At 40.8% G+C, this 57671-nt stretch carries 63 protein-coding genes and 1 riboswitch (2 of these 64 cut by a window edge); of the genes, 3 read left to right on the forward strand and 60 right to left on the reverse strand.

Annotated features, from left to right (window positions below):
- The 7 genes from panC to QT711_RS00345 form a co-directional block, all read right to left on the reverse strand.
- Positions 1-658, reverse strand: the 5' portion of a protein-coding gene (gene panC, locus QT711_RS00315; RefSeq protein ID WP_317941497.1) for a pantoate--beta-alanine ligase. The gene continues 242 nt to the left of window position 1, outside the view; 658 of the gene's 900 nt are visible here — the first part of the coding sequence; its start codon is at positions 656-658; its stop codon lies off the left edge, out of view.
- Complete coding sequence (gene panB, locus QT711_RS00320) at positions 648-1493, reverse strand: 3-methyl-2-oxobutanoate hydroxymethyltransferase (RefSeq protein ID WP_317941498.1); 846 nt, start codon at positions 1491-1493, stop codon at positions 648-650. Before panB ends, panC begins: the two co-directional genes overlap by 11 nt.
- A 369-nt stretch (positions 1494-1862) precedes the next feature.
- On the reverse strand, positions 1863-2846 hold the full coding sequence (locus QT711_RS00325) for a biotin--[acetyl-CoA-carboxylase] ligase (protein WP_317941499.1): 984 nt from the start codon (positions 2844-2846) through the stop codon (positions 1863-1865).
- Positions 2824-4008 carry a CCA tRNA nucleotidyltransferase gene (locus QT711_RS00330; RefSeq protein WP_317941500.1) on the reverse strand — a complete coding sequence of 395 codons (1185 nt, stop codon included), beginning with the start codon at positions 4006-4008 and terminating at the stop codon, positions 2824-2826. Before QT711_RS00330 ends, QT711_RS00325 begins: the two co-directional genes overlap by 23 nt.
- Positions 4008-5141, reverse strand: coding sequence for an N-acetyl-alpha-D-glucosaminyl L-malate synthase BshA (gene bshA / locus QT711_RS00335; RefSeq protein WP_317941501.1), 1134 nt, complete (start codon positions 5139-5141; stop codon positions 4008-4010). Before bshA ends, QT711_RS00330 begins: the two co-directional genes overlap by 1 nt.
- 24 nt (positions 5142-5165) lie before the next feature.
- Complete coding sequence (gene dapB / locus QT711_RS00340) at positions 5166-5966, reverse strand: 4-hydroxy-tetrahydrodipicolinate reductase (protein WP_317941502.1); 801 nt, start codon at positions 5964-5966, stop codon at positions 5166-5168.
- Positions 5966-6292, reverse strand: coding sequence for a nucleotide pyrophosphohydrolase (locus QT711_RS00345; protein WP_398295224.1), 327 nt, complete (start codon positions 6290-6292; stop codon positions 5966-5968). The genes dapB and QT711_RS00345 overlap by 1 nt, the downstream gene beginning before the upstream one ends.
- A 105-nt stretch (positions 6293-6397) precedes the next feature.
- On the opposite strand from QT711_RS00345, the gene QT711_RS00350 reads away from it, so the two are divergent.
- Positions 6398-7270 (forward strand): YitT family protein, encoded by an 873-nt coding sequence (locus QT711_RS00350; protein WP_317941504.1) that lies wholly within the window; start codon positions 6398-6400, stop codon positions 7268-7270.
- A 416-nt stretch (positions 7271-7686) separates the two neighbouring features.
- On the opposite strand, the gene QT711_RS00355 is transcribed toward QT711_RS00350, so the two are convergent.
- The 39 genes from QT711_RS00355 to QT711_RS00545 all read right to left on the reverse strand — a co-directional run bounded on the left by QT711_RS00355 (position 7687) and on the right by QT711_RS00545 (position 42663).
- Positions 7687-8361, reverse strand: coding sequence for a zinc metallopeptidase (locus QT711_RS00355; RefSeq protein ID WP_317941505.1), 675 nt, complete (start codon positions 8359-8361; stop codon positions 7687-7689).
- Between the two features lie 73 nt (positions 8362-8434).
- A complete protein-coding gene (locus QT711_RS00360) occupies positions 8435-9004 on the reverse strand; it encodes a DUF1405 domain-containing protein (RefSeq protein WP_317941930.1) in 570 nt (189 codons plus the stop codon).
- Between the two features lie 124 nt (positions 9005-9128).
- Positions 9129-9896 (reverse strand): menaquinol-cytochrome c reductase cytochrome b/c subunit, encoded by a 768-nt coding sequence (locus tag QT711_RS00365; RefSeq protein ID WP_317941506.1) that lies wholly within the window; start codon positions 9894-9896, stop codon positions 9129-9131.
- Positions 9897-9950: 54 nt separating this feature from the next.
- Complete coding sequence (gene qcrB, locus QT711_RS00370; protein ID WP_317941507.1) at positions 9951-10625, reverse strand: menaquinol-cytochrome c reductase cytochrome b subunit; 675 nt, start codon at positions 10623-10625, stop codon at positions 9951-9953.
- A 22-nt stretch (positions 10626-10647) separates the two neighbouring features.
- Complete coding sequence (locus tag QT711_RS00375) at positions 10648-11151, reverse strand: ubiquinol-cytochrome c reductase iron-sulfur subunit (RefSeq protein ID WP_317941931.1); 504 nt, start codon at positions 11149-11151, stop codon at positions 10648-10650.
- Between the two features lie 207 nt (positions 11152-11358).
- Entirely contained in the window at positions 11359-11808 is a 450-nt protein-coding gene (locus QT711_RS00380; RefSeq protein WP_317941508.1) for a DUF2487 family protein, read from the reverse strand.
- Positions 11809-11864: 56 nt separating this feature from the next.
- Positions 11865-12416: a ReoY family proteolytic degradation factor gene (locus QT711_RS00385; RefSeq protein WP_317941509.1), complete on the reverse strand. Its 552-nt coding sequence runs from the start codon at positions 12414-12416 to the stop codon at positions 11865-11867.
- Position 12417: 1 nt separating this feature from the next.
- Positions 12418-13683 (reverse strand): tetratricopeptide repeat protein, encoded by a 1266-nt coding sequence (locus QT711_RS00390; protein WP_317941510.1) that lies wholly within the window; start codon positions 13681-13683, stop codon positions 12418-12420.
- Between the two features lie 48 nt (positions 13684-13731).
- A complete protein-coding gene (aroA, locus tag QT711_RS00395; RefSeq protein WP_317941511.1) occupies positions 13732-15030 on the reverse strand; it encodes a 3-phosphoshikimate 1-carboxyvinyltransferase in 1299 nt (432 codons plus the stop codon).
- 17 nt (positions 15031-15047) lie between these two features.
- On the reverse strand, positions 15048-16163 hold the full coding sequence (locus QT711_RS00400) for a prephenate dehydrogenase (RefSeq protein ID WP_317941512.1): 1116 nt from the start codon (positions 16161-16163) through the stop codon (positions 15048-15050).
- 6 nt (positions 16164-16169) lie between these two features.
- A complete protein-coding gene (gene hisC / locus QT711_RS00405) occupies positions 16170-17261 on the reverse strand; it encodes a histidinol-phosphate transaminase (protein WP_317941513.1) in 1092 nt (363 codons plus the stop codon).
- Positions 17262-17285: 24 nt separating this feature from the next.
- Positions 17286-17651 carry a chorismate mutase gene (gene aroH / locus QT711_RS00410; protein WP_317941514.1) on the reverse strand — a complete coding sequence of 122 codons (366 nt, stop codon included), beginning with the start codon at positions 17649-17651 and terminating at the stop codon, positions 17286-17288.
- A gap of 12 nt (positions 17652-17663) precedes the next feature.
- Positions 17664-18752 carry a 3-dehydroquinate synthase gene (gene aroB / locus QT711_RS00415; RefSeq protein ID WP_317941515.1) on the reverse strand — a complete coding sequence of 363 codons (1089 nt, stop codon included), beginning with the start codon at positions 18750-18752 and terminating at the stop codon, positions 17664-17666.
- A gap of 1 nt (position 18753) precedes the next feature.
- Positions 18754-19935: a chorismate synthase gene (aroC, locus tag QT711_RS00420; protein ID WP_317941516.1), complete on the reverse strand. Its 1182-nt coding sequence runs from the start codon at positions 19933-19935 to the stop codon at positions 18754-18756.
- Between the two features lie 130 nt (positions 19936-20065).
- The gene (locus QT711_RS00425; protein WP_317941517.1) at positions 20066-20836 is read right to left on the reverse strand and encodes a CheR family methyltransferase; all 771 of its coding nucleotides are present in this window, start codon (positions 20834-20836) and stop codon (positions 20066-20068) included.
- Between the two features lie 252 nt (positions 20837-21088).
- Positions 21089-21535 carry a nucleoside-diphosphate kinase gene (gene ndk / locus QT711_RS00430; RefSeq protein ID WP_317941518.1) on the reverse strand — a complete coding sequence of 149 codons (447 nt, stop codon included), beginning with the start codon at positions 21533-21535 and terminating at the stop codon, positions 21089-21091.
- 87 nt (positions 21536-21622) lie between these two features.
- The gene (locus QT711_RS00435; RefSeq protein WP_317941519.1) at positions 21623-22597 is read right to left on the reverse strand and encodes a polyprenyl synthetase family protein; all 975 of its coding nucleotides are present in this window, start codon (positions 22595-22597) and stop codon (positions 21623-21625) included.
- A gap of 25 nt (positions 22598-22622) precedes the next feature.
- Positions 22623-23318, reverse strand: coding sequence for a demethylmenaquinone methyltransferase (locus QT711_RS00440; protein WP_317941520.1), 696 nt, complete (start codon positions 23316-23318; stop codon positions 22623-22625).
- A gap of 19 nt (positions 23319-23337) precedes the next feature.
- The gene (locus tag QT711_RS00445; RefSeq protein ID WP_317941521.1) at positions 23338-24072 is read right to left on the reverse strand and encodes a heptaprenyl diphosphate synthase component 1; all 735 of its coding nucleotides are present in this window, start codon (positions 24070-24072) and stop codon (positions 23338-23340) included.
- A 48-nt stretch (positions 24073-24120) separates the two neighbouring features.
- A complete protein-coding gene (gene mtrB / locus QT711_RS00450; RefSeq protein ID WP_317941932.1) occupies positions 24121-24342 on the reverse strand; it encodes a trp RNA-binding attenuation protein MtrB in 222 nt (73 codons plus the stop codon).
- A gap of 66 nt (positions 24343-24408) precedes the next feature.
- A complete protein-coding gene (folE, locus tag QT711_RS00455; RefSeq protein WP_317941522.1) occupies positions 24409-24978 on the reverse strand; it encodes a GTP cyclohydrolase I FolE in 570 nt (189 codons plus the stop codon).
- A 170-nt stretch (positions 24979-25148) separates the two neighbouring features.
- Complete coding sequence (locus QT711_RS00460) at positions 25149-25421, reverse strand: HU family DNA-binding protein (RefSeq protein WP_037561579.1); 273 nt, start codon at positions 25419-25421, stop codon at positions 25149-25151.
- A 341-nt stretch (positions 25422-25762) separates the two neighbouring features.
- On the reverse strand, positions 25763-27241 hold the full coding sequence (gene spoIVA, locus QT711_RS00465; RefSeq protein ID WP_317941523.1) for a stage IV sporulation protein A: 1479 nt from the start codon (positions 27239-27241) through the stop codon (positions 25763-25765).
- Between the two features lie 88 nt (positions 27242-27329).
- Positions 27330-28046, reverse strand: coding sequence for a hypothetical protein (locus QT711_RS00470; RefSeq protein WP_317941524.1), 717 nt, complete (start codon positions 28044-28046; stop codon positions 27330-27332).
- Positions 28046-28261, reverse strand: coding sequence for a DUF2768 domain-containing protein (locus tag QT711_RS00475; RefSeq protein ID WP_317941525.1), 216 nt, complete (start codon positions 28259-28261; stop codon positions 28046-28048). The genes QT711_RS00470 and QT711_RS00475 overlap by 1 nt, the downstream gene beginning before the upstream one ends.
- A gap of 28 nt (positions 28262-28289) precedes the next feature.
- Positions 28290-29309 carry an NAD(P)H-dependent glycerol-3-phosphate dehydrogenase gene (locus QT711_RS00480; protein WP_317941526.1) on the reverse strand — a complete coding sequence of 340 codons (1020 nt, stop codon included), beginning with the start codon at positions 29307-29309 and terminating at the stop codon, positions 28290-28292.
- 17 nt (positions 29310-29326) lie between these two features.
- Positions 29327-30637, reverse strand: a complete 1311-nt coding sequence (der, locus tag QT711_RS00485) for a ribosome biogenesis GTPase Der (protein WP_317941527.1) — start codon at positions 30635-30637, stop codon at positions 29327-29329.
- A 123-nt stretch (positions 30638-30760) separates the two neighbouring features.
- Positions 30761-31900 carry a 30S ribosomal protein S1 gene (gene rpsA, locus QT711_RS00490; RefSeq protein WP_317941528.1) on the reverse strand — a complete coding sequence of 380 codons (1140 nt, stop codon included), beginning with the start codon at positions 31898-31900 and terminating at the stop codon, positions 30761-30763.
- Between the two features lie 80 nt (positions 31901-31980).
- On the reverse strand, positions 31981-32562 hold the full coding sequence (locus QT711_RS00495; protein WP_317941529.1) for a lysophospholipid acyltransferase family protein: 582 nt from the start codon (positions 32560-32562) through the stop codon (positions 31981-31983).
- Positions 32562-33236, reverse strand: a complete 675-nt coding sequence (gene cmk, locus QT711_RS00500) for a (d)CMP kinase (protein ID WP_317941530.1) — start codon at positions 33234-33236, stop codon at positions 32562-32564. The genes QT711_RS00495 and cmk overlap by 1 nt, the downstream gene beginning before the upstream one ends.
- Before the next feature lie 89 nt (positions 33237-33325).
- A complete protein-coding gene (locus QT711_RS00505) occupies positions 33326-33964 on the reverse strand; it encodes a flagellar brake protein (RefSeq protein ID WP_317941531.1) in 639 nt (212 codons plus the stop codon).
- An 84-nt stretch (positions 33965-34048) separates the two neighbouring features.
- A complete protein-coding gene (locus QT711_RS00510; RefSeq protein WP_317941532.1) occupies positions 34049-35335 on the reverse strand; it encodes a PepSY1/2 domain-containing protein in 1287 nt (428 codons plus the stop codon).
- 56 nt (positions 35336-35391) lie between these two features.
- Positions 35392-36129, reverse strand: a complete 738-nt coding sequence (gene sleB / locus QT711_RS00515) for a spore cortex-lytic enzyme (protein ID WP_398295479.1) — start codon at positions 36127-36129, stop codon at positions 35392-35394.
- Between the two features lie 677 nt (positions 36130-36806).
- The gene (gene prsW, locus QT711_RS00520) at positions 36807-37484 is read right to left on the reverse strand and encodes a glutamic-type intramembrane protease PrsW (RefSeq protein WP_317941933.1); all 678 of its coding nucleotides are present in this window, start codon (positions 37482-37484) and stop codon (positions 36807-36809) included.
- A gap of 76 nt (positions 37485-37560) precedes the next feature.
- Positions 37561-38526 carry a YpdA family putative bacillithiol disulfide reductase gene (locus QT711_RS00525; RefSeq protein ID WP_317941534.1) on the reverse strand — a complete coding sequence of 322 codons (966 nt, stop codon included), beginning with the start codon at positions 38524-38526 and terminating at the stop codon, positions 37561-37563.
- A gap of 52 nt (positions 38527-38578) precedes the next feature.
- Positions 38579-39352, reverse strand: a complete 774-nt coding sequence (locus QT711_RS00530; protein ID WP_317941535.1) for a metallophosphoesterase — start codon at positions 39350-39352, stop codon at positions 38579-38581.
- A 66-nt stretch (positions 39353-39418) separates the two neighbouring features.
- On the reverse strand, positions 39419-40108 hold the full coding sequence (locus QT711_RS00535) for a LysM peptidoglycan-binding domain-containing protein (RefSeq protein ID WP_317941536.1): 690 nt from the start codon (positions 40106-40108) through the stop codon (positions 39419-39421).
- Positions 40109-40187: 79 nt separating this feature from the next.
- Entirely contained in the window at positions 40188-41624 is a 1437-nt protein-coding gene (locus QT711_RS00540; RefSeq protein WP_317941537.1) for a RecQ family ATP-dependent DNA helicase, read from the reverse strand.
- A complete protein-coding gene (locus QT711_RS00545; protein WP_317941538.1) occupies positions 41611-42663 on the reverse strand; it encodes a helix-turn-helix domain-containing protein in 1053 nt (350 codons plus the stop codon). Before QT711_RS00545 ends, QT711_RS00540 begins: the two co-directional genes overlap by 14 nt.
- A 109-nt stretch (positions 42664-42772) precedes the next feature.
- On the opposite strand from QT711_RS00545, the gene QT711_RS00550 reads away from it, so the two are divergent.
- A complete protein-coding gene (locus QT711_RS00550; RefSeq protein ID WP_317941539.1) occupies positions 42773-43027 on the forward strand; it encodes a ferredoxin in 255 nt (84 codons plus the stop codon).
- A gap of 131 nt (positions 43028-43158) precedes the next feature.
- Here the strand turns inward: QT711_RS00550 and QT711_RS00555 are convergent, their stop codons facing one another.
- The 12 genes from QT711_RS00555 to QT711_RS00610 form a co-directional block, all read right to left on the reverse strand.
- On the reverse strand, positions 43159-43743 hold the full coding sequence (locus tag QT711_RS00555; protein WP_317941540.1) for an ECF transporter S component: 585 nt from the start codon (positions 43741-43743) through the stop codon (positions 43159-43161).
- Between the two features lie 211 nt (positions 43744-43954).
- Positions 43955-44087: riboswitch (FMN riboswitch) on the reverse strand.
- Positions 44088-44167: 80 nt separating this feature from the next.
- Entirely contained in the window at positions 44168-45385 is a 1218-nt protein-coding gene (locus tag QT711_RS00560) for a hypothetical protein (RefSeq protein WP_317941541.1), read from the reverse strand.
- Positions 45386-45913, reverse strand: a complete 528-nt coding sequence (locus QT711_RS00565; RefSeq protein ID WP_317941542.1) for an RNA polymerase sigma factor SigX — start codon at positions 45911-45913, stop codon at positions 45386-45388.
- 75 nt (positions 45914-45988) lie between these two features.
- A complete protein-coding gene (locus QT711_RS00570; protein WP_317941543.1) occupies positions 45989-47791 on the reverse strand; it encodes an ATP-binding protein in 1803 nt (600 codons plus the stop codon).
- A complete protein-coding gene (locus tag QT711_RS00575) occupies positions 47784-48503 on the reverse strand; it encodes a response regulator transcription factor (protein WP_317941544.1) in 720 nt (239 codons plus the stop codon). Before QT711_RS00575 ends, QT711_RS00570 begins: the two co-directional genes overlap by 8 nt.
- 101 nt (positions 48504-48604) lie before the next feature.
- Positions 48605-49789 (reverse strand): c-type cytochrome biogenesis protein CcsB, encoded by a 1185-nt coding sequence (gene ccsB, locus QT711_RS00580; protein WP_317941545.1) that lies wholly within the window; start codon positions 49787-49789, stop codon positions 48605-48607.
- A 2-nt stretch (positions 49790-49791) separates the two neighbouring features.
- Positions 49792-51447 carry a cytochrome c biogenesis protein ResB gene (gene resB / locus QT711_RS00585; RefSeq protein WP_317941546.1) on the reverse strand — a complete coding sequence of 552 codons (1656 nt, stop codon included), beginning with the start codon at positions 51445-51447 and terminating at the stop codon, positions 49792-49794.
- Positions 51448-51461: 14 nt separating this feature from the next.
- Positions 51462-52034, reverse strand: coding sequence for a thiol-disulfide oxidoreductase ResA (resA, locus tag QT711_RS00590; RefSeq protein WP_371389982.1), 573 nt, complete (start codon positions 52032-52034; stop codon positions 51462-51464).
- Positions 52035-52092: 58 nt separating this feature from the next.
- Entirely contained in the window at positions 52093-52824 is a 732-nt protein-coding gene (locus tag QT711_RS00595; RefSeq protein WP_317941548.1) for a pseudouridine synthase, read from the reverse strand.
- 128 nt (positions 52825-52952) lie between these two features.
- A complete protein-coding gene (locus tag QT711_RS00600) occupies positions 52953-53954 on the reverse strand; it encodes a D-alanyl-D-alanine carboxypeptidase family protein (protein ID WP_317941549.1) in 1002 nt (333 codons plus the stop codon).
- Positions 53951-54562, reverse strand: coding sequence for an SMC-Scp complex subunit ScpB (scpB, locus tag QT711_RS00605; RefSeq protein WP_317941550.1), 612 nt, complete (start codon positions 54560-54562; stop codon positions 53951-53953). The genes QT711_RS00600 and scpB overlap by 4 nt, the downstream gene beginning before the upstream one ends.
- Positions 54546-55310, reverse strand: coding sequence for a segregation/condensation protein A (locus QT711_RS00610; RefSeq protein ID WP_317941551.1), 765 nt, complete (start codon positions 55308-55310; stop codon positions 54546-54548). Before QT711_RS00610 ends, scpB begins: the two co-directional genes overlap by 17 nt.
- A gap of 24 nt (positions 55311-55334) precedes the next feature.
- On the opposite strand from QT711_RS00610, the gene QT711_RS00615 reads away from it, so the two are divergent.
- On the forward strand, positions 55335-55877 hold the full coding sequence (locus QT711_RS00615; protein WP_317941552.1) for a DUF309 domain-containing protein: 543 nt from the start codon (positions 55335-55337) through the stop codon (positions 55875-55877).
- A 13-nt stretch (positions 55878-55890) separates the two neighbouring features.
- Here the strand turns inward: QT711_RS00615 and QT711_RS00620 are convergent, their stop codons facing one another.
- Positions 55891-56256 carry a GNAT family N-acetyltransferase gene (locus tag QT711_RS00620; protein WP_317941553.1) on the reverse strand — a complete coding sequence of 122 codons (366 nt, stop codon included), beginning with the start codon at positions 56254-56256 and terminating at the stop codon, positions 55891-55893.
- A 255-nt stretch (positions 56257-56511) separates the two neighbouring features.
- On the reverse strand, positions 56512-57671 hold the 3' portion of the coding sequence (gene lysA / locus QT711_RS00625) for a diaminopimelate decarboxylase (RefSeq protein ID WP_398295257.1). Its footprint extends 208 nt past the window's final position; the window shows 1160 of its 1368 coding nt (coding positions 209-1368); its start codon lies off the right edge, out of view — the gene reads right to left on this strand; the stop codon is at positions 56512-56514.

Consider the following 57671-nt stretch of genomic DNA (forward strand, 5'->3'; position numbering starts at 1 on the left):
ACCAGTCAATCCCTTTTTGCAACGCTTGATAAATGACAGGCGCTTCCTGCCGTTCTTTACTTGTCAAATTGACGTTCCTCGAACTCTTTGCCAATCCGTCATTTTCACGCACAATTGGCACACGAACAATTGTTGTTGGAATATTATAGTCTCTGACAAATGTCTCAATCAACGCAAGTTGCTGGGCATCTTTCATGCCAAAATACGAACGATCTGGCGCGACAATGTTAAACAATTTCAAAACGACTTGCAACACGCCATCAAAATGACCAGGTCGGGAGGCACCACATAATTTGTTCGCTTGTGGACCCGGTAAAATGCGGATGCCGCCATCATTTGGATACATTTCTACTACAGACGGAGCGAAGATGATATCAACGCCTGCTTCTTCTGCTAACTTGGAATCTCTATTCAAATCTCTTGGATAGGATTCGAAATCTTCTCCAGGACCAAATTGCGTAGGGTTCACGAAGATACTCATGACAACTAGATCATTTTGCATCTTTGCTTGTTTTACCAGTTCAAGATGCCCCTCATGTAAATACCCCATCGTCGGAACAAAACCAACCGTAGAGCTTGACCGATCCATAGAGTCCAGCAGTCGTCTTAGTTGTTCGATCGTATGGACGACTTGTAACGTATTTGTTTTAACGTTCATCTGTTTTGCCTCCGTATAAAGCGACCAATTCTTGTTCGTGCATGGAAAAACGATGCTGATCGGAAGGGAAACGTACAGACTTCACTTCTTGCACATATCCTTGTAATCCATTCCGAATTTCGTTTCCAATGGTTGCATAGGACTTTACGAATTTCGGAACGTGATGGTTTCCATATAAAACAGTATCATGGAAAACAAGCACTTGGCCATCTGTCCCTGCCCCTGCACCAATTCCAATTGTCGGGATTGAAACTGCTTTTGAAACTGCTTCTCCTAACTGATAAGGAATACATTCAAGTACAATCATGCAAGCTCCTGCCGCTTCACAAGCTACTGCATCTTGAATAAGGCGTTCTGCTGCGTCGGCAGTCTTCCCTTGTACTTTATAGCCCCCTGCTACAGCAGCTGATTGCGGAAGTAACCCAAGGTGTGAGACAACAGGAATACCTGTTTCCGTCAACAATCGTGTCATTTCGATGACTTTCCCACTACCTTCAAGCTTCAACGCATTTGCTCCTGTTTCTTGAAAAATCCGAATGGCTGATTGTAGCGTTCTATCTTCCGAACCATGATACGAACCAAAAGGCATATCAACGACAATGAATGTCTCCTTCGCTCCACGTCTCACAGCTTTCCCGTGATGAATCATGTCTTCGACAGTGACAGCTGCCGTTGTCTCATACCCTAAAACGACCATTCCGAGTGAATCGCCTACGAGTAATACATCAACTCCCGCTTCTTCAGCAAGTTGTGCAGACGGATAGTCATATGCGGTCAACATGACAATTTTTTCATTCTCTTTCTTCATCTTTTGAAAATCGGTTGTACGTTTCACAATAACCCTCTCCTTTTTTGTAGTAAAAGGAGAAAACCGGAAATCACACACATTGGCCACCTTCGATTAGACGACTGGATGATTCGAGTAGAACCATTGCCAATCAAGCCAATTTTCTACTTGCATAGGAATGTAGACTGAGCACCCCTACCATGCAAATAAAACCCTTCCATCCAAAAAAGGACAGAAGGGTTGTGTTATCATCGATTTGGTTTCCTCCGTCCCTGTCTTTTGCAAGATCAAGGCAGAACGTATTTAACTGGAAAAACAAAAGAACTTCTTCAGGTGCAGTTCCGACTGATACTGCCCTTCGCACTTACTATACCAAATTGATAGAACCTTGTATAGTTGTAGAATTCTTATTCTTCATTAACTTTCCAGGACGATATCCGCGGAATAAATTCCACGAATGGATCCATCGTCCAATTTAAGCTCTAACAGTCCTTCATCAGAAATGCCGAGTGCCAGTCCTTCAATTGTTTCATTTAACATAACCGCGCGGATTCGCTTACCTGCCGTATTTGAATAACCTTCCCATAGAAGTTTAATTGGCCCAAATCCATGTTTTTCGTACATGCTCGTATACAATTCTAGAAAGCCTAAAATCGCTGCAATAAGTTTTGCCCGATTGATTTCTTGCCCTGTTGCAATTTTTAATGAAGTAGCAATTGAATGCAGTTCCTCAGGAAAATCGTTCACTTCATGGTTAATGTTCATACCAATGCCAATAATAATCGCTTTTACTCGGTCCGGATCTGCCTGCAATTCTGTCAAAATGCCCGTCACTTTTTTACCATCGAGCATAATATCGTTTGGCCATTTAATCGTCGCTTCTATATTGACGACTTCCTCAATCGCTCTAACGATGGCGACTGCGGCGACCAAAGTCATTTGAGGCGCTTGTTGTGGTAACAATTCCGGACGAACGATTACACTCATCCAAATCCCTTTATGCGCAGCTGAACTCCAAGGACGCGACAACCTTCCTTTACCGCCACTTTGTTCTTCTGAAACAATTAGCGTCCCATCTGGCGCATCGTTTTGTGCAAAATCGTGAGCAATGAGTTGAGTCGACGCACATGTTTCAAAATGAGTAATGTGTCGACCATACCGCTTTGTTTTTAAATATTGTTGAATTGCAGCACCATGTACACGATCAGGTGATGAAATCAATACATACCCTTTTTTACGCACGGATACTATTTCATATCCTTCTACTTCGAATTCTTTTATATATTTCCAAACCGCTGTTCTGGAAAGCCCAAATTCATCCGCAAATTCTTGTCCGGAGATTGGTCGTCCATCTGCTTCGAATAACCTTTTCAGTAACTCATTTTTCACGTTTGTATTCATTTAGAAACCATTCCTTTATACGAAATGCATCATTGTCGCATTGTTGATGTAACACCGCCGACTCAATTTTATCCATCCATTCACCGACCCAACGGCCACCTCTTTGACCAATCCACTCCATCAAGTCTTTACCATTTACTTGCAAATCATCTTTTGAATGTATCGGCAACGCTTCCCAAGCTGATGTCAAATGCTCGTAGCTGACACGTTTACTTTCTGGATAAAGTGCATGATAGAGCTTTTCGGCGGTCCACAACACGTCAATTGAGTGAGCGTATAAGTCAACAATGGTATAATCGTTTTTTTGTCTGTTGAAAAATGCATGCGCGACTTGTGTTAAAAAACCTTTTTCCCGATTCGACATTTTATAGGCTCTTGCTAATTCAAGTGGTGTAAAATGTCCGATTCCCATTAGCATCGCCCACCCTTGTTCCGGTCCTTCAAATGGTGCACAGTGCAATAACTTTTCTGAAGTAGTGAAGAGGGGTAAATAGGCCGATAAGTTCGTTTGCGCAATTGCCTTGAGTGCTTGTCCCACATATTGACCAGTCCACAATTTGTCCATTTCCATTTTTATGCGTTCGATGGACACATACCGAATTTTCTCGGCATGTCGTGTAATTGCTAAGCTAGTTTCTTCTTCAATCGAAAAGCCTAATACGGAAACAAATCGGATTGCTCTCAACATTCTTAATGCGTCTTCATTGAAGCGTTCATCTGGATTCCCTACTGCCCGTATCAATCCATGTGCCAAATCTGTTTGGCCGCCAAAAGGATCGATAAGATCTCCTGTCCGCGTCAATGCTAGTGCATTTATCGTAAAATCCCTTCTTTGCAAATCATCTTTTAGAGTCCGTACAAAGTGAACTGCATCAGGTCTACGATGGTCGGAATACGTGCTTTCTGTACGATACGTCGTCACTTCGATGGGCTCATTTTGCATGAGGACAAGCACTGTTCCATGCTCGATTCCTACATCAATTGTCTGGGAGAAAACGTTCTTCACCTCATTCGGAAAAGCTGATGTCGCTATGTCGAAATCATTTGCTACTTTCCCAAGGAGGTGATCACGCACTGCTCCTCCTACAAAAACAGCTTCATAACCGGCTTCTTCCAATTGACGAATAACTTCTTGACTACCTTGCGAACCAAATGATTGCATCATACACATTCAGCCACTTCATAATAGATTTTTTCATAGGCGATAACGATCGCTTCAGAATTGAATTTGTCCCTTACTGTATGAATTGCTGCTTGTTGAAATTGTTTGTGTACACTTGGTTCTTGAAGAAGCGACAACGCTTTTTCTGCTACTGCCTTAATGTCTCCAAGCTTTACAAGATAGCCGTTCACGCCGTCTTCTATTACTTCAGGAATGCCACCGATATTCGTTCCGATAGCAGGAACGCCACAAGCAAACCCTTCTAATAGCACTAAACCAAACGCTTCTTTCTCAGATAACAAAAGCATAAGGTCACTAATTGCCAACAACTCAGGTAAGTCATCACGCTTTCCTGTAAAAATGATGTCAGCATCCAAGCCGTTTTCTTTTGCCTTTGCCATCATCTCTTCTTGCTCCGGACCAATTCCAACAAGCACCAATTTCGCTTCGACTTGTTGGCGAATCAATTTAAAACTGTCGATGACATCGCCAATTCGCTTGACACTTCGAAAATTGGATATGTGAATGAGAACTTTTTCTTCCTCACGAATTCCCAAGTCTTGTTTTAACGTACCTGGATTGACTGGACGGTATCTTTCTTCATCTATAAAATTGTATATCGTCTTAATCTCTTTTGTTGGGTCAATTAATGCAATTGTATCCTGTCGTAACGATTCTGAAACGGCTGTTGCACAATTCGATTTTTCAATACCGTACCGCACCGTATTCCGTAGAGCAGGATCCTGCCCTAGAATCGTAACGTCTGTACCGTGCAACGTCGTAATGACACCGATTGTAGAACCTGCCATATCTTTTGCTAAAGCTGCTGATATTGCATGTGGAACCGCATAGTGCACATGCAATAAATCGAGTTTTTCTTCAACAATCACTTGCGCAATACGATTGGCTAAAGCAATATCGTATGGTGGGTATTTAAACACTGCGTACCCGTCTATTTTAACTTCATGGAACTGAATGTTTGGATGGACATCAGGAATACGAAAAGGTCTGCTCGATGTAATATAATGCATCTCATGGCCTCTTTCCGCCATTTTTAATCCGAGCTCAGTTGCGACAACGCCAGAGCCACCTAAAGTAGGATAGCAAATCACTCCGACTTTCAACTTTCTCACTAAGAACACCTCTTCTATAAAACGTTAATCGATAATATGTTCAAGCCCATAAACAAGCTCTTTCCGTCCCATCACTTCACGAATTGCAAGCATAATACCTGGCATAAAACTCTTTCTGTCAAAGGAATCGTGACGGATTGTAAGCAGTTCGCCTTCTCCACCTAACAAAACTTGTTGGTGTGCAAGCAAGCCCGGTAATCGAACACTATGGATTTTCATACCATCCACATCTGCTCCACGCGCCCCATCAATATGCACTTGCTCTTCAGGATGCCCCTGTATGTGGGCAGGTCGATATTGTTGAATCATCTCAGCAGTTTTCACAGCTGTTCCGGAGGGCGCATCCAACTTTCGGTCATGGTGTAACTCAATGATTTCAACATCCCCTAAATAACGAGCAGCTTGCGCTGAGAACTTCATCATAAGTACTGCTCCAAGTGAAAAATTTGGCGCGACGATACAGCCAATTTGGTGCGACTCCACTAAGACAGCAATTTCATCCAACTGGGATCTCGTCAAACCCGACGTTCCGACGACTGGATAGATTCCTAATTCGATTGCCGCTTGAACGTTCACGAACACTGCATTTGGATCTGTCACATCCAATAACACATCGGGTGCATGATGTTCAGCAAGTTCGGCCAAACTTGTATAAATCGGTATGCCATGACATTGATCGTTCACTGTCGAATTATGTACATGCAACCCATCGTATTTATAATCAAGTGCTGCAACGACGATTGCATCGTTTGCTTCTTCAATTGCCTGGATGGCGGTTGTACCCATTCTTCCACGCGCCCCTGCAATAGCTACTTTAATCGTCATTATTGCTCCTCCTTTTTCGTCCAACGATCCACATCACGCTCTTTAAATTTCATTAACACTTTTTCTAATGCCTCGTCTAAACGAATTCCTTGTGAATTGGCAAAACAAATGAGGACAAATAATAGGTCCCCTGTCTCCTCTTCAAGAGATTTAACCGTTTCAGTATTTTTCTTCTTTTTCATGCCATGCACATGTTGTACTTCCCGTGAGAGTTCACCTAACTCTTCTGTTAAACGTGCGATTAATTCCATCGGAGGGAAGTACCCTTCTTTAAAACCGTTAATATACGTATGTACTTCTTCTTGCAGAGCTTGCATTGTTTTCATTTCCTTCAATCCCTCCATTTGTTATCGTATTCATTTGCAGAACTATTGTCAAAAATTGAAGAATCGATGATAATAAACTAAGTCATCCAGAAAGGTGGTCATCATTTGTTACAAGGACTAAAAATTAAAAACATATTTTTCATCGTATTAGGAGCAGCGATATTCAGTTTTGGACTTGTTCATTTTAACATTCAACATGAATTAGCTGAAGGTGGTTTCACTGGAATTACGCTAATTCTTTTGTTTGCATTTAAATGGGATCCTGCCATCATGAACCTCGTGTTAAACATTCCAATGTTTTTAATCGGATGGAAATTGCTAGGAAGAAGAGCATTCATTTATACGCTTATCGGAACTGTCGCCGTTTCAGTCTTTTTAAAAGTATTCATGAAATACCAATTTACGATACATATGGAAGATGATATGTTTCTTGTCGCCCTCTTTGCGGGTGTTTTCATCGGTATCGGTTTAGGAATTATTTTCAGGTTCGGCGGAACAACAGGCGGTGTAGATATTATCGCACGTTTAGCCCACAAATACATAGGATGGAGCATGGGAAAAACGATGTTTATGTTCGATGCCTTTGTCATTCTCTTATCGTGGGCTGTTTACTTAGACTATCGATCAATGATGTATACGTTAGTTGCATTATTTGTCGGTGCGCGTGTCATCGATTTTGTCCAAGAAGGTGCTTACGCTGCAAGAGGTGCGTTCATTATTTCTGATATGCAAGATGCAATCGCTTCAAAAATTGCGCTCGATATGGAACGCGGCGTTACAGTATTGCGTGGCTACGGGCATTTTACAAAGTCAGACAGAGAGATTTTGTATTGCGTCGTTGGAAAAAATGAAATCATTCGCTTAAAAAACATTATTACATCCGTTGATCCACACGCATTCGTTTCTGTTACAGATGTTCACGATGTATTAGGGGAAGGCTTTACGTTAGATGATAAAAAGCAACCTTTGGAGATGTAGTTATACATTTTTATACTGAAGGATGAAATTGCGTGTAGCCGCTATACTGGGCCGCACGCTCTTTTTTGTAGGGAAAATGCTAGTACATTATTTGACAGTTCTAGTGGAGTGAATGTATGGAAATGCTGCTTATGCGGTGTTTGGAGCGGTTAATGCGGCGTTTGGAGTAGTTATGCGGAGTTTACGCGATTAATGCACCGTTTGGAGCGGTTATGCCGCGTTTGACAGAATTATGCGTTGTTTCGGCTTGGTATGCCGCGTTTGACGGAGTTACCATCTGACACACAGTAAATTTTCTTATTAGTAACACAGATTGTCTACAAAGCTGTCATGTTTAGATGACAAAAAAGAAAAAGTGAAATAGAGCGGGCTCCATTTCACTTTTTTACTAAAAAGGTTACACATTACACGATCTTTTATGAATCATCTCTTGCTTGAAAAATATAAATCAGACGAACCAATTCCATGACAGCAACTGCTGTTGCAGCAACATAGGTCATAGCAGCGGCGTTAAGCATCTTTTTAGCATGTGGTTCTTCTTCATTTCGGATAATCCCTAACTCAATAATTTGATTCATTGCGCGATTGGATGCATTAAACTCAACTGGTAGAGTTACAATTTGGAACAATACCCCAACTGCCATTAAAGCAATACCAATGCCCAACAATGAATTGAACGCCGTGGAAAGTATTCCGATTATAATGAAAATCCATGAGATATTAGATGAAATACTCGCTACAGGCGCAAGACGGTGGCGGAAACGAAGGAATGCATAGGCTTCCTTATCTTGAATCGCATGTCCGACTTCATGCGCGGCAACCGCAGTACCTGCAACTGATGCGTGATGGAAATTGTCTGAAGACAACGCAACTGTTTTTGTTAAAGGATTATAATGGTCACTCAAGAAACCTTTGTGTTCGACAACTTTAACATTCTGTAACCCATTATGGTCAAGTATTAAACGTGCGACTTGTGCTCCTGTCATTCCAGATGTAGAACGCACTTGCACATATTTTTTATACGTACTTTTAACTTTGAATTGAGCATACAACGGAAGCAACATGATGATGCCCAAGTATACAAAAAACATGTTCAATTCCCTCCCTTTTCTCTACGTATATTTTATAACGTCTACCATGTAAGCGCAACTTTTTACTATTATGCTATAACAGTCCTGCTTTTTCCTTTTTTCTCAATACTGTATACGCAATAGTGATACAAGCGATCGATAACCAAAATGTAAAATAACCGATTTTGTCTATATGTTTCATTAAATCGTAATAAATCGGCATTTGTCCGAAAACATAATCAATGACATCGTTATGCAGTGTCCAAATCGCACCGATAACAAGATGACTAAAGCGAAATTTATAAAACGGAATGTAGAGAATTGCTTGAACAGCCATTGCAAAATGTGAACCGATGAGCATCCATCCTTGCCAACCGATTTCACCAATTTCTGCTAATGTCAAAAGATTCATGACGACTGCCCATAAGCCATATTTCACAAGAGTAATGAGCGCAAGCACTTCAATTAATTTAAAATTCTTGCCAATCAACCAACCGATAATCGCCAAAGAGAAAAACAAACTCGCGGTCGGACTATCCGGCACGAAAATCCAATAGATCGGTTCAGTGTCTTCAAGTTGCCACATGTACCAATCATAGCCATATACCGTGCCTAAGATATTGATAAATAATAAAATCCATAAAAAAGATTTGTGGGATAACATTAACCAAATCCGCGTTACGATCGAAATGACCACCAGCTCCCCGTTTTATATGTATATATGTATGGTATCACTTTCAACTAAAAACTTGTAAAGAAAAAAGAGTCAGTTTCCTGACTCTTTTTTGTTACTCACCTGATTTTAAATTAGCAAGGAATTCAGCAAGCACTTGAAGGTCTTCTTCAGATCCTGTCCATTGTCCTGCTGGCATTGTGCCGACACCGTTATGAGCAATATCAACAATCTCTTCAGCTGTTAATCCTGTATCCGCTAACGCAGGTCCAAGGGCGCCTTGGAAGGCATCACCATGACATTGGATACAAGAGGATCCAGCATAGATTTGATACTCAGCAGATTCTGGATCAAATGAAACTTCTTCACGGATTTCACCTTGTGCTTTTGCTTGTTCCCAGTTATGGTTCACAACTGATTCCCATGTTAAGTAGAAAATTGCAGCAAATGCAAGAAGCATGAATCCTGTTGGCAACGGTCGCTTGAATGGACGACGTTCTTTTGAAGTATCCATGAATGGTACAAGCATTAGCGCACCAACTGCTAGTCCTGGCATAACGATTGCTCCAATGACGTTGTATGGTCCGGAAGCAAATTCATATTTCAATAATTGATACATGAATAGGAAATACCAGTCAGGTAGTGGGATGTAAGTTGTATCTGTTGGATCCGCTTGACGTTCAAGTGGTGAAGGATGCGCAACAGTTAAAATTAAGTATCCAATTAGGAAAATTGCACCGATAATCCACTCTTTCAAGAGGAAGTTCGGCCAGAAAGCTTCAGTTTTACCCGGATATTCCGAGTAGTCTTTTGGGACATTGGATTTCCGGTTTGCTGGAATCCTGGAGTCACCAACAAATTTCATACCTTTTCCGCGATGCATGTTGTCCCCTCCTTCTTCTAGTTTCAGACAATCACATCAAGTTGGATGTAAATTTTATAGTGGACCAGAAATACCTTGTCTTCTGATCATGATAAAGTGTGCTGCAAGCAACCCAAGCAAAGCAGCTGGTAAGAAGAATACATGAATGGCAAAGAAACGTGTTAATGTTTGAGCACCTAAGATTTCAGAATCTCCTGCTAGGAGAATTTTAATCTGCTCACCAATGAATGGAACGGAAGCTGCAATTTCGATACCAACTTTTGTAGCGAATAATGCTTTCATATCCCATGGCAGCAAGTAACCAGTAAATCCAAGGCCTAACATTGTAACAAAAATAAGAACACCAACTACCCAGTTTAATTCACGTGGTTTCTTATAAGAACCTGTAAAGAATACACGTAAAGTATGTAGGAACATCATCACGATAACGAGTGAAGCTCCCCAATGGTGCATACCACGCACAATCTCACCGAATGCAACTTCATTTTGAAGGTAGTAAACGGATTTCCAAGCATTCTCAACATCTGGCGTGTAGTACATTGTCAAAAACATTCCAGATAGTATTTGGATGACTGTTACGAAGAATGTCAAGCCACCAAAGCAATAGATAAATGCGGAAAAGTGATGTGCAGGGTTTACGTGCTCAGGTACTTCATGGTCAGCAATATCACGCCATATCGGGGTGATATCCAACCGCTCATCAACCCAATCGTATAGTTTGTTTAGCACTTCGGTCGTACCCCCTTACATTTTAAACTAATGTGTTTGGAACAGTTTTTCCAATATGCACGTAACCATCCACGATTTCAACCAAATACTCATCTAGTGGTCCTAAAGGTGGTGTTCCAGCTACGTTTTTACCGTTTTTCTCATAACGTCCGGCATGGCAAGGGCAGAAGAATTCGTTCTTATGGTTGTCCCCTTCCCAGTTAACGACGCATCCAAGGTGCTTACAGACAGGTGAAAGTGCGATTACTTCGTCGCCTTCTTTATAAACCCAAGCGGTGTTTGAAACGTCGGATTTATACCAACCATCTTTTCGATCTTTAATCGTAAAGTCAACACGCACAGGTGTTTCAGTCAATTCGTCAACTTTTTGGGAAGTTGGAACAAATTCACCTTCACCTTTTGCCTGCAAGACTGGATCGACTGCAAAGCGGACCATCGGCATGACTGCGGCTGAAACCATAAATCCACCGACGCCCATCAATGTGTAGCTTAGGAATTGGCGCCTTGACACTTTGCTGCTCATCAGTTTCCCTCCTCTTACTCCAAAATCAGTCCAACGGACATACTTTTATTAATTGTAATACTAGGACATATCTATGATATATCAATATTAATGTAAATTCAATCCTGCATTCCTTAGTTACCCAAGAATGTGAACAAATAATGAATTCTGTATGTCAGATTAGCAAAATTTTGAAGCTAAATCTCGATTACTTGTAAGATTAAAATCAGATTACTGCTTTGACCATTGTTCTGTAAATTTCGGCAATAATTGGCGAAGTTGATCTTCCAGTATGGAATTACGCAATGACGGCTCCATACTTTCAAGAGGAATTGAAGGCATCCAAAGTACTTGACCTGGCAAGTCCATTTCATTCCATTCGTGATCGGTTGTCAGGAAAAATACATGTTTAAATGATGTTCTTCTAAAATCACTCAATGTCGTTTCTGCCATTTTTGCAAGATCAGTTGAAGCGGTGTAACTGAATGGTGGCGAAAACATCATACGACCTTTAAATTGCATTTCAATCAGCGAGCTTAGTTGCATGACAAATTCTGTCGAAGATGCGCTTGTCTTCATATTATCCATGTTCAACTGCACTTTTACAAGCGGGACGACTAATGTGTCAATATATTCTTTTTGTTGCAAATATGTATCCATATCTTTGCCTGTCCAATTCATCACTATTCACTCCTAAACAATTTCAAACAAATGACTCCACCTTAAGGATGGAGTCATCAGTCATTTGTAATCATCATATCATTCAGCATCGCAGATAAGATAAGAAAACGTTCTCGATCATTGGCATCTAGTGCTTCATCTACACGTTTTCTAAGTAAATCCAAGGACATTGATGCTGCACTCTCTTCTAACAATTTCTCCGCAATTTTCCGATCTCTAGCGCTCACTTGCAACTCTACCGGCAAGAAAGGATTTTCTTCCCGTACACTAGCATAGTGTGGACAAGAATGACTGTTTGGGAAATTCAACTGGATATACATCTTTTCATCAGGATGGAGCCGAAGATCATGGAATGATTTTTCCGCATCGGCTGTCATCAAATTCCCTTTGTAAAAACGGAAAGGGATACTTTCGGAATTTGTCGTTGAAATTACCATCGCCCGCGGGCAATAATGTGCTTCATCCGTAAAGTGGACGTTTTGAAGAAGTTGCTCATGGCTAAGAAGATAATTCAGTATCCACACACATTCCCGGCGCTTTAACTTATAGCGCTTTAAAAACCATCTTACAAAGTCTTTTTTGGCAGCGACAGGAATCATGGCTGTCATATCACACCTCCTCGTCATTCAACGTTTCAAGAAAAGCGCTCCATTCCTCATGGGGTTCTATCTTTAACAGTGCTCTAACTACTTCGATAGATTCGTCTCGTTTTCCTTCATCTAAAAGGAATCTTGCGTATTTATCCAAAAACGTTAAATCATCTTCCATACCAGCATATGCTTTACTGTAAGATACGTATGCATCGTCAAAACGTTCCTCACGTTCCAATGCAAATGCTTTGAATGCATGAAGTATCGGCAGATCCACTTGTCCATCCGGCATTTCTGACAGCAAACTTAACAATTTGTCGTCCTGCTCCTTCTCGTTATACAGGGAAGACAACGTAATGAGCGCTTCCATATATTCGGGGTCAAGCGCAATTGCTTGCTGCAAATGCTCTTCAGCTTCCTCTGGCAAACCGAGCTTCAAAGCAGATTTTCCTGCAGACAATCTTAATTCCTTATCAAATTCATCCCGTGCAATGCCTTTTTTGAAAAATTCATAGGCTTTGTTGTCGTTACCTGATTTTGAACACGCCTGACCCGCCAGCATATAGGCCGAAAAGTAATCAGGATCCATTGCAATTAAGTCCTCTAACATGTTACTTGATTTTTCGGCATCCCCGCTCTGATAGTACGCATAAGCTGCACCAAATAACGTATCGGGGACTACCTCATCCTCTAACAGAAGTTCGTAGAATGGAATTGCGTCTTCGTAAGCTGCGCCGGCACTGTATGTTTCAGCTAGGCGTAATGGGATACTTGTACCTGCGATGGAGCGATGACCTTCATCATACAACTGAGAGAAAGATTTGGCCGCTTCGATATATCTCCCCCCATCAAGAAGCAATTCCGCTAACGCGAATCGGATAACCGGTTCGTGTGGAGCGATTCGTTGAGCTTCTTTCACTTTCCCGATCGCAGCCTCTGCCATACCAATCATCTGGTAGTAGTCAGCAAGCGCCATCAATGCTTGCACATACTCTTCTTGATCGGGCGTGATTTCTGAGAGTAGCAGTAACGCATCATCTTCTTCTCCCAATTCCAGTAATGTTGAAGCTCTGTCAATTTTCAGTTGCGACTCTTCAGGCATGTACGTAAGCAACGTTTCATATATATGATCCGCCTGTCCAATATACCCGTAAGACACGATCATGCTAGCGGCTTCGTAAAGCAATTCAAAATCCTGCGATCGTTCCGCCTGATCAATTAACTCATTTAGTTTTTGAATGTCTCCATCCAGGATTGCCTGTTCAAAATCTTGTAACTGCACCATATTTTCACCTGTTCCTTCATGTTGTATACATTAGGAAAATTATTCTTATCAGCCATTGTTGACGAGCGCTGTCAAATGCTCAAAGAAGTTTGGATAAGACACTGCAATGCAAGCCGGGTCTTCAATAATCACTTCTCCGTCAGCAACTAACGATGCAATCGCTGCCATCATACCCAGTCGATGGTCACCATAGGAGTTCATGCTAGTCCCCTTTAATGGCGTTGGTCCGTGTATGATCATTCCATCCGGAGTTGCTTCGATGGATGCACCTAACTTCTTCAATTCAGTCGTGACTGCTGCAATGCGATCCGTTTCTTTTACACGAAGTTCAGCTGCGTCTTTTATGATCGTTGTACCTTCAGCCTGTGTCGCTAACAAAGCAATAATCGGCAATTCGTCAATGAGCGTTGGAATAATCTCTCCGCTTATTTCAATACCATGTAAAGTGGCTTTGGAAACCTTAATTGTACCATAGGATTCACCTCTGCCACCAGTTTCCTCGTGTACGTCAATGGCAGCACCCATCTGACGCAATACTTCAATAATTCCAGTCCGTGTTGGATTAAGGCCAACCTCCACAATTTCAACGCAACTATTTTCAACCATTGCAGCAGCTGCCAAGAAGAATGCGGCAGATGAAATATCACCCGGTACTTTTACAGATGATGCTTGAAGTGTTTGCCCCCCCTCAATCGTTACCGTGTTCCCATTCGTTTCAATCGAGACGCCGAATTGTTCAAACATCCGTTCAGTATGGTCACGTGAAATTGCCGGTTCCGAAACGATAGTCTTTCCGGTCGCACGTAAACCTGCGAATAAAATAGCAGACTTTACTTGTGCACTCGCCACTGGTACATGGTACGTCATTCCACTTAACTCGCCACCTTTTACTGTAAGTGGCAAATATTCATCGTCTTCCGCGCCTACAATTTTTGCACCCATTGACTGTAAAGGAATTGTAACTCTTTTCATCGGTCGTTTGGATAAGGACTCGTCTCCTGTTAATACTGAAGAAACGTTTGAGCCAGCTAAAATTCCAAGCATCAGCCTAGCAGTCGTACCGGAATTACCCGCATACAATTCATCTGATGGCGTTGTCCAATTTTCGATACCCGGGCTATCAATTGTTACATTAGTCCCCTGCCTTTCGATTGAAACACCTAATTGCTTAAAAATTTCAATCGTCCGTAGGCAGTCTTCACCTTCAAGAAAACCTTCCACGGTTGTTCTGCCTTCAGCAATCGCCCCTAACATAATCGAACGATGCGAAATGGATTTATCCCCAGGTACTTTTATTGAGCCGTTCAATCTCGGCTTATGAAATTGTAAGGTTTTTTGTTCAGCCATGAATAGCTCCCCTTTTACTAAAGTATGTGCATGCTGTAATCCGTTTTTGTAGATAGCGCATTTCTTGCAGCTTTTCGGTCATCAGCTGTTTGGAAGCTGATAACAAGAATTCCGTATACATCAGTACGGGTCTCTACAATTCGTATATTCGTTAAACTAATTTCTTCCTCTGCCAAAATTTTTGTGATTTCTGAAATGACACCCGGATGATCCGGTATGTCGATATGCAAATCGAATGTCATGTATAATGCCCCTTGCACTGCTCCCTCATATGTGGATGGCAGGCGGTCCCTGTACTGCTTGGCGTCTGCAAAGAAATCAAAAATCTCTTCAGGATTGTTTGCTAACAACATGCTTTTAATGCGGTTCATTTCATTCAACCAACCATCAAGTTGCTGAAGTAATTCCGTTTGGTTTTGGATTGTAATGTCCCGCCACATTGTAGGATCTGCTGAAGCAATCCTTGTTAAATCACGAAATCCGCCAGCCGCTAATTTTTTTACGAATGGTTGGTCGATTTCTTGCTCCGCTAACCTTCCGACTAGTGAGGAAGCAACAAGATGAGGGAAATGGCTGACAATAGCTGTCATGCGATCATGCTCACTTGCATCCAAAACAACGATTTTACCTTTCGTTGCAGTCAATAAATTTGCTAAGCGGTCGACTTTTAATCGTTCTTCATTTTCTAAAGGGGTCAAAATGTAATAGGCATTCTCAAATAGGTGTGCTTTCGCTGCAGCTACACCACTTTTGTGCGAGCCCGCCATTGGATGCCCGCCGATGAATGTAATGCCTTGTTCCGTAAACCACTTAGCCGCTTCCATAATTGGACTTTTTGTACTGCCTGTATCTGAAATGATGACATCTTCTTTTAGTGACCATTCTCGCGCTTCTTTCATTAACGCAATCGTTGTATTGACGGGTGTCGCAAACAAAACGAAATCAGCATTTTCACATGCTATTTTTGCTGATGGCGCAATTGAATCGATAATGCCTCTCCGATATGCTTCATCTGCTGACGAATAAGAACGATCGAAACCTGTAATATGTAAATCGAGATTCCCCCGTTTTAATGCAAGCCCAAGGGAACCTCCTATTAAGCCTAATCCAATAATTGCTACCGTATTCTTCATAATTACCTACCTATTTTCTAGTAATAATTGTTCGAATGCTTCAAACAATCCGCTGTTCTGTTCATCCGTTCCAGCAGTAATCCGGATGTAGCCGGGTGTCCCTAATGCATTGCCACTCCTTACAATATATCCTTGTTTCAACAAAAATTCAGCAGCTTCATCTGCGTCTCCTGGTACTTCGATCAGGACAAAATTCGTTTCAGAATCAAACATATGTAAACCATTTTTGCTAGCAAAATCCTTATAACGGTTTCTTTGAACTTCATTCCGATCGCGGCATTGATAAATGAATGCATCATCTTCCAATGCTTTCGTTGCAACAGCAACCGCCAAAGTATTATTATTAAACGGATTTCGAATTTTGTTTAATTGTGAAATGATTTCTGATGAACCGATGCCGTATCCAATCCTGAATGACGCAAGACCGTATGCCTTAGAAAATGTCCGTAAGACGATGATATTTGGGAATTTATCCAGCAAAGTTAATGAGTCAACATGCGCTGGGTCTGTAACATACTCAAAATATGCCTCATCCAAGACGACTAAGATGGACTTCGGCACTTTTTGTAAGAAATCTAGTAACTCAGCATGTGGAATTAGGTTGCCTGTTGGGTTATTCGGATTGCAAATCCACATAACAGCAGTCTTGTCCGTAATCGCAGCTAAATGAGCAGACAAATCGTGCTGTCCATTTACAAGAGGGACTTCCGTAAAATTAGCACCTTCTATTTTTGCATTATGTGCATATTGAGGAAAAGTTGGCGTCGGCATGATGGTATGCTTGTTTTCATCTAGTAACGCTCGGGAGATGATTGTAATAATTTCGTCAGAACCGTTCCCAAAAAGAATCGATTCTTCGGAAACGCCATGTTTTTCCGCAAGCTTTTCACGCAAAGTTGTTGCATGTCCATCAGGATAAATCTCATAGGGCATGAGCGAGCTTCTTAAAAATTCAGCGACTGTAGAAGGACAACCATATGGATTTTCATTGGAAGCCAGCTTAACGACTTCGTTCAAACCGTAACGTTTCTTCACTTCCTCAGTAGATCTACCTGGTTTGTATGGATTCATTTCACTCAACACTTGTTTCCACTGCATCGAACTTCCCCCGCTCTGTTAGTTTTACTTTTGTAAATCTGGCCGAAGCTTTAGGGCTTCATTTTGATAAATATGTTGAATTCCTTCTTGTGGTATATCCGAATTAACATGCATCAACACCCGAATGCATAACGGCAGACCGCCGGGAACGTTCATTTCATGTGCACACATGACAGGTACATATTTCCATCCTTCTAACGAACGTACAGCCTTAGCGGGGAATGCCGATTCAATATCTTGTGTTGTGGATAAGATGACCGATACGATATCTGCCGGCTGTATCCCATTTGACTGCGCCATCTCTTTTACTAAGGCTTCAGTCACTGTTAACACTTCTTCACTGTTGTCTCGTACAACGGTAGTTGCTCCACGGATCCCACGTACTGTCATCCAATCTCCCCCTCAAACTCTTCTCTTTAATTCATCAAAAATCTGATGACATACTGGAATTGTCATTTGTTGTACAAAAGGCAATCCAAGGTTTTGTAACAATATAAAATGCATGTTACCAAACGTCGCTTTCTTATCTTTTAACATGTATGGTAAAAACGCTTCAAATGAGTGTTCATGTACTGGTTCAAAAGGATAGCCATTCGCTTTAGCGAAATCAATAAATTCATTTGTAAAAGAAGACTCAATTTCTCCATATTGCTCACTCGCAATGAGACTATACACCATGCCAATTACGACACATTCACCATGACTCAAACCACCATAACCATAAACTGCTTCAACTGCATGGCCGAATGTATGGCCGAAATTTAAAAACTTCCTGGATGAATGTTCAAATGTATCTTCCGCTACGATATCCGCCTTCACTTGAATTCCTTTTAACAATTCAGTAGATAACCACTCAACTGATGGCGAAGTGAAATTTTCTTTACGCAGTAATTCATACGACCAATCAGCATCTGATATGAATGCATGCTTCACCAGTTCTGCAAGACCGGATCGCATTTCTCTAGGAGGAAGCGTCTGGAACAAATCGGTATGAAAAAGGACTGCGGAAGGTTGGTGGAAAGAACCAACCATGTTTTTCCCTTCTGGAAGATTGATTGCCGTTTTTCCTCCCACCGCACTATCATGAGAGAGGATTGTTGTTGGACACTGTATGAATCGAATCCCTCTCATATACGTTGCGGCAACAAAGCCCGTTAAATCTCCACACGCTCCTCCGCCAAATGCAATTAGAATGGATTGCCGCGTAAAATTTTCGCGTAAAAAATAGGATTGGCAATCAATATATACTTCAGCAGTCTTACATTGTTCACCTGAAGGGACGACTTTCAATTTCGGTTCAACACCCGCTTGTTGTAACGCATTACAAAGTACAGGTAAATGGTGTTTCGCAACTGTTTCATCTGCAATGATCCCTATCTGATCCGCACTGGAAAGCAATTGGCGATACTTTGTAGAGAACAAATCATATACATCACTGCCAATATGCACATCGTATTGAAGATCTGCTAATTGAACGGAAAGTGTGCCCATATTAGAACTCCTTTACATATTGTCGATACTGTTCAATCTCTTTTTGTAATCCCGTTATTGTATCAGAACGGAACTCTTCCATAATCGCTTTTGCAATTTCTGTCGCAATGACGTGTTCCGCCACGACTGAAGCAGCAGGAACTGCACAAGGATCAGATCGTTCAATTGTAGCGACAAAAGGTTCTTTCGTATCAATATCAACGCTTTCTAGCGGCTTATATAATGTTGGGATAGGTTTCATAACTCCACGGACAACAATCGGCATACCCGTTGTCATTCCACCTTCTAAGCCACCGAGGCGATTCGATTTTCTGAAATAGCCTCGGTCTTTTGACCAAGTAATCTCATCATGTACTTCACTTCCAGGTTTTTGAGCCATTTTAAAACCAAGACCGAATTCCACACCTTTGAAAGCATTAATGCTCATCATGGCTCCAGCTAACTTGCCGTCCAATTTACGATCAAATTGAACGTAACTGCCTATTCCTGGAGGACACCCGTCAATAATGACTTCTACGACACCACCGAGGGTATCCCCTCTTCCTTTAATATCGTCGATTGCCGACACCATTCGAACCGAAGCATCTTTATCCGCACAATAAACCGGGTCGTTTTCGATAACTGTACGTAATTCATCCATCGACAAATTTTCATAAGAGGAAGGATCCGTAACAATTCCACCGATTTCTGTAACATGTGACACGGTTTCAATCCCTATTTGGCGAAGGAACTGTTTTGCAACTGCACCAATTGCTACACGCATCGTTGTTTCCCTGGCAGAAGACCTTTCGAGCACATTCCTTAAATCGCGATGGCCATACTTCATCCCGCCGACGAGATCCGCATGACCCGGTCTCGGTCTAGAAATTCTACGCTTAATGTCTTCCGGATTCACATCATCCGCTAATGGTTCAATCCCCATGATGCCCGTCCAATGCTTCCAATCATCATTCACGACTGTTAACGTAACTGGAGAACCTAACGTTTTACCGTGTCTGACGCCCGAAGTGATTAACACCTGGTCTTTCTCTATTTGCATGCGACGACCTCTACCATGTCCACCTTGTCGTCTCTTTAGTTCCTTATTAATCATTTCAGCCGTTAACGGCATTTGAGCGGGTAACCCTTCAATAATTGCTGTCAGTTGAGGACCATGTGACTCACCAGCTGTAAAATACCTCATCTCAATTCCTCTCTTTCTCTCTATTGTCAAAAGGATAAATATCCGTTTCATAGCACTTTATCAGAACAAAGTGAATTTGACTATATCTATTGTTAAAATATATTTGTAAATAGGTCGTAAAAAACCATTCTTACTTTTTGCGATAAAAAAACGTCTCTTCCGATTCAAATCCGTATTTAGATGGATTGAATATTTGCTCTGTGCTTCCGACGAACAATATGCCCCCCGGTCTAAGTGCCTTAGAAAAGCTTTCATAAATCTGATCTTTCGCTTCTTCCGTGAAGTAAATCATTACATTCCGACAAACAATCAGATCAAAACCTGATCCGTATGAGTCATTTAAAAGATTGTGCTGTTTAAATTGAACGGTTTGTTTAATGGAATCTTTTACTTGATAATGTTGACCTTCATTGATAAAGTACTGCTCGACAATTTTTCGTGGTACTTCCTTTAAGGATCGATCTGCATACAGACCGACCTTTGCTCGTTCAATCACGCCGCTATCTAGATCCGTTGCCAGTATGGAGATATCTTTTAATGGTACGTGTGATGACAACACCATTGCGAGCGAATAAGGTTCCTCTCCTGTCGAACAAGCCGCACTCCAAATTTTCAATTTTTTATTTTCATTGAGCAGTTTAGGGAATATTTTCTTATCCAGTACTTCCCAGCGTTGCGCATTGCGATAAAACTCGGACACATTAATTGTCATTCTATCTAGGAACTCTTCCAATAACTTTGCATCATTATGTATAGCTGTGTAATAATCTGAAAAATTATCGTATCCTCGCTTTTCATACAAAGATGTCAATCTTCTTTTCATCTGCGCTTCTTTATATAAAGAAAGGTCGATACCCGTTTTATTTTTTACTTTCTCAATAAACTGTATGTAATCTGTCAATCTTGACGACGCTCCTTCCGAACCTTTTTTCTAATTATAGCGGAAAAGAGTTGAAAAATGTGTGACAAATGCAAATCGGATGCATATTTATGCCTATCTCGGTTGATGATGAAATGATTACTCGCTTAAACTACTATGGAATTATCATGGAGAATCGTTTTGCAAGCATCAAGATGTTGACACATATAATAAAAACAGCCTTGCGTTCGTACGCTTGGCTGTTTTTATCAAACCTTACTGGTAGTCATTAAATTAGTTAATCCAGCTGACCATTGCTTTGTCATAGCTTACAAGCTCTTCTTCCTTGAAGAACAAGTTGATCTCACGGACTGCAGATTCTGGTGAGTCTGAACCATGAATGATGTTCTTGCCGACAGTTACAGCAAAGTCTCCACGAATTGTTCCTGGAGCTGATTCTTTTGGATTTGTAGCACCCATCATAAGACGTGCAGTTGAGATAACGTTTTCGCCTTCCCAAACCATTGCAAATACAGGGCCTGAAGTGATGAATTCTACAAGCTCACCGAAAAACGGACGCTCTTTATGTTCACCGTAGTGTTGTTCAGCAAGTTCTTGAGAAATTTGCATTAATTTCCCGCCTACTAATGTAAATCCTTTACTTTCAAAACGGTTTACGATTTCACCGATTAAATTACGTTGTACGCCGTCTGGCTTTACCATTAAAAATGTTTTTTCCATTTATAAACACTCCTTCACGTATGTATGGAATTTTATCCTTACTGATCGTACCATTCAGATCCTAAACTTTCAACTGGTATCTCTTCATTAGAACTTTCTTTGTCCAAGAAACTCGGCAATTTGTAGCAACGATTTTTTCGCCTCGCAATCCGGCAACATTTCAACTTCCGCAATTGCTTTTTCCAAGTATTGATCACTTACACGTTGTGCTCGTTCAATAGCACCTGACTGACGTATATATGTCAACATCTCTCCCCGCTCAACATCTGTCAACGTTCCATAGAAGGAGCGTACCAAATAGGGCTGGAATTCCGGTTCATCTTTTATGTAAAGTGTCGGTAATGTTAAATGTCCATTTAACAGATCACTACCAGCAGGTTTGCCAAGTTTTTCATCTGTTGAAGTAATATCCAGTATGTCATCAACAATTTGAAAAGCCATGCCGGCAAAATAACCAAACCGCTTCAGTTTCCTGACAACATCGGGAGATGCATTTGAAACGAGTGCACCTAATTCACAACTGGAGGATAACAACAAAGCCGTCTTTCGTTTAATACGGCGTAAATAATCGCGGAATGTTTGATCAATCTTTTGTTGGAATTCTATTTGAATGATTTCACCCTTACAAATCTCCAACATCGTCTCTGCGAGTAACTGATGGACTGCCGACATTTCAATTTCACCGATCGACACGAGTGCTCTTGAGAAGATATAATCACCTGTATACATTGCAATACGATTATTCCATCGTGCTTTGACCGTTTCGAATCCACGTCGGACATCCGAATTGTCAATGACATCATCATGTACAAGTGAAGCCATATGAATCAGCTCCAAGGAGACCGCGACTTTTGCAACATTCTCCTTTGAATACTGCCCAAACTGTGATGACAATATAACGAAAATCGGACGAATCCTTTTCCCCCCTGCACGTAAAAGCAGGAGAGAAGCTTGCCGAATGACCGGGGAAGAGGAGTCTACGGTTTTTTCAAGTTCCTTTTCGATAAATGTTAGGTCCTTTCGAAACCCAGTATAAAGTGACAATAACTTCAATTTCTCCAAGACAATTACCTTCCCCTACTTGCAATTATTTGTATGCGATGTGCCCCGCTGTTGCCCCACCACTATATTTCTTATAAGATACTTCACGAAACCCAGCGTCTACGAACATTTGTGACAATTGCTTGGCACCTGGAAAGTCATCCGCAGATTCTTGTAACCATGAGTATTCCTTATAACTTTTCGCAAAAAGTTTTCCGAAAATCGGCATGATATATTTAAAGTAAAAACGGAACAGTTGGCGGTACCCAGGAATTTCCGCTTGGGATGTTTCTAGACACGCTGCCATGCCCCCCGGTTTTAATACTCGACACAATTCCTTTAATACTTGCTCATAGTCAGGTACATTCCGTAAACCGAAACCTATTGTTACATAATCAAAACTGTTGTCAGGAAACGGCAATTCCATCGCGTTGCCTTGAATCAGTTCAATGGTAGGGTATTTGTCAACTTTCGGTTTGGCTGAAGCAAGCATACTTGGGCTGAAATCGAGCCCTTTCACTTCTCCTTCCATCCCTACAGCTTCCGCTAATGCAATGGTCCAATCTGCAGTACCGCAACAAACGTCTAGTGCCTTCGCACCTTTTTTCACATTCATGCGTAACATAATATCATTACGCCATTTTTTATGTTGATTGAAGCTGATTACCGAATTCATTTTATCATAATCCGTAGCAATCTTTTCAAATACATGGTGCACTTTTTCTTCTTTAGATGTTTTCAAGATGGTTCCCCTTTCTTTCTTAAATGGGTTTACCTAAAAGAGGGGTCGCGAGCCTAAGAATTTCCTGCTTTAAAAAAGGGCTTAGAAATTCAGCACTCACAAGCTCTTCTTGTAAGATTGTCGTCAATATGGATATCGCTTTTTCAACATCCGTTTTACTCATGGAATTCCCTGTCCAACCATATCGTACAATTGCATTTTTGGAGAACTTCCTGGAAAACCAAATAAGTGCCAATGCAGACTGCGTAATTTTGGTATACCGCGAAAAGCCGTACGTGTTTAGAAACTCCGAAATGCATCCGGATTCGATGCAAGTCATTGATTGAATCAATGCTTGTACACTTTCTACTTCTTCCATTAACAAATTCGTTTTCGTCTCATTAATCCGTCCTATCATCTCAGACATGGATGTAATAAAAGCAAAATCCGAAATAGATGCTAATAACTTGTAGTGAATGCCACTAAAATGATCCCCAGACAAGACCATTAGTTGTTGTTCTTTAGAAGAGGCATCTAAAATATCCACCTTATCATGGATATCAAAAGCTGCATGTACAGCTCCAACTGCAAGAGCAGACACATGTAGCTCTTCTGACCATTCTTCGCCGTTCAGTAACGGTAACAATAGAAAAAACGCCTTTGCATCGTCCAACGGCATTCTTCCTAATGTTTTGGTCATAATGGGTTCTTGAATGGATTGTTCAACATCCCTTATATAGTATTGAATCTTTCGATTGAGTAGTTGTCTGTCCATCTTCGGATCTCCATTCAATTGCAATGTGAAAGAGTTATACGATTAGAGTTATTCTTTCCCATCGCTATAAACAATTCCATGGGCCGAGTGAATTTCGGATTTACCACGGATTTTCATGGCGGATGTATGCTCTGTAAATTGTGCAATCATCACTTCACCACAATCCAATTTCTCGGTATGATGGAACTTTGTATCGTTCCCTCTTGTGAGACCAATAACGTTCACACCGTCTTCTAATGCTTTAATCACGATAAATTCAGGTTGAGCCATGTTTTCCACTCCTGTCATTCATATACATCCAATCATATCACAGAAAACCAATTAACCGCAAAGACATCAGATGGACTTAAGAAGTGACAGAATTTCAGCTCTTTTCACATCGTCATGTTCATAGATTCCACGTGCTACAGTTGTTACGGTTTTAGCACCCGGCTTTTTAATACCACGCATCGTCATGCACATATGTTCTGCTTCAATAATGACATATACGCCAATAGGATTCAACATGCCCATCATTGCATTCGCAACAGTTGACGTAATTCGTTCTTGCAATTGCGGGCGTTTTGCTGTTGTCTCAACTGCACGCGCTAGCTTGCTGAGTCCTGCAACAACTCCGTTCCGCGGTATGTATGCAATATGAGCATGACCAAAAAATGGTACAAGGTGATGTTCACACATTGAGTGGAAAGGTATATCTTTTACTAATACAACTTCATCGTGGTTTTCATGAAAAACGGTCTCAAAATATTGTTTAGGATCCTTATCGATTCCTTGAAAAACTTCCGCATACATCTTGGCTACCCGGTTTGGCGTTTCCAACAATCCCTCTCGTTGTGGGTCTTCCCCAATAGCCTCCAAAATCATTGTCACTGCTTTCTCTATTTTAGGCAGATCCATTTCATTCATGCCAACAACCTCCTCAACCCTTTGAAATGCTAGTCCTTCAAAGATAGTAGCATAATCCCAAGCATACGTACAGTTCGTGGATTCTATCGTCCATCGTACATAATAAAAGGAGTCCGCCCCTAGATCTGTTAGCCAGAATTAGCGGACGGACTCCTATGTAAGCTTAAAGATTACTTAACAGCATCTTTAAGCGCTTTACCTGCTTTAAATGCAGGAACCTTGCTAGCAGCAATTTCGATTTCTTCACCTGATTGCGGGTTACGTCCTTTACGAGCAGCACGCTCACGCACTTCAAAGTTACCGAATCCGATCAATTGTACTTTATCACCATTTGCAAGTGTCGATTGGATTGTATCGAATACAGCTTCAACCGCTTTAGTAGCATCTTTTTTAGTCAGACCTGCCGCTTCGGCAACTGAGTTGATCAATTCTGTTTTATTCACACCATTCACCTCCTCTCAAAGGGGATTGCTGTTACACCGCTAAACGGTGTTCTGCGCTTTTCTTTTTGTCCAGCTCCGAACACCAGCTCACGCGTCCACTTCTGGCTCTCGGACGAAATGCGAGCATTTCTTCTCGATCCTTCCAGTGGCCGGTTGAGCTAAACGGTGTTCTGCGCTTTTCTTTGAACACTGTAAAAAGAGTAACATACTCAAAACGGCGGTGCAACAATATTATCGACGTTTTGGCCGTATTTTAGCTAATTTGACCAAAAACAGAAAAAGACCCGGAAAATAAGGGTCTTTTCAGCATATTCCTTGACAAATCGAATGGTCAGGACATTTTAAACGATAAATGTAATCATGCCTTTATTTCCATCATTAACCATCTGTTCAATTGTCTCACGGAGACGTTTACGCGCATTCGGTGGAACAGATGAAGTCTTGAATCGTATACTTTCCTTCAACACCTCATGTAACGGTGTTCCGAAAAGTTGTGTTTGCCATAGTGCTTCTCTGTCGTGTAAGTATGCATTTTTCAGTTCCTTGAGCAGGTGGTGACTATGGAATTCGGAGCCGATTAATGGAGAGAACTCCGCATCCATATCAATTCGGATAATGTGTAGTGAAGGCGCCGCTGCCTTCATACGCACACCGTAGAAGTTATCTTGTTTAATTAATTCTGGTGGAGACGGTTGGAAATCATCAATTGTCGGCAATGCAACCCCATAGCCGGTCTTTTTGGCTGTATCAATTGCTTCTGCATACATGTCATAAGATTTTTTCGCTTTCACCGCATCTTTGATAAAGACGAGCCAATCTTTCTTTGTACGCATTTCTTGCTGCATGAAGTCTTCACAAACTTCCTGGAATGCCAATTCATCCATTTCAATATTAACTGTCGCTTTCCCTTTTCCAGCGTCCACTTCTACAACTTCCGCGTGTCGGACGTACTTTTCATCTTTCAAACGCTCTGCCAATGCCCGTACTTCACGAATTTTTGAAGCACCTAAAAAGCCTTCTTTTATCACATTGTCGATGGATGCATTCATGTCATGTTCAGCACCGAGAACATCCATCCAGTCAGGTTTTTGTAATTCGATGTCCGTAATCGGAAATTCATATAACGCTTCTTTTAATATGAGTTGAATCTCCTGGGCATTTAATTGATCTGCACTGATTGCAATGACTGGAACACCATGTTGCTCACGAAGCTGCTCTCTAAGGGCAACTGTCCGGTCATGAGCAGGCATTTTTGAATTTAATACAATGACAAAAGGTTTGCCGATTTCTTTTAGCTTGCCGACAATTTCCTCTTCTGCAACTGCAGCGGCAGCTCGAGGAATATTGTTCACGGTTCCATCCGTCGTGACAAGTATACCGATGGTCGAATGATCTCGAATCACTTTATCAGTGCCAATCCGTGCAGCTTCCTCAAAAGGTATCGGCTCATTGTGCCAAGGTGTATGGACGTATTTCGGTCCATCCTCGTCTTCATATCCTTTCACACCGTCAATGACATAACCGACACAGTCAGCTAGCCTGACTTGAAAAGATAACTCACCATCCCCGATCGATACTTGTGTACCTTGGGCAGGTACAAATTTCGGCTCAGCCGTCATGATAACCGGACCAGGGGAACTTTGAGGTAGTTCATCCTGTGCTCGAGCCCTGTCGCCAGCATCTGTCATGTTCGGTATGACGACCTCTTCCATCACTCTTTTGACGAATGTCGATTTACCGACACGAACAGGGCCTACTACTCCGATATAAATATCCCCATCTGTCCGTCTAGCAAGATTTTCGTATAATTCCTCTTTCATACTTAGCCCTCCCTTTTTTCGCGCATATTAGTTTATGTAAACGAAAAACGTTTCATGCTAAAAATGCATGAAACGTTTTAAATAGACGTTATTTTTTATTCATGAAGATCGGCTCGTTATCTTCATTTACTGTATAGGGCAAAGAATAAGCAGGAACAACTGCACTTTTTTCCTCTAGCAAATACCGTATATCTTCTCCTGCTTTCACGTCCGGTTTCTCCTCTTGCAAAATCCGATTCAAATCAATTGAATAATCCACATAAAAATGCCCATCAGCCGCTACTACGATTGGTAACTGCGCATCCGAATACGGACTTTCGACTTTTAACGGCTCTTTGAAACCCATTTTTTCATAGTCGATTTCATAGACATATTCACCGACTTCCTCTTTGAACGGAAGGCTACCATTGATTTGCCTGCGTAAATTCAAATCTCTAAGTCGTTCGGCAATTCTCAAGTCCACTAATTTTACAGTCGGGTTCTCCTCTACATCCATTAAGACATATTGAAAAATCCCCCCATTCTCATACGCATTCGAAGGAATCTTCTCTGTATAACCAGGGACAATCTTTGCAAATTCTATTGGGTATTTTATGTATCTGTCTGTGTCTTGGTCTTTTGTCTTAATCGGCAAGAGACCACCATTTGCTTCCTGATACGCATCTACCGCCTTTTGCACAACTTCAATCTGTTCTTCGTATGGATTTTCCTTTGTCGCTCGCTCATTATCAGGATACATACAACCTGCTAAAAGTAGTGCGAAGGACAACATGAGAGCAAGTATGCTTTTTCGTTGCATCAACATCATTTCGCACCTCCTGAAGGCCCACTAAATACAAGGTAGATCATTGCAAAAAACGAAAAGAGCAACAAAGCATATGCGATTAGCGCAAAAATAAACTTCAGAAATCTATTCGACAGCTTGTGTCTGCTTACATAGATGAGTCCCATGGAAATCGCCATGAAACCCATCGCGTAAAAAGACAGCCACATTTTATCCAACGGGGACAAATGGATCATCCTTTCCTCTGCGGCAGAACAACATTATTCATTTATAAAAAATGTCTTCTGTTTCTTGTTTTTTCATTCTGTTCATCAGTTGATCAACAGCTTCTTTCGGATGCACACTTTCGAACAAGACAGCGTACAGCGCTTGTGTCAGTGGCATCGAAACATCATACTTTTCAGCTAAACGATAGGCTGCTTTCGTTGTACGTACACCTTCAATGACCATCCCCATACCAGAAACCACCTCATCGAGCGTCTGTCCTTTACCGAGTAAATTCCCTGCTTTCCAATTGCGTGAATGGACACTCGTGCACGTCACAATTAAATCACCCAATCCAGTTAGCCCTGAAAAGGTAAGTGGATTCGCACCCATTTTCACACCAAGACGTGTAATTTCTGCAAGCCCACGTGTAATGAGCGCTGCTTTTGCGTTGTCTCCATATCCGATTCCATCTGATATCCCAGCACCAAGTGCAATGATGTTCTTTAACGCAGCACCAAGTTCCACACCAATTAAATCATCGTTCGTGTAAACGCGGAAGTATTGGTTCATGAAAAGGTCTTGCACACGTACTGCTGCCTCATTGTCATTTGATGCTGCCGTAATCGTTGTAGGATGTCTAAGAACAACTTCTTCAGCGTGACTTGGACCAGAAAGAGCAACAACCGCTTGCCGTTTTGATTGATCGATTTCTTCTTCTATTACTTCAGAAATACGCTTTAAGGAATCAGGCTCAATTCCTTTAGATACGTGAACAATAAGTTTTGGCTCATTAGAAAGCGCTTCTATTTGTCTACAAACTTCCCGTATCGCTTTTGTAGGCACTGCGATGACAATCGTTTGAGCATGTGCAACTGCTGCTGCAAGATCAGCGTGGGAATGCAAGTTTTCTGGTAAGGAGATACCTGGTAAATAAGCTGCATTTGTATGCTGTTCGTTTATTTCTACAGCTTGTTCGGTTCTTCTAGTCCACAACAAACAATCATGTCCGTTTTCAGCTAATACAAACGCAATTGCCGTACCCCAACTACCTGCACCGAGTACTGTGATTTTTTCCAAAATAGGACACCTCTTTTTCAGCTTCTTGCTCGTGTTATTAAACGAATCGGTGTTCCTTCAAATCCGAATGATTCGCGTAAACGGTTTTGAAGGAATCGTTCGTATGAAAAATGCATAAGTTCAGGTTCATTGACAAAAACAACAAATACAGGTGGTTTGATTGCCACTTGCGTAGCGTAATAGATACGCAGTCTGCGGCCTTTATCTGACGGTGCTGGATTTCGTGCAACGGCATCTTCAATCACTTCATTTAACACGCTTGACTGAATACGCATCGCGTGGTTTTCACTAATCATTTTGATTTGATCGAACAACGTTGTGACCCGTTGTTTCGTCTTCGCTGATACAAATGAAATTGGTGCGTAGTCTAGGAACAAGAAGTTTTTCCGGATGTCTTCTGTGAATTTATTCATCGTCTTGTCATCCTTTTCAATCGCATCCCATTTGTTCACGACGAAAAGTATCCCTTTTCCTGCTTCTTCTGCATAGCCAGCAATCCGCTTGTCCTGTTCACGAATGCCTTCTTCCCCATTAATGACGATTAACACAACATCGGATCGGTCAATTGCTTTTAATGCACGCAATACACTGTACTTTTCCGTGTTTTCATACACTTTTCCTTTTTTACGCATTCCAGCAGTATCTATAATTTTGTACTTTTGACCTTCAAATTCATACGGAGTATCAATTGCATCTGTCGTCGTACCTGCAACGTCACTGACGATGACGCGTTCTTCTCCAAGCAACGCATTAACGAGTGATGATTTCCCGACATTCGGTCTTCCGATCAACGAAAAACGTATGACGTCATCCTCAATAGCTTCTTCACCAGGTGCCGGAAAGCTAGCAGCAACTGCATCCAGCAAGTCACCAAGACCGATGCCGTGCGAGCCAGAAATCGGATAAGGATCTCCAAAACCGAGGGAGTAGAAATCATAAATCATATCCCGCATGTCTGGATTGTCAATTTTGTTTACTGCCAATACGACGGGTTTTTTCGTTTTGTATAGGATCTTTGCAACTTGTTCATCAGCATCTGTCACACCTTCTCGTCCATTTGTCAAAAAGATGATGACATCCGCCTCTTCGATCGCAATCTCAGCCTGCAAACGGATTTGCTCCAGGAACGGTTCATCGCCTATATCGATGCCTCCTGTATCGATTATATTGAAATCATGAGAAAGCCAATCGGCAGAGCTATAAATACGATCACGTGTTACGCCTGCGACATCCTCTACAATCGATACACGCTCTCCTACAATCCGATTAAAAATTGTAGATTTTCCTACATTTGGCCTTCCAACAATTGCTACGGTTGGTTTACTCATTCGTCTTAACACCCTTCCAGTATATCTCTTGTGCTATTATACACAAAAAAGGCGATGATGCCTATGCAAGCACCATCACCCACAGTTTTGCCACATTGACAAATGTTCATAAATCCGTCAAATTTATTCTGTGAACTTTTTTAATTGATCACCAATGACGTCACTAATTGAGAAGCCGGATTCTTCTTTCATTTCATATCCGTCAAAAGATTCTTCTTCCTCTTTCTCCAATAAATCCTTAATACTTAGAGAGAGTCTCTTCTCATCTGCATTTACATCAACAACTTTTACTGCAACCTGTTGTCCTTCTTCCAACACTTCATGTGGAGTACCGATATGCTGATGAGAAATTCTTGAAATGTGAACTAAGCCTTCAACTCCAGGGAACACTTCGACAAATGCCCCATACGATACGAGGCGTTTAACGGTTCCTTCAAGCGTCGAACCAATTGTTGCCCGTTGTTCAATCCCATCCCACGGTCCCGGCAATGTTTCTTTGATGGATAATGAAATTCTCTCAGCATCGCGATCTACAGAAAGGACTTTCACCTTCACTCGATCGCCTTCTTTGACTGCATCAGAAACTTTATCAATATGTTCATGGGAAATTTGTGAAATGTGAACTAATCCATCAACACCACCAATGTCAACGAAAGCCCCAAAAGAAGCAATCCGTTGTACAGTACCATCAAGGACTTGACCCTCTTTCAATTCATCAAGAATCTCGTCTTTCTTCGTAGCTTTTTGTTGTTGAAGGACTGCTCGATGGGACAAAATCAGTCTGTTTTTTTCTTTGTCCATTTCAACAATTTTGAATTCCATTGTACGTCCTTTGTAATCATCAAACGATTCCACGAAATGATCTTCGACGAGTGAGGCAGGAATGAATCCTCTTACACCTAGATCTACAACGAGTCCACCTTTTACAACATCTTTCACTTCAGTTTCAATGGTCTCTTCGTTGCGGAACTTTTCTTCAAGAGAGTCCCAAGCATCTTCCGCATCGACTTTTCGTTTGGATAATACATAATTTTCATCTTCCACTTTTGTAATGATCAATTCAAGCTTGTCCCCTACTTCCACAGCGTCCGATGCTTTCTCAATGTGAAGGCTTGACAGTTCACTTATTGGGATGACACCGTCAAACGGTGCACCAGAAATTTCGACCATTACCGATTTATCTTCAATCTTCGTCACAGTCGCTGTGACACGGTCACCCTCTTTATACCCGTTCATTGCATCCAAATTCATTTCTTCCGTCATATGTAGTCCTCCTCCATAATGAATCCTATCTCTATATTATTCGAATCGATTCATAAAAACAAAAAATTCACCTTATCAAATTATTTGTTTTGCTTCAAAAGGGTTTGGATTTCATGCATGATTACTTCGGTCACCTCTTCTGCAGATGCTTTACGTTCACGATACGGAGTCATATCAATCGGCTTGCCATAAACGACGTGTAAACGTTTAAATCGTTTGTAAGGACCAATGATTGCACACGGCATTACGACCGCTTCTCCTTTTAATGCAAAGAACCCAGCTCCAGCAAGACCTTTTCCTAATTCGCCCGTCTTACTTCTTGTCCCTTCAGGGAACATTCCAACAACCTCGCCACTTCTGAGCAGCTTCAATGCGGTACGAAAAGCCTCCCGATCACTCATTCCTCTTTTCACTGGAAATGCTTGAACTTTTGGTAAAATGGATTTTAGGATCGGTACGTGAAACAATTCTTCTTTCGCCATAAAATGGACAGTGCGCGGGGCTGTAATTCCGACTACAGGCGGGTCTAAATTGTCAATATGGTTCGCACAAAGAAGAACACCACCGTCTTTAGGGAAATTTTCTACACCTGTCACTTTAATACGGTATAAAGGATAAAAGATCGTACTAACGAGAAACTTGCCAAAAGGATATAAATTCATCAGTACATCCTCTTTTCTGCGATTTCAACGATTTCATCGACTACTTCTTCAATTGACATGGAGGTTGTATCTACTAATATAGCATCTTCCGCCCTCTTCAATGGAGAAATCTCCCGCTCACTATCTGCCTTGTCTCGGTTTTCAATCGCTTGTTTCAATTCTTCCAAAGGTGTATGGATACCGCGTTTCGTATTTTCTATAAAGCGTCTTTCTGCACGCTCATCAACCGAAGCAGTCATAAAAATCTTTACTTCAGCGTCAGGAAGCACCTCCGTACCGATATCTCGACCATCCATAACAACGCCCATCCCAGCAGCTAAATCGCGTTGTTTTTCAACCATCAGTTTACGAACAGTGCCATGCGCTGCCACTTTAGAAACACCCGCAGTAACTGACTGTGACCGAATTTCCTCCGTACAGTCTTCACCATCAATCAGGATTGCTTGCGTGTCATTTACCGGCAATAGCACAATCTCTGTTTGCCTTAATAGGTCGGATAATTCGTTGTCACTATCCATATTTATGCCTTGTACAATCGCTTTATGCGTCAATGCTCGATACATTGCTCCTGTATCGATGTAAGTGTAACCTAGTTTTTTAGCAATCCTTTTTGCAATCGTACTCTTCCCTGCAGCTGCAGGACCGTCAATTGCAATTGTAATCCCTTTTAACATATCATCTACCCCCGAATTCAATTCGAAAACATTGTATCATATAAAAATGGGAAAAGTCCCATTGTAAACAGGACTTTCCCCAAATCTGATCATTTACTCATCCGTTCTTTGATTTGTCTTTCAAAACAGAAACGGATAATATGTTGCCGATCTAGCAGATCAATATCTGTAAATTGCATCGAAGCAATTCTTCGTCCGTCCTTTTCCCATATTCGTACAGCTTTCGCCTTTGATTGGATATATTTAATTTCATCATTAACGTACGGCAGTACAATTGTCATAGGCACGAGTTGCGCTTCCTCTAACGACTCACTGGATCCCAAGTTAATCGCAATACCACCTGCACTAATATCCTCGGCAACAAATTGGCGATACACTCCGTCAAAATCAATTGAAACATCTATTGCTGTTTCAACACGCACAAATTCTCGACGTTGAATTTTTAACAACTCATTGTCTCCCGGGTAAGACAATTTTAACATTGGTATACCTTTGTTCATCCTGCCTGTCACTTCTGCTTTAAATACATACGATAACTTGTTGTCAATAAATGAAATGAGTAATTGCGTACCATCCATGAAAAAAGCTGTTCGTTTCGTTTCAATATGGGACGGATAGTCTATTAAAACAAAATCCTCTCCAGAATCAACGACTTTGCTTTTATACTTTTCTCCATCCTCGATGAAATCTTTTTCAATTGTCACTGTAGTACCCACTTTTAAACGCATGCTGGTACACCTACCTTATAATAGTTAATCCTATTATGTCATGAGTAGGCAAAAATTCCAATATTGTTTTTTAATCCATTTGGACTAATCCAGTTTCTCCGTTTTAATAACCTCTTTGTTTTCAGTATCTACAATTACATTGTACGTACCTGTATGGCCGTGTTCATCTCGCGTGACCGTTAAGTAATACGAAAGCCTTTGTTCTAAACGTTCATTTTCTACGTAAGCTAGTTCGTTTCGTACAATGTTCACATCATTGTGGAAAAACTCTTTCCAATCGATTTTATCAATTGCTTGGCGGTGCAATTTTTCTTTTTGAATGTATTCAGCGGCATTTAAGCCAATAATGCCCCCTGTGTCTTTCGCGACTTTTAAATGAATTACATCAGAAAACACTTTCGCCCCGTAAAACGGTTCTTTACGCACAAAAACCAAATGCCATGACGTACTATTTTCTCGCGCTTCTTCATAGACAAGATCTGTATATTCTGCTCGTTTCAAGAAGTCTTCAGCTTTATTTTTAATTTCTTCAAAAGAAAAGTTCTCTTTCCCAAACGGACGTTCAGCTAAATAAGATAAGACATGCCCACCTTTTTCTGTAATATCAATATAGCCAATTGATTCACCATCTGTGAAGCGAATGTGGAAAAATGGAAATGGGGAGCCGGGTTTACTCATTTCCACGCCGATAACATCATTGGACACTTGAGGGAAGAGACCTTGAAATCTTTTCACAGCTTGGTCTTGCGTGATTTTTGGTTCGTCGATATTTTTTAATTCCCTCTTTTTCATCGCATCCGATTCACTTGCCGTTAAAGGAAAATCACTTTCAGTATAACTTTTAATCGATTGACTCATCTTCATCCAGTCGAAGTCAGGATTCGTAGCATTCAACCTTTCAGTCCACTCATCCACAGAGTATTGACCTTCAACAAGACTGGATGTTGCGACTCTCCATTCATTTTTCATATCACCTAAGTTTTTGGATGCTTGTGACATGACCTTATAATATTCATCCGGATTTTCAGATTGCTGCGCTTCTTTCGCATAATTGCCGATACGTCCAAGATAATTCATCCACGTTGTTGAAAAACTTGTATCCAGTGGTAATGATGCGACTGAATTTTTTATGTCCGATGACAATCTCCATATATCGTCTTTTGCTTCCTTGGAACCATCCGAAGCGTTAAAGAGTAATGTCTGTTTCACTGCGGAATCCAATTCGTCCAGTTTCTCAGAAGCATCTGCCATTTTTTGCGCATACTGATTACTTAAAGCTAGTGATAAATTTTCATTTTCAGCGGACTTGTTATAAGCAAATACCCCGACAACGAGTAACGCATAAACTAAAACAAATACTGTTTTTTTCATTTTGTCCTAAACAGCTCTTACATAGAGCTATTCCAATCCTCCTTTCACCCAATTTATTAATGGCAGAAAATGTGTAAACCAATCTTTTTAACTTGTGGCCTTGTCCAAATCCATTTGCTCGTAGCAGTAATAGGATTAAAATAGTAAATGGAGTTTTCGGAAGGATCCCACCCATTCAATGCATCGAGAACAGCTTCTTTCGCCCGTTCATTCGGAGTCAACCAAATTTGACCGTCATCAACAGCCGTAAATGCACCAGGCTGAAAAATTACACCCCCTACTGTATCGGGAAAATCAGGATGCTCAACGCGGTTTAGAATGACAGCAGCTACGGCAACTTGCCCTTCATAAGGCTCACCTCTCGCTTCACCATAAACTGCATTTGCCATTAATTTCAAATCTTGTTCAGAGTATTTGGAAGGCAAATGGATGTTTTCCTTCTTTCCTCCACCTTCTTTTACTTGGGAAGCAAGTGGCTTACCACCGTAATGTGTGAATTGATTGCCTTTCTTAATATTGTCTTTCACAAACTTTTCGTCATAGGACGATGCCGCAGTTAATTTCTTCTTCGTTAGCGTCCCTGCTATGCCGTCGATCGGCATTCCGTACTTCTCTTGAAATGAACGGAGAGCCCAATAGGTTCCATAACCGAATTTCCCATCAATTTCTCCGTTATAAAACCCGATATATTGTAATCTTGCTTGCAGCTCGATGACGTCGTCCCCAGTTGCCCCTTTCGCAAGATCCCTGGAGCTGAATGCTTCAATTTGAATAGGGGCAGTCGTGTACGTCATTCCTACTAATAAAATACCTGTCAACATGCTAAGTATTAGTTTTTTCAATTTCATACCCTCCTTTTTTTCAGTTTGTCCAAGATTATTCTTTTTATAAATTGAATGGCATAAAAAAAGATTCTTGACAAAACTCTAAATAGACCGTTCCTCTGCGCTCCAAAAGGCACGCTTTCCGCGGGGCGCGCTTGAGCCAATCGAACAACGAAGAGTTCGATTTGCCGTATTTCTGCGTACTTTGCGGAAATTAAGGCATCCTTGTTCCAACGCTACGCTTTTGCTCGCAAAAGCCGTTCTGCGTAACGGCTTTCCCTGCGGGGTCTCAACATTCGCGCTAAATCCCGCAGGACATTGAATAGACTTCCTCGAATAAGCACCGCACGAAGGAAATGCGCCAGCATTTTCGAGGAGTCGGCCTTTTTCCGCTCCGATCCACTCATGAATATGAAAAAGAAAAATTGAAAAATGCAAAAAAAATGCAGTCGGCGAATTTGCCTACTGCATTTTTTTGTCCCAAACCCCACAACCATATTTATTATCACTAATCGTACTGTTTATCCACTTTGTTCAAAAGTATACTTTTCGAACACTTTAACTCAAAAATCCGGTGATTAACTAAAACTCTAAGAAATATATCGAAAGTTCATTTAAGACTTTGTATAAAAAACTACCTGCATATCTCATTTCACTTGTGCTTTTTTCCTAAATTGTTGCATTGCAAATGTATGTGCATACTTAACACGCGTCAAACCAAACCACCACAAAAACAACATAAACGGAATGATTAAGTACAACGAATGATCATTGACGCCTAAAATACCGTTATAGATGAAGTGTAAAATAAATGAAGCAAAAAAGGCGAAGAATAACATACCTTTTTGACTCTTAGCTGTAGCAAATTTTGCTTTCCCTATATAATAGCCCATCACAACTCCGAACAATGCATGGCTTGAAACAGGTAATAATGCTCGAATAAAGGCGGTATCCAAACCGAACGTAAATAAATACAAAATATTTTCTACTGTGGCAAATCCTAATGAAACACTTGCACCATACAAAATTCCGTCATAGGCGTCTTCGAATTCAATGTGTTTATAAATCGCTATAATCAAAATAAGCCATTTGAAAAACTCCTCTAATCCACTTGTGAAGAGCGCATTTCGAAAAAATTCGTTTTCAATAATTTGTTCTTCTTCAAACACATGTTGGATGAACATAATCGGAAAGGTCATAATCGCTCCATAAAGGAATGTATGAAAGAGTGTACGGGATGGGTCTTTTGCAATTTGTTTTCTTAAATAGAAATAACTGAAAAGTGCCAATCCTGGTGCAATCGCAACTGTCAGCAAAATAATCATCACGCAACGGTCTCCCTTCCCTAATAGTATATCACGCATCTAGCATACTAGAGAATACCACTTCTTGCTATGCCAGTCACGCATTCTTCCCACTAATATGGTTCGCTAGTAGACTACCATGTAAGCGACCGTTCTCTATAAATATTTCATTCGTATTATTACCAGCTGCAATCACACCAGCAATGTATAAACCAGGCACATTCGTTTCCATTGTTTCTTCGTCATAATCGGGTTTACCTGTTCGTTCATCAATGGTGATGCCCATGTTCGATAATAAATTGTAATCTGGATGGTAACCGATCATAGAGAAGACGTAGTCATTATCAATTGTATGAAGCGTCCCATCCTTTTTGAATACCAGAGAAGTAGGTGTAATTTCCACAACGCTAGCTTCAAAATGCATCGTTATCGCTCCATTCCTTACAAAACTATCAAAGCTAGGTAATATCCACGGCTTTACGCTAGGAGAATAGACTGAACCTCGATAGATGACAGTCACTTTCGCACCAGCTCTTACTAACTCAATTGCGGTATCGACAGCGGAGTTTTTTCCGCCAATAACGGCAACATGCTTCCCGAAATATGGATGAGCTTCTTTGAAATAGCTGTACACCTTTGGCAAATTCTCTCCAGGTACATTTAATGTATTCGGATGGTCATAATATCCCGTAGCTACGATAACGTGCTTCGCTTGATAACATTCTTTGTCCGTCACAACTTGAAAACTGTCATTTTGCTTCTCTACACTAACAACAGTTTCATAACTATGAATGTTCAAGCCTTTTAATTCAGCCACTTTACGATAATAGACGAGTGCATCATTTCGTTTCGGCTTTTCTTTCGCTGTTATAAAAGGAATGTCTCCAATCGATAATTTAATGCTTGAACTGAAAAACGTTTGATGTGTCGGGTAACGATACAATGAATTTACAACATTTCCTTTTTCTACAACAATGACATGTAAGCCTTTGTTTTGTAATTCAATCGCGGCGGAGAGTCCACAGGGGCCTCCACCGATGACAATCGCGTCTAGGTTATTCATGCTTCATCGTTCCTTTCCTTTGCCAAAAAGACCTATTTGGACTGTCCACTGGTTAGTATCTTATCCGTATAATATGACATTCGGGTTTCGCTCCAAATCGTAACGGAATAATTGACGTACCATATCCATTACTGATTAATGTAGCTTTTGCGTTTGAAACAGTAAATTTCCCTAATGGATGTAAACCAAAACGCCCGATTCTTATTTGGCCACCGTGTGTATGACCCGCAAGCATAAGATCTGGTTGTACATATTCTTTCACTTTTCGGAATAAAACTGGAGAATGTGTCGCAACGATCAGATGCTTGTATCGATGACTGTTTTGTAAGGCCCTACTGATATCTACATTATTGCTTGAAGGGTCATCCGTTCCACATAGACACCAAGTTGGATGACTCGCTATCCCGCTTGCACTATTTTCCAACAGAGTACCCCCATGACGTTGGAGTATACGTCGAATGACGTCTTCACCGACTTCACGGTCGTTATTCCCCCAAATGAAAAATAGCTCGCCTAACATAGAGAGTTTTTCTACATTTTCTTCTATCCGCGCAACAGGTACGCCACCTTCAGCCAAATCCCCACCTATTATAACCATGTCAATGGGACCAAATTTCCTAATCTTATTTAATAAGCGCTCATCAATTTTTCGTCGATGAATATCGGATATAAAAAATAGTGTTAGTTGTTTCTGTTCTAATTGATCGGTTTTAACACTAAATGCATGCTGCTTGACTTGTTTCCGATTCGCAAGAGCGTACATATAAGCAAAAATACTTCCAAACACACCCAATGCAATTAGCATACTATTCCATACAATTTTCATTACACACCTACCATAAGAAAAAGGCAAAGAACCTACCTTTGCCTCTTCATTCCTTCTTTTTTAGAATTAATTTTTGGGGATGATTAATTTTTGCCCTACTCTGATTTCGTTCGATGACAAACCGTTAGCTGATTTGATTTTTTCAATACCACTATCATTTCCATAATAATTCATCGATATTCGATACAAAGTTTCGTTTTCAGCTACGGTATGTGTAGTTGAGCTAGCAGGAGCAGCAGGTTTTTTTTCCACCTTATCTGTTTCTTCTTTCGATTGAGTAGCATTTTGCTTTTCTTTGTCCTGGTTAGCTGGGCTTTGTGGTTTGTTCACAACAGGTTTGTCTTTATCGGAAGTCGTTGGGGGCACTTCTGCCTGTTGTTCTTTTTCACTTTCTTCTTCAGCATCACTATCATCGTTTTTATCATCCGTACCTAATAAACCTGAATTAGATGTATTCTTGTCAATCGAACTGCTTGTATTATTCTCCACACGGAAATCTGAATCTTCGCTTGCTGAACTACTATCTGATCCAAAATAAAAATTATAGATGACAAAGACAAATATTAACACAGGGATAAATGTAAAAACACCTAAAATGACATTAATCATCGTATGGCTTGATGAACGGTTCTGCTTACTTTTCTTCCGTTTCCCATGCCGCTCAAGGCGAGAGGGCAAGATTGCATCAGATTGTTCATCCAGTTCTATTTCTTTTCGATGTTCCTCGAAATCTACTTTATAATCACTATTTTTCATCGACAAATTCTCCTATCCATCTTGCTCTTGGTACTATTATGACGAATCTTGTCGGAAAAGTAAACGGAGATCATAGTTGTTAGGTAAGAAGACTTGTAATTCTTTCATCCCAACGTTGTTTTGCTTGCAGTTCATCCTTTTGAACGATATTTGCTAACCATTCCATATCCGACAGACCACAAACCGTACAACAATCTCGTAAATTGGTAACAATATTTTCATTAAAATATGCCAAAATTGTTCGACGTAAACATGTAGTAGAATGTACGAGTGCTAGCATCTTTTTCAGCTGTTCATCTTTTTGTATAGCAAGCATTTTGAATTTCTGAATGATTTCTTCTGTTGAACATCGTTCCCTATAATACTCAATTACCCTTAACGCTGTGTCTGTCAAACCCGAAAAACGGGCTGCATTTATTTGTGTTTCCCCTTTTTCTAACAGTTTCGCATAATGGATAACCTCTTCCTCACTTGGTAAGTCTGTTTGGATAATAAAGTTGGTCAGACGCTCATCAGCTGGTGTATACAATAAAGTGGCTACCGATTGACGACCATCTCTACCCGCCCTTCCCACTTCTTGAATGTAACCTGCAACGGTAGCTGGCAACTGATCATGAATGACTTGTCGTACATTTTCTTTATGTACACCCATACCAAAAGCATTGGTTGCACAAACCCAATCAATTTCACCGTTTAAAAACTGATCTTGGATGATTGACCTGTCATCTTGTTCCTTTCCGGCATGATAGGATTGGGCATGAACACCAATTGATTGTAGGATGATCGCTAATTCATCCGCTCGCTTCCTTGAAGGAGCATATACGATCCCTGGACCTGTAGTCGAGAGGAGTCGCCATTTAATCCATTCTGTTTTATCCGCGACCGATTCAAGCTGGACGACCGAATAGGCAATGTTCGGTCGATCCAAAGATTGACGTTCGATTATCGGATTTATCATTTGTAAATAAAAAGGAATATCTTCAAGCACTTTTTGATCCGCAGTTGCCGTCAATGCCAAAACGGCAGGCCTGTTAATGATGGAAAGAAATTCACGAATACGTAAATAGTCTGGCCTAAAATCAAATCCCCACTGCGAAATGCAATGCGCCTCATCAATTACAATTAATGCCAAGTTCATTTCTTTGAATACATCAACAATGAAAGATTGCGACAGCATTTCAGGAGAAGTGAAGATAAACTTATAGTCTGCGAGTCGCCGAAAGGCTTTTTGCCTTTGCTCATGCACCAAGGAAGAATTCAGTGCAATTACTCGTTTTTCTCCGTTTCTTTTCATTTGCAAGACTTGGTCTTCCATTAATGAGACAAGAGGCGAAATGATCAGCACTGTTCCTTCCATCAAGTATCCAGGCAACTGATAGCAAAGAGATTTGCCCATTCCTGTTGGCAATAATCCAATTGTGTCCCGACCTCGCAAAACATTTTCGACAATCGCTTGTTGACCCGGTCTGAAGTGATCATAGCCAAAATGTTTTTTTAAAGCGTCATGCAAATTCATTCTTCAATCCTCTTTTCTGCACTGCTAATATAAGACGAAGTTGAAAATAGGACAACTCCTCAAACTCATCTTTTAATACTTTTAGCCTTTTCGTTCGCAATGCTTCTGATTTTTTTTGCACTGCCTCAATCGCTTCTTCGACCACAAAGTGACGAATTGGGAATTTACTATCGTTCATCGCCATTTCTACAAAGTGATCTTCAATGGTACTTTGCTTTAATTGACGCATTGTCGCAATATCCTTCATAGAATAACCGTTGTCGAACATTTTTTTCGTCCGATACGCAGAATCAGTCAAGTAGGTGTGCACTTTCACATCGGCTGTACACTGATGAAGTAATGGATAGTCTTCCTTGTTCTTTTCAACAAGAGGAAGCAACTTATGTAAACTTTCGATGAATAGTAAATATACTTCGTCAACACACGACTCCATCGTTAAAGCTAGCTGCTCCCACGTTTTTGCAGACATCCCGCTCCCAGCTAGACGATAAGAAAACAGATATTTTTGTCTGTCCGTCATTCCACAATTATTAATGGCTAAAATCAGTTCTTCCCTTAGAGATGCACCTAATTGCTGTCTGGAGAGCGATTGCTGAAGAATCAGCTTTTTAACGAACATTTGTATCTCCGTTTCACTTCGCATAGGCACAAACGTTCTAATTCCATCACGTAAATGCGACACCGTTTGCACTACTAACGCCACTCTACCAAAGAACACCATTTCTTTCCCTCGATAATCCCAACCTTTAAACTGATAAGGGGCTACCGCTGAAATTGCCTGCCGACCCTTTTCTGTTACGTGTATAAATTCGTCTTGCACGCAAATGAACCCCTCTTGAAATAGTTCTTCTATTGCATCGTTGAACAAATCTTGTCGAATTTTCGGCCAAATACCAAAATAAGGCTTACTATTGAAATAGTCTACATCTTGGAGGGTTTGACCAGATTTCTTCCCACGAATAATGTGTAGGCTTGCATTCATTGAACGTTGCCCGGACATCTTTTCTATGATGAATAATAGGATTGTTGACAAGTTCAAGTCCAATTCCTCCTCATTGAGATGTTTTTAGGTTGAAAACTTACGAAAACAGCTTTAGAATAGTAAAGGAACTAAATAGATAGTGCGGAGAAAAGAGGAGAGAACGTCTATGTCTAAGAAATACACCATTGTTGACCAAGATACATGTATTGCATGCGGCGCTTGTGGAGCTGCTGCACCGGACATCTACGATTATGATGACGAAGGAATCGCTTACGTTATTTTAGATGATAACACGGGTAATACAGAAGTTCCAGAAGAACTGATGGAAGATATGGAAGATGCGTTTGATGGTTGCCCTACTGATTCAATTAAAGTCGCGGATGCTCCATTTGAAGGCGATCCGTTAAAATACGAAGATTAATTTTTTAGGGGCAATACGCCCCTTACATAACTGAGGTCGGCAGTCCAATTGTCACCACTACTTCAAATGAATAACCGCACATAGAAAAAAGCTGTCCAGATAGTGTTTTCACACTTTCTAGACAGCTTTTTTTATTGAAGCGTCAATTTCCGCTGTTGCTGATCAATCCATTTGCTCATACTTTTGTACAATAACAAAGAAATAACCATTAGCATGACGCCTTTAATTAGATTAAATGGTAGAATACCAAGCACAATTACATTGAACAACGCTTCACCTGTATAAGGTGGCATATTCAAGAAATAGACATACATCGGTAGGAATACTAAATAATTAAGTGCACTCATACCGACAGCCATCGACAGTGTTCCTACAATAAGGCCAACTGTCAAGCCTTTTGTCGATTGGACCTTTTTAAAGATCCAGTAAATTGGCATGATGAAAAGTACGCCCGTTACAAAGTTTGCAATTTCGCCAACCGGTACACCTGTCGGACTTCCCGATAAAAACCAATACAAGATATTTTTTAGCAGTTCAACTGCAATTCCTGCAACTGGTCCCATCGTTAAAATTGCAACCACGGCCGGCACTTCACTGAAATCGATTTTCAGGAATGGCGGCAATGCTGGCAATGGGAAGTTCAACTGCATAAGCACCGTTGAAATGCTCCCAAGCATGGCGATGAGAATCATCTTTCGTAGTTTCTTGTTATTCACTTGTTCCTCTCTCCTTTTGCGATTCACTTCAAAAGAGGAAAGGTTTGACCGTATAATGTGTGTCTATGAAAAAACCCTAAAGCAATTACATGCTTTAGGGAGAGTTTAAGGCGTCATTAAATAGAGGGTTGTAGATAGAGCCTGTGACTCTATTTTCACCCATACTTAAGAAAGCACCCTTTTTGTAGACAACACAAAAAGACGGCTGCACCTTCACCTTCTCCCATCCAGACTATACTGTCGGCTCTGGAATCTCACCAGAATCAGCTGTTAAGCTCGCGGGCTAAGAAAATTACTTTTCTATTTCCGCCGGTCGGGAATTACACCCTGCCCCGAAGATGAATCAATATTAACTTACTATTTCATTGTATAGAAAAAAGACTGATTTGTAAACGGTATTGTTTACAATTCAGTCTTCCTCTATTCACCAAACAATTGGATTGGCTGCAACGGGTTTCGGCAATGGTTTTGTAAGCGTATATCGCTCAAAATATTCTTGTTTTACGTTGTGCAATTGTATTTGTTTGTCAAAACTAGCTGCTGTTAACATGAACGCTTCCACCATTTCGAGTATTTCGTTAGGAGGGTAAGCATCTAAATCCAATAACTGTTTAAAAGAAACTGTTACAACATCATCTGTTTCTTGGATTGTATAGTCCACAGATGATGGGATAACGGAAGTGACAATATCATTTTCAGGGTTTTTCATCGCCAATAATGCTTCCTGAATTTCATCGAGCTTCCTATTCTCATAAGGGATTAAGTACGATTGTTCCTCGTTGACACTGTATTTGTAAAAAGCAGACGGCCTCTTAAGTGTTACCTCCATCGCTTCACCGATATAGTCAAAAACAACAGGTTCATTCTTGTCATCGACTACTTTCATCTCCTTAAAATCCGGAAACGATGCGATTGCAGAAAAAGTGTACGCACCAATTGTTGTCGGCGACATGTCATATTCATGCTCAGATGGCATTTGGTGAATAACCGTATTACCTTGGAAAGAAATCTTCCCCTTATAAGGATGGTAGTCTTCAAAACCAAGTCCTTCCTCATCAATCAACTTTGCATAATGATTGTAAAGCTCCACACTGTTGACGTTTTCGGAAGAGATATCTGATTGAATCAATTCGGTAGGAATTAAAAATGTTATCGGTACAACATCTACAACATGGACTAATCCTATTGTAAATAACTTCATTCCATCCGTATCATTTTCAAGAACAACATGACTTTGCATTCCCTTTCCAGCCATAAAAGCAGTTGGTGAGTCCGCCTGAATCGCATTTCGCGTCGCAGGCTCCTCCATCGTTTCAGACTCTTCTGCGCTTTGTTTAAATTGAGCAGTATCGACTGATTCACCGTTTTGAGGTGCAGATTTTTCGCTCATTTCCATGCTGGTGTCCGATAATTCGAATCCACCCTTTAAAAACGATGGTACCAGTAATGTTAGGACAAGCATCGCTGCTATTGCAATGAAACCAGGCATCCATTTTTTCCGTCTCGGTTGACGAGCAGGGACAAGTCGCTCGTCTTTCTTCAAACGCGCTAATATGTCATCAGCAGATCGCTCATCTTTTGTTTTCGGCATTGAATGAAGAAGTTTTTCAAGTTTATCGTCATTCCATTCGTTCCCAGACATTTATCTTCCCCCTTCTTCCGAAAGAGCATTCAATTTCTTTTGAAGCACTTTTATCGCCCGGTGCTGAGTCGTTTTAACTTTTCCTTCCGACCAACCAAGCGTTTCCGCTGTTTTCGTAATTGACAATTCCTGGAAATAGCGAAGAATTATTACCATCTTTTGATCGCCTGTGCAAGTATTTAACACACGCAATAATTGTTGCATATCTTCATTCAATGCAGCGACTTCATCAGGCAACCCAGTGGAGGAAACAAGTACACTTTCTTCCCAGTCAAACTGATCAAAATGGTGTTTTTGCCTTACCGCTTTCTTTCTGAAATGATCAATCGCTACGTTTTTAGCAATTGAAAAAAGCCATGTCTTTTCGGAACTCTTCCCTTCAAAACCGGCATACGCACGTAACACCCTAACATAAACTTCATGCATCAAATCTTCGGATTGGTGACGATCACCAGTCAAATAGATGAGGAAGTTAAATACGTCGTGATGATATTGCTCATATAACCGGTGGAACACGGAGTCATCCACGAAATCCCCCCGTTCATTACATTAGTCGTGTTTCAAGACATAAAGTTACACCATGTTTTAAGAAAATGGTGGCACTTAACGGTATTCTTCTTCACTACAATTATCTGTGAGCGGTAGTGTGCATGTGAAAACTGTTCCTACTGATTCACCCAGTCTGGCAGAGATGCGCCCTCCGTGTGAGTCAATAATATTTTTAGCGATTGCCAAACCTAATCCAGTGCCACCTTTACCTCTTGTTCTCGCTTTGTCAGCTTTGTAGAACCGCTCGAAAATAAACGGTAAATCGTCTTGAGGAATCCCACTTCCTGTATCGGCAACTGTAATTTCAATTGTCTCCCCTTTTCTTTCGACACCGACCGTCACTTTTCCTCCATCCGGGGTATGACGAATAGCATTATCGATTAAATTTGTAAATACCTGTTCCAATCGATCTGCATCTGCACAAATGACGATTTCGGCATTTGACTCAATTTTCTCCACAGAAAGTATCACATTGGCATCTCGTGCAATTTGCATGAATTTATTGAGTACCCTTTCAAGAAATGCATACAAATCCATTCGGTTTTTATACAAACGCATATGTCCCGATTCCATTCTCGCCAAATCTAACAGATCGGTAACAAGGCGACTCATTCTTTTGGATTCGTCATGGATAATTTGCGCCATTTCATTGCGCTCTTCAACTGAAGTAACGACATCATCAATCATCGCTTCACTATAACCTTGCAACAATGAAATTGGCGTTCGTAATTCATGCGAAACATTTGCAATAAAATCAGAACGCAGTTTTTCTAATTTATGTTGGTCCGTCATATCGCGCAATACTGCAACGGCTCCCCTAATACTATTTTCACTGTATAAAGGACTTATAGATACATCGTAAAACTGTCCACCCAACTCCAGTTCCTCTTCAATTTCTTCAGCAAATGAGATGACATGTTCTAACATATGAAAAATCTCTGGCGGCAAAACATTTTCGTCTGCCCCATTTGCAAAATACCATTTTTGCAGCAACCGTTCAGCTTGTGGGTTGCTTAACAAAATAGAATAATCTCGATTGAACGTAATAACAGCATCTGTCATTGACGTTAATATGCTCGATAACTGCTCTTTCTCTTGTTTGATCAATTCCATTTGATGTTTTAACTGTCTACCCATCTGGTTAAACGCTGTTGCCAACTGGCCGATCTCATCATTTTGTGTAGCTGGTAGTCGCATATCGAAATTTCCTTTTGATAAGTCAAACGCAGCTTGTTTCATACCCCGCAATGGAGAAGTGATTCTGGTCGATAAGAAAAAGGCAAATACAGTCGTCAGGATGAAAGCAATGAATGCAGAGAGAAAAACAATATGTGTTGTACTTTTAGTCGTCCTGTGAACAGCATCCAAGCTTTGGTACATGACAATTCCGTGCGTAATTCCATTATCAACATGATAGGGATACATTAAAACTAAATATTGTTCCATCACATCGTTATTTTTTAATGATGGAAGAATCATTTCTTTCACGACTTTTTCATTCATCTCAGGCGATAAGTTAAACTTTGGCTCAGCTAATATCTTTTCTTCAATTTTCTGTTTATTTAAACCGTCATGAAAAGAATAGTGGACCTGCTTAGTTGAATCAATAATCATCGCATTCGTTTCATCGTCTAAAATATCCTGGATGATTTGTCGCATGGAATCTTCATTTTTATGATCTACAACAATTTTCCCAATCGTCGTCGCTTCTCTTCGGAGCGAGTCCTCTGCTTGTTTTGTATGGAAGTTATCAAGGAACTCCAGTAATAATACCGTCACAATAAACAGAACAAATGAAACGAGAAGCAATATGGTTGCCCATAGCTTCCCGACGATTGAATGCCATATCTTATTCATGAGGAACCTCAAATTTGTAACCGACGCCCCAAACCGTAACAATCATTTTGGCTGCTCGCTCAGAGACCCGACTTAACTTCTCGCGAAGACGTTTGACATGTGTGTCCACGGTCCGCAAATCTCCAAAAAATTCATAATGCCACACTTCTTTCAAAAGCTGCTCGCGGTCAAACACCTTGTCCGGTGCTTTAGCAAGAAAATAGAGTAATTCATACTCTTTTGGTGTCAAGTTGACTTCTTTCCCTTCAGCAGTAACACGATGTGCATCATGATCGATTGTCAATTGCGGAAAGACGACAAGATCTTTTGACGTATTACTTGATTGGGCATCCGGTAAAGTGACTGATCTTCTTAATATCGCTTTGACGCGCAACACCACTTCACGCGGGCTGAAAGGTTTCACTATGTAATCATCTGCTCCAGTTTCAAAACCTACAACCCTGTCAGATTCTTCACCTTTTGCGGTCAATAAAATAACAGGTGTCATTTTCTTTTCATCGCGTAATTCCTTTAATGCTTCCAACCCGTCTTTCTCAGGCATCATCAAATCTAACAAAATGCAATCATAATGGTTCGTCATTGCTTTTTCAACCGCTTCCGCACCATTGACTGCTTCGTCAATCTCAAACCCTTCACGGGATAAATACATGTTCAACAAACGGCGAATACGATCTTCATCGTCAACGACTAATAACTTCACGCTTTCTTCCATCCGAAAAACCCCTTTCCAAATACGCTTGTCTTCATTGTACAAGTAGTTTCCTTAAAAAGAAAGACTGCACAATCCCTCAACGGTTGTGCAGTCTAATCGATTTACGCATAAGAGTGCAAACCTGCTATGATCAGGTTAACGGCAATCAAGTTAAACATAATGATAATGAATCCGATGACTGCAAGCCACGCTGATTTTTCGCCTTCCCATCCTTTTGACAGGCGCAAGTGTAAAAATGCAGCATAGAAGAGCCACGTAATGAGTGCCCATACTTCTTTTGGATCCCAGCCCCAGAACCTTGACCATGCTTCATGTGCCCAAATCATCGCAAAGATCAATGCACCTAGTGTAAACACTGGAAACCCAATTAAAACAGATCGATAACCGATTTCATCCATCAGCTGTGAATTTGCTTTCTTTGCAAATGGTTGCAGAAGGGTTGCTACCGGTCGTCGAATAATTAATCGCAAAAGTATGTAGAGTACAATACCAGTTGCGACGGACCATACAAACGTTGTTAACGTTTTTGCGTTTACAATCGCAGGCATTTCAAATACAGGTTCCATTACGCCTTCGGTTTGTGCTTCATAACCGTTCATACCAAATAGCGGAGGATAATTGTATTCAATCTTTGCAGGTTTTTCATTTTTATCAACATACGTAAAATGCGCTTCGTACCCCGTCAGTTTAAACGTTGTTGAAGACACAACAAATCCAACGACAAGAATAAGTGCTACCATGACCGCTTCAAGCCAAAAACGTTGTTTTGATGGCTTTGTCAAGTCCACGTGTTTTAACAGATAGACAAGACCAGCAACCGCACTAATGACTAAAATTGCTTCTCCGATAACTGTCGTAATAACATGAATTGCTAGCCAATGACTTTTTAACGCAGGAATTAATGGTGTAATTTCTTTAGGGAACATACTTGCATATGAAATCATAATAATTGCGATTGGTAATGCAAATAATCCTAAAGACGGCGTCCGATACAGATAAAACAATAAAATGAAAGCCCCAACAAGCATCATCCCAAATGCAGCTGTGAACTCAAACATATTGCTCAACGGGATATGTCCTGATGCCATCCATCTTGTGATGAAATAACCAACATTCGTGAGGAATCCAATTACCGTAATGATAATTCCGATGAGTCCCCAACGACTTTTTTTATAAGTTGTTTCAGAGCTCGCCTTTTTGACTGCACCACCGAAAAATAATGTTGCAACCAAGTAGGCGATAAATGAAACTAATAGAAGATTGGCGCTTAGAGACGCTAATTCCATAGTTATTTTTCTTCTTCCTCTTGCTCACTCGTAGCATCCGTATCTTGACGATCTACATATGTCGGCAATCCGGAATAATCTTGTACTTTATCCAAGTCCTTCTTCAAAGAGAACCAGTTTTTATTTGTATGGGCAGCCACAACCAACTGACCTTGCTCGTCCTTTTGGATCCAAATACGTCGATGGTTCCAATACGAGCCTTGAATGACACCAATCATAAAGATAATGCCACCGAGTAATAAAATGTAGAGCGTTTTATCTTTACGGATTGTTAAACCGGAGATATCGCGAGTTTCGGCACTGACGAATTTCACTTGATAAGCATTTTCCTCAGTTTCAAGTGTCTGACGTATCGCGACAAAACTTTTTTCACCTTGTGGTTTTTCTGGTGTAATCATATCGAAGATGAACGCTGGGTTATTTGGAATTGGTGATTTAGAAACAGGTTCACCGTTTTCAACGCCATCGTAATCTGCATAATAACCAATTAAATTGACTCGAGCACCTTCATTTAAGTCATACACACCTTTTGGATCATCTAAGTCAATTGTAAATTCCCCGAACGACTTGCCTGATTCTTTTTCGATCAATTGCATCGTCATTGATTTCAATTCGTTCAGACGGTAATCCATTTGAAATACATTATAGCCATCAAATTTTAACGGTTTGTTTACAATAATCGAATAGTCTTTCACAAACTCCATATCGGTGGAACCCGGTAACACATCTTCTTTTTTCTTATACAAAGTAACATCGGTTTGGTAGTTTTTAACGATGGAACCCACTCGGTCGAGCGCCTCACCAAATACCTCATCCGCTTCTTCCTTTGTATACATTTCCATTATAAAATCATTGCTTTTCAAGTAATATTCAGGCGCACCGGGAATAGAGCGTAATTCGCCTTCCCTAATCCACATCGTTTCATCAACGTAAAATCCTGGAATCCCTCTTAACAAGACACCGAATAAAAAAATGATGAGTCCAGTATGATTGACGTAAGGTCCCCATCTTGAGAACCGGTTTTTCTCCGCTAAAATCGCACCGTCTTCCTTCTTCACATTGTAGCGAAGTTTTTGAAGCTCCTCTTCCGCTTTAGCAAATGCTCCTTCAACATCTCCATCTTGTTGGGGAACACCTTCTCCAAAAATCCGTTGTCGCTTCATGAAAGACATATGGCGCTTCGTCCGTTGCTTCTTTAAAGACTTGTACAAAGGAACGACACGGTCAATACTTGCAATAATAATCGATGTCCCGAGCATTCCGATTAATATCTTGAACCACCAACTATTATACATATCGTAGAAACCTAATTTGTAATACAACGTTCCAAAAATGCCGTATAACCGTTCATAATAAGCTAAGTATTCAGCTTCCGAATTAACTGGAACATAAAACTTTTGTGGAAACAATGTCCCGATTGCCGACGTTGCCAAAACAGCTACGATGATGGCAACACCTATTTTAACACTCGAAAAAAAGTTCCATATTTTATCGATCACCGAACGTTTATACGTTTGTGATCGTCGCGCGGAACCTTCATAACGCATATCGACGACTTCACTATTCTTTGCCTCTTCCGTCATCGGTCGGCCGCATGCTTCACACAGTACTGTTCCAAATGGATTTTCATGGCCGCATTGGCACTTAATTTTACTCATGTGAAAACTCCTTCTTACGGTTGAAGACTCTCCATGTAGGAGATGATTTCAGCCTCAGTCATTTCTGCCTTTAGTATTTTTCGAATGATCCCGTCTTTGTCAATAAGAAAAGTGGTCGGGAGGGGCTGGATGTTGTATAAATCCCTCACGTCCTTTGTCTTATCAATGACGATCGGGAATGTCAGACCATACTGTTGACGGAATGAATCCACTTTCAATTGAGACTCACCAATATTTACAGATAAGACATGGACACCTTTTTCTTCAAACTTCTTATACTGGTCTTCAATGTAAGGCATTTCCTTCTTACAAGGTGGACACCATGTTCCCCAGAAGTTCAGAAACACACCTTCCCCTTTAAAATCAGATAATCGATGCTTGTTTCCATCAAGGTCCACCAATTCAAAGTCCGGCGCTTTATCCCCTACTTCCAACACTTTCACTTTGTCTTTATTCGAAAAGACGGAAAAGATGATCGCGGCTGCCAGAAGGGCAAGAACAATCCCCCTAAAAATAAGGCGGGATCCCTTTTTTTTCGATTTGGACAAATAGATAGCCCCCTTACAGATATAAGATTCAACTTCCATTATAACAAAACAAAATTCGGATAATAGATGAAGTCGTGATAGGTTTGTGAACGTTTACTTACCCGAGCTTACCTGTTTCTGCAAGGACACGTAGCTGTTTCACTTCATGGGTTGTCAATTCACGAGCCTCACCAGCATTTAGTCCTGTAGTCGTCAACATCGCAAAGGATTCTCTTCTCAATTTCTGCACAGGCGTACCAATCGCGTCAAACATTCTACGGACTTGTCGGTTTCTACCTTCATGAATCGTAATTTCTACAAGCGCAGTTCCGGTCTTCTTATCAAAAGACTGCATTTTCACTTTCGCTGGAGCTGTCATACCATCTTCAAGTTCAATCCCTCGCTCAAGCTTTTTCAATGCTTCCCGTTGAGGGATCCCTTTTACTTTTGCGACATATTTTTTTTGGATACCGTATTTAGGATGTGTCATCAAATACGAAAAATCACCGTCATTTGTCAGAATGATGATACCGGATGTATCAAAATCTAAACGACCAACCGGAAAAATCCGCTCTTCCACCATTGGTAATAAGTCTAGGACCGTCTTTCTTCCTTTATCATCATGTACGGTTGAAATATACCCTCTAGGCTTGTACAACAAATAATAGACGAATTGCTCCTTTACGAGTTCAACCCCTTCAACTTCTACACGGTCTGTCCGTGTCACTTTTGTGCCTAATTCAGTCACAATCTTTCCGTTCACTTTCACTTTTCCTTCAACAATGAGTGTTTCAGCTTTCCTTCGTGATGCAACACCTGCTTGAGCCAAAACTTTCTGTAATCTTTCCAACTCGTCACCCTCTTTCTACCTCAAAAAATTATGTCACATTTTCATGCAAATGAAAAGAAGACCGACCTCATACTCGTCAGTCTTCCCGAAATAGATTTGTCAAACACATCACATACAGAATGATGCGGTTATTTTTTTATTTGAATCGGAGCAGAAATGAGCATTTCATTGTTTAATGAAACAGTCCACGTTCCTTTACGCTTACCGTGCTGATCCCTTGGAATGTAGACAACATGTGACACTTGTTCAATTTCATCTTTTCGTAATAGCAAGCGAATGGGTTTATCGATCTCCCCAATAATGCCCGGCAGTATTTTGTATTTACCTTTTTTTGCAACGGTTACGAGTTTGTACTCCGCAAAAGTCTTGTTCGCGAGATGTTCATGCGTGTTCCAATCATTCCCATTATTCAGTGTGACAACGATGACTTTCTTACCATCTTTTTCAAAATAGGTTGCTAGCGTCCGGCCAGCCGCTTTCGTAAAGCCTGTCTTGCCCGCAATTACGTTTGGATTAGAATGAATGAGTCGGTGCTTATTTCTCCATCCTCTTACATCATCACCTTTGCGGTAAACAAAATTCTCAGCAGACGCTATCTTCTTGAATTCCTCATTTTGCATTGCGTAGTATAGCATGAGAGCTGTTTCATATGCCGTTGAAAGGTGTTCTTCATGGTGCAAACCAGAAGGATTTCTGAATGTCGTCTGCTCTAATCCATATAACTTCGCTTTCTCATTCATATGATCAATGAATCCTTCGGCAGAACCGCCAGCTGATTCAGCAAGCGCAAATGCTGCATCATTTCCAGACCGTAACATCAACCCGTACAGCAATGCTTCGCTGCTAATCGTACTGCCTTGTTCCAAATAGATCGATGATCCTTCAGCAGAAGCAGCCTCAGGTGAAATGGTGATTTCTTCTTCAACAGAACCACTTTCGATAAATGTTAACGCGGTCCAGATCTTTGTGAGACTCGCTATTGGTAATTGTAAATTTTCATTGGATCCGTCTAATAATCTACCCGTTTCAGCATCGATGACTGCCCATGCACTTCCACCTGCAAAAGCTTGTTTTGGTTGATGGATGAGCAGTATCGATAGGATGAGGACAAAACAGATTGTCCGTTTCACTCATTCGTTCCTCCTTCTCCTGTTAGTTCAAATGCTTCCTGGAATTTGGTCATAAATAAATCCGTATCACCGAACGATTCTTCATCGTCTTCAGCAAGTGGCGGTAACTTATCGATGGATTCTAATCCAAATCGATCTAAAAACAAATCGGTTGTTCCATACAAAATAGGACGACCACTACTTTCCAGTCTCCCTTTTTCCATTACAAATCCTTTAGCAACGAGCGTTTGAATGGGCCCATCTGACTTTACACCTCTTAAATCATCAATTTCCACTCGCGTTACTGGCTGTTTGTATGCAATAATGGCTAGCACTTCAAGAGAAGCTTGTGTAATGGAGTTGCGTGACGGATTTTCCAACATACGTACTATATCATCTGCATATTCCGCTTTTGTGACAAGACGATACGAGCCACCATACATTCTGACGGTGATGCCAGCATCATATCTGTTTTCATAACTTTTACGTAATTGTTCTGCGGTTTGAGCTGCAATCTCTTTTTCCGTTTGTAATAGGACTGCCAGTTGGTTTAACGTCAACCCCTCATCCCCAGCAATAAACAGAAAACTCTCCAGCATTCCTAACATGCGATCATTCAATGTTTCCATTGTCGTCCTCCGTTCCTACTTGAATCATCATTCTAGCAAAATTCCCTTCCTGCTTGACAACTATGTCCATTCGCTTCATCAGCTCCAAAAGTGACAGGAAAGTTACAACAAGATCTTCAACATCCCCATCGTCAAACAATGCTTCAAAATCACATCTTCCACCTAACCGTTCGAGCAAGGTCATGATTGAATCCATCTTTTCACTTACAGATCGTTCAGATTTCATAATACTTGCAGATAATGGTGCTCGAAGTTTTTTTCTTTCTAACATCTTTTGAAAAGCGCTAATCAAGTCAAAAACATTCAGTTTCTCATCAGATTCAACAACTGCCACTTCTCCATAACCAGACAAATCCTCAGGAAGTTTTGTGAAGTGGACCGCACGATCATCAGCAGATTCTTTTAAGGAATTCGCTGCTTCTTTATATTTCTTATACTCAATCAATCTTGCAACTAGTTCATCTCGCGGGTCTTCCTCTAAATCGAATGTGCCTGCTTCATCCAATGCTTCCTCTTCATGGATTGGCAATAACATCTTACTCTTAATTTCGAGTAATGTAGCGGCCAACACTAAGTATTCACTTAGTTCATCGAGTTCCAATACCCGCATTGCATGTAGATGTTCTATGTATTGACTTGTCAATTCGGCCATTGGAATATCATAGATATCAATTTCAAGTCGGTTAATTAAATGTAATAATAGATCAAGAGGACCTTCAAAAGCCTCCAGCTTTACGCTATATGTCATAACAATTTCCTCCGCGCTTCAAAAATGAATTTAACATTGAAAGGAATGATTCGTTTGCATCCTTATCATCATCCACTATTTTGTAAGTTTATTGTTTATTTTAATTGCAATCAAGACTATTTTGAATGTCACGAAGTACTAGAAGAATATTGGAAGTCTATTACACCTTGTACAAAAGAGCATCCACTTACAGGCTTCATTCAACTCTCTACGAGTCTGTATCATTGGAGGAGAGAGAATTTTTCAGGCGCCTATCGAACAATGGTGAAAGCAGAGCAAAAGTTAAGCCGTTTGTCGCAATATGATAACCGTTATACGGAAGAAATTGATGTCAATCATTTACTCGAGCATATACATTCAAGCCTAAAAAAAATCGAGAATGCCGGAACTTTCTCACCTTTCGTCATAAAGGTGACCTCGAGCAACTTGTCTACGTTACTTCAGACAACCGTAGATGGCATGCAGCTTCTTCCTATGAACAGTGATGCTGTCATTCATAAACATATGCTAAGAAACCGTTCAGATATTCTAGCAGAACGCGAAAAGAAAAAGGGCAGACCACGATGATCTGCTCCTTTTCCTATTCCGCATCATTTTCCTTAGGTAAACACTTGCTTAAAAAGGATTGTGTATATTCGTTACTTTTGCACACCAAATCGGGAAAAAGTTCGTTCAGTATCAAAATCATTTCGCTCCCGACACCCTCTCCTCGAAACGAAGGGTTAACTGACAAGTGCATAACGGTATACGAGTCTTCGTCCAATGTGATTCCGACAAGACCGATAAAATCCTCACCTTTCTTCAGAAGATATAACTGCCAGTCTTCATCATTTTCGTATTGATGAACCATTTCCTGAAGTTTTTTTACAGCTTTTTCTCCCGGCATATAGGAAAGCAAGCCCATGGCAATTTTTTCATACGCCTTCTTGTATCGTAAAAGCATCATTGGAATCCCTTCTTTTCAAAAAATCCTACTATTCTTAGCTGATAACCACATCATGCTGTGAAGATTTGTAATTGCTGTCATTTCAAATCATCTACATATCGTAAAAATTATCGTACATGATTGCTGACGATTTTTCAATGAGCGGGATAGGTTATTTATCTAACAAAGCAAAAGGGGCAATAAAGTACCAGTATACAGCTCCCCAAATTATGCCCGTTAGTACGATGAATGAAAACAACCAAATATTACGTTTTCTCATTTCACATTTTCCGATTCAATTTGTTGTAAAGGAATGTCAAGCTTAACAAGGTCTTCATATGTTTCTCTCCGGACAACCAATTGGTGTTTACCATCTTCACAAAATACAATCGCCGGCTTGGCTAACCTGTTGTAATTGCTTGCCATTGCATATGTGTAGGCACCCGTACAGAAAATTGCTATTAAATCTCCTTCAACCGGTTCAGCAAGATAGGTGTCTTCAATTAACTTGTCACCTGATTCACAACATTTCCCCGCAATTGTCACTTTATCCGAATGGGGGTCCATCATCCGATTAGCTGAGACAGCTGTGTATTTTGCACCATAGAGTGCTGGACGGATATTATCGGACATTCCTCCATCAACCGCCACATACGTCCTAAGTCCCGGAACCAGTTTTGTACTTCCGGTTGTATAAAGCGTCGTCCCCGCATCCCCCACTAACGATCGACCTGGCTCAATCCAAACCTCAGGTAATGGGTAGTTATGCTTGCGTGTCATTGACAGGACAACATTTTCCATTTCCTCCACGTAGGCAGCAGGTTGAAGAGGTTTATCTTCAGCAGTATAGCGTATGCCAAACCCCCCACCTAGGTTCAACACAGGACAGACAAATTTAAATTTCTCTCGCCATTCGACCATTTTTTCCATTAGTACTTCTGCAGCGAACCTGAATGCATCCGTTTCAAAAATTTGTGATCCAATATGACAATGCATACCGAGTACAGTCAAAAAGGGGTGATTATACAATTTTAAAAACGCATCATCTGCTTGGCCATTTTTCAAGTCAAATCCAAACTTAGAATCTTCTTGTCCAGTCGTAATGTAATCATGTGTGGATGCATGTACACCAGGAGTTACACGCAAGAGCACATTCATTTTTTCTTTACGTGATTCAGAAATTTGCTTCAACCATTCGATTTCCAAGAAATTATCAACAACGATACATCCGATTTTCTCGTCAAAAGCATACTGTAATTCGGAATAACTTTTGTTGTTTCCGTGAAAATGAATCCGTTCACGCGGAAAGTCTGCAGCAACTGCCGTATACAATTCTCCCCCAGAAACGACATCTAAAGAGAGGTCCAGTTGCTTTGCCACTTCATAAATCGCAATTGAAGAGAACGCCTTGCTTGCATAGGCAACTTGTGCCGTTA

Source organism: Sporosarcina saromensis, assembly GCF_033253735.1.
Lineage (GTDB): Bacteria > Bacillota > Bacilli > Bacillales_A > Planococcaceae > Sporosarcina > Sporosarcina saromensis.

Excerpts from the sequence above, each read along its gene's own strand:
- QT711_RS00325 (WP_317941499.1), bottom strand. The coding sequence starts at position 2,846 with ATGAATACAAACGTGAAAAATGAGTTACTGAAAAGGTTATTCGAAGCA.
- QT711_RS00330 (WP_317941500.1), bottom strand. The coding sequence starts at position 4,008 with ATGCAATCATTTGGTTCGCAAGGTAGTCAAGAAGTTATTCGTCAATTG.
- dapB (WP_317941502.1), bottom strand. The coding sequence starts at position 5,966 with ATGACGATTAAAGTAGCTATTGCAGGGGCGCGTGGAAGAATGGGTACA.
- QT711_RS00345 (WP_398295224.1), bottom strand. The coding sequence starts at position 6,292 with ATGAAAACAATGCAAGCTCTGCAAGAAGAAGTACATACGTATATTAAC.
- QT711_RS00355 (WP_317941505.1), bottom strand. The coding sequence starts at position 8,361 with ATGTTTTTTGTATACTTGGGCATCATCATGTTGCTTCCGTTGTATGCT.
- QT711_RS00360 (WP_317941930.1), bottom strand. The coding sequence starts at position 9,004 with ATGTTATCCCACAAATCTTTTTTATGGATTTTATTATTTATCAATATC.
- QT711_RS00365 (WP_317941506.1), bottom strand. The coding sequence starts at position 9,896 with ATGCATCGCGGAAAAGGTATGAAATTTGTTGGTGACTCCAGGATTCCA.
- QT711_RS00380 (WP_317941508.1), bottom strand. The coding sequence starts at position 11,808 with ATGAATTGGACAGGCAAAGATATGGATACATATTTGCAACAAAAAGAA.
- QT711_RS00385 (WP_317941509.1), bottom strand. The coding sequence starts at position 12,416 with ATGACAGCCATGATTCCTGTCGCTGCCAAAAAAGACTTTGTAAGATGG.
- QT711_RS00390 (WP_317941510.1), bottom strand. The coding sequence starts at position 13,683 with ATGGTGCAGTTACAAGATTTTGAACAGGCAATCCTGGATGGAGACATT.
- aroA (WP_317941511.1), bottom strand. The coding sequence starts at position 15,030 with ATGGCTGAACAAAAAACCTTACAATTTCATAAGCCGAGATTGAACGGC.
- QT711_RS00400 (WP_317941512.1), bottom strand. The coding sequence starts at position 16,163 with ATGAAGAATACGGTAGCAATTATTGGATTAGGCTTAATAGGAGGTTCC.
- hisC (WP_317941513.1), bottom strand. The coding sequence starts at position 17,261 with ATGCAGTGGAAACAAGTGTTGAGTGAAATGAATCCATACAAACCAGGT.
- aroH (WP_317941514.1), bottom strand. The coding sequence starts at position 17,651 with ATGACAGTACGTGGGATCCGTGGAGCAACTACCGTTGTACGAGACAAC.
- aroB (WP_317941515.1), bottom strand. The coding sequence starts at position 18,752 with ATGGGCACACTTTCCGTTCAATTAGCAGATCTTCAATACGATGTGCAT.
- aroC (WP_317941516.1), bottom strand. The coding sequence starts at position 19,935 with ATGAGGTATTTTACAGCTGGTGAGTCACATGGTCCTCAACTGACAGCA.
- ndk (WP_317941518.1), bottom strand. The coding sequence starts at position 21,535 with ATGGAAAAAACATTTTTAATGGTAAAGCCAGACGGCGTACAACGTAAT.
- QT711_RS00445 (WP_317941521.1), bottom strand. The coding sequence starts at position 24,072 with ATGGACAGACAACTACTCAATCGAAAGATTCAATACTATATAAGGGAT.
- mtrB (WP_317941932.1), bottom strand. The coding sequence starts at position 24,342 with ATGGCTCAACCTGAATTTATCGTGATTAAAGCATTAGAAGACGGTGTG.
- folE (WP_317941522.1), bottom strand. The coding sequence starts at position 24,978 with ATGAATGAAATGGATCTGCCTAAAATAGAGAAAGCAGTGACAATGATT.
- spoIVA (WP_317941523.1), bottom strand. The coding sequence starts at position 27,241 with ATGAAAGAGGAATTATACGAAAATCTTGCTAGACGGACAGATGGGGAT.
- QT711_RS00470 (WP_317941524.1), bottom strand. The coding sequence starts at position 28,046 with ATGTTGATGCAACGAAAAAGCATACTTGCTCTCATGTTGTCCTTCGCA.
- QT711_RS00475 (WP_317941525.1), bottom strand. The coding sequence starts at position 28,261 with ATGATCCATTTGTCCCCGTTGGATAAAATGTGGCTGTCTTTTTACGCG.
- der (WP_317941527.1), bottom strand. The coding sequence starts at position 30,637 with ATGAGTAAACCAACCGTAGCAATTGTTGGAAGGCCAAATGTAGGAAAA.
- rpsA (WP_317941528.1), bottom strand. The coding sequence starts at position 31,900 with ATGACGGAAGAAATGAATTTGGATGCAATGAACGGGTATAAAGAGGGT.
- QT711_RS00495 (WP_317941529.1), bottom strand. The coding sequence starts at position 32,562 with ATGAATTTATATCCTTTTGGCAAGTTTCTCGTTAGTACGATCTTTTAT.
- cmk (WP_317941530.1), bottom strand. The coding sequence starts at position 33,236 with ATGTTAAAAGGGATTACAATTGCAATTGACGGTCCTGCAGCTGCAGGG.
- QT711_RS00505 (WP_317941531.1), bottom strand. The coding sequence starts at position 33,964 with ATGCGTTTAAAAGTGGGTACTACAGTGACAATTGAAAAAGATTTCATC.
- QT711_RS00510 (WP_317941532.1), bottom strand. The coding sequence starts at position 35,335 with ATGAAAAAAACAGTATTTGTTTTAGTTTATGCGTTACTCGTTGTCGGG.
- sleB (WP_398295479.1), bottom strand. The coding sequence starts at position 36,129 with ATGACGTACACGACTGCCCCTATTCAAATTGAAGCATTCAGCTCCAGG.
- prsW (WP_317941933.1), bottom strand. The coding sequence starts at position 37,484 with ATGATTATTTTGCTGACAGTTGCGATTGCACCAGGATTGGCACTTTTC.
- QT711_RS00525 (WP_317941534.1), bottom strand. The coding sequence starts at position 38,526 with ATGAATAACCTAGACGCGATTGTCATCGGTGGAGGCCCCTGTGGACTC.
- QT711_RS00530 (WP_317941535.1), bottom strand. The coding sequence starts at position 39,352 with ATGAAAATTGTATGGAATAGTATGCTAATTGCATTGGGTGTGTTTGGA.
- QT711_RS00535 (WP_317941536.1), bottom strand. The coding sequence starts at position 40,108 with ATGAAAAATAGTGATTATAAAGTAGATTTCGAGGAACATCGAAAAGAA.
- QT711_RS00540 (WP_317941537.1), bottom strand. The coding sequence starts at position 41,624 with ATGAATTTGCATGACGCTTTAAAAAAACATTTTGGCTATGATCACTTC.
- QT711_RS00550 (WP_317941539.1), top strand. The coding sequence starts at position 42,773 with ATGTCTAAGAAATACACCATTGTTGACCAAGATACATGTATTGCATGC.
- QT711_RS00560 (WP_317941541.1), bottom strand. The coding sequence starts at position 45,385 with ATGTCTGGGAACGAATGGAATGACGATAAACTTGAAAAACTTCTTCAT.
- QT711_RS00570 (WP_317941543.1), bottom strand. The coding sequence starts at position 47,791 with ATGAATAAGATATGGCATTCAATCGTCGGGAAGCTATGGGCAACCATA.
- QT711_RS00575 (WP_317941544.1), bottom strand. The coding sequence starts at position 48,503 with ATGGAAGAAAGCGTGAAGTTATTAGTCGTTGACGATGAAGATCGTATT.
- ccsB (WP_317941545.1), bottom strand. The coding sequence starts at position 49,789 with ATGGAATTAGCGTCTCTAAGCGCCAATCTTCTATTAGTTTCATTTATC.
- resB (WP_317941546.1), bottom strand. The coding sequence starts at position 51,447 with ATGAGTAAAATTAAGTGCCAATGCGGCCATGAAAATCCATTTGGAACA.
- resA (WP_371389982.1), bottom strand. The coding sequence starts at position 52,034 with ATGGAAGTTGAATCTTATATCTGTAAGGGGGCTATCTATTTGTCCAAA.
- scpB (WP_317941550.1), bottom strand. The coding sequence starts at position 54,562 with ATGGAAACATTGAATGATCGCATGTTAGGAATGCTGGAGAGTTTTCTG.
- QT711_RS00610 (WP_317941551.1), bottom strand. The coding sequence starts at position 55,310 with ATGACATATAGCGTAAAGCTGGAGGCTTTTGAAGGTCCTCTTGATCTA.
- QT711_RS00615 (WP_317941552.1), top strand. The coding sequence starts at position 55,335 with ATGAATTTAACATTGAAAGGAATGATTCGTTTGCATCCTTATCATCAT.
- QT711_RS00620 (WP_317941553.1), bottom strand. The coding sequence starts at position 56,256 with ATGATGCTTTTACGATACAAGAAGGCGTATGAAAAAATTGCCATGGGC.